Here is a 57,671-nt window from a genome sequence, read left to right as displayed (position 1 = left end):
TGCCTACCCGGAGAACTGGAACAGGTGGCACCTCGACGGCAACACCGTCGATCTGGCCAGCAAGATCGGTTCTTTCGTTAACCCGGTCAACTGGATTTACGACGAGAACGGCAACTTCGACGTCAACCCGAACTACGTCGAGTCTTACACGATGAACGACAAGGGTGACGGCGAGAGCGCCATGATTCTGACGATGAATCTGAACCCGAACGCGAAGTGGAACAGCGGCACCCCGATCACTTACGCCGATTACGAGGCCACGTGGAAGGCCTGCTCGGGTCAGATTGAAGACGTGACCTGCCCGTCGCCTGACGGCTGGAACGAGATCGAGTCGATCGAAAAGGGCGAGAACGAATTCCAGGTTGTCGTCAAGTACAACACGGTCTACCCGGACTGGTCGGCAAACATGTCCGAGATTGGCCCGGCTGAAGGCCTGTCGGACGCCGCGACCTTCAACGAAGGCTGGAAGGACGCCGTCGAATCGGCCAAGTACATGGCTGGTCCGTTCATCCCGACGAACTCGAACACCGCTCAGGGCGTGCTCACGCTCGAGCGTAACCCGAACTGGTGGGGTCCCACCCCGAAGCTTGACACGGTGACGTTCTCCGCGCTCGAGCAGGAGCCGGCAGCAGCCGCCTTCGCAAACTCGGAGATCGACGCCCTGAACTTCATCGTGGACGCCGCCTCCTACGAGACGGCTAACAAGCGCCAGGATGTTGACATCAAGATGTCGAGCTCGGTGCAGTGGCGTCACTTCACGTTCAATTCGCGTGCAGGCGTGCTGCAGGACAAGCTGGTCCGCCAGGGCATCCAGCACGCTATCGACACCGCTGATATTGCGGCGTCGGATCTTGCTGGTCTGCCGTCTGCAGAACTCAACCTGCACCTGGGTAACCACTTCTTCATGCCGAACCAGGACGGCTACGTTGATAACTCGGTTGAGTTCAGCGAAGAACTGGCGAAGGAAAAGTTTGAAGAAGCTGGCTACGTCATGAACGAATCCACTGGCTACTACGAGAAGGACGGCCAGGAGCTTGCGTTCCGTTACCTGCGCCTGCCGGGCAACCACGCCTCTGAAAACGAAGGCGCAATGCTCACGGAGCAGATGCAGAAGGTCGGCGTTCGCGTGACCTACACGGACACCGAGCCGAAGGACTTCTTCACGCAGATCCAGAACGGCGAGTACGAATCGACCTCGTTCGCATGGCAGGGTACCCCGTACCCGATGGCGAACGTTGGCCAGATCTACGGCAAGCCGCTCGATGACGAAGGTAGGCAGCTGAACTCGAACTTCACGGGTCTTGAAGTTCCGGAGATTGACGCCCTGATCCCGCAGATCGCTTCCGAGACCGACGACGCGAAGCGTCGCGAGCTCACGAACGAAGCCGACAAGCTCGTGTGGGACAACGTCATGGTTCTTCCGCTCTACTACCGTGCAAACATCACGGCAATCCCGAGCAACCTCGCGAACTACGGTTCCACCGCGTTTGAGACGCTGCTCGTGGAGAACATTGGCTACATCAAGTAACGGCTTCTGACTAAGGTCAGAACTGTTAATCGGCGCTGGGCCGGCTCGCAATGCGGGTCGGCCCAGCGCTTTTGTATCCGGCCTCGACCCCGGCAGAATTGCTAAATAAGCAGAAACGGGCGGGTTGGGAGGCCTTGACCTCGCCAAAACTACTAAATAAGCAGAAACGCAGAGGGAGGGAGTCCTCGAGCCTGGCGAAGCGACTAGTTCGTAGCAAACATGAGGGCCGTCAGCGCGAAGAGCGTACCGACGGCGGCGATGGGCGCAACTTGCACGTTGACAGTCGTGCGATCTGGCCACTGCTCGCCGTTCTGGCTGGCGAGCTCGGCGCGCAGACGCGGATTCTTACGCAGGTGGCCGGCGCGCGATTGGATGAGATCGGTGACGAAGCGGACGTGAGCGAATTTGGTGACCCGCCCGCCGTCCTCCCAGTTAATAGAGGCGGGGCTTTCCGGGGTTTTCTTCCGGTCGCGCCACGAGTTAGACAGCAACCCAACATTGGACGGCACTGCCCACGCGCTGATCTTGCGAGAATCATGGCGCGTGTAAATGTAGAGTCCCCAACGGTTTTCGGCTAGGCGCAGGTCAGTCCACGGCACGAGGTATTCGCGCACGATGTTGACGACGCGCACCCCGGAAGGGCCCACTTCCACGCGCGGATTCCAAAACACGGCCCAACCAATGGCAACAATAAGCCCGCACACGGGGGTTGCCCACAGCAACTCGCGCACGCCGCCGTTGATGGTGGATGCGATGAGTGTGGCACCTGCCAGGAAAATGAACAGGAACGTAAACAGCCGGGTGGACTTGGCGCGTAGTACGAGGGTCATGGGCATATTCTTGCAGGCTTTACCGGCGGGCTGAAAATCTACACTCGCCGGTAGGTGAGGTTGGCGCGGCACGCGCATGCGGCTATACACTCACGCCATGGGTATTGTTCGCGTTGCTCTTGGCACGCTTGCTGGTGCGGCTACGGGCTTGTTGTGCACGGTGGTGTATTCCGGTCCGCTGGGTTTGCCCGTGGTGGGGCTGGTGCTGGCGTTCGTCATCGTGGCGAGCGGGGCGTGGGCGATGTGGGAATGGTGTGGGGTGCGAACTTGGGTGCCGTATGTGCTCGGAGTTTTCGCGGTGACGATCGTTTTCTTCTACGCACCCCCAAGTGATGACCTCCTCATCGGCACCTCTCCATACGCCGAGTTGTGGATCGTGCTGTCTGCGCTCGCGGCGGTGCTGCCCGTGTTCGTGCTCAACTCTATGCGACGCCGGAGGGCACGGACGTCACGGATATCACGGCGTGATCCAAGGTGATATTGGCGGCCTTTATCGAAAGTGTCGGTGGCGGCCGGTAAAATTTAATGTGACACCTTATAAGGAGATAGTACGTGCCACACAAGCCCCATGAGGATGACAACCTGCTCGATGCGTTGAACAAACGCCTTGGCGGTGAGCCTTCCGAGCCCGAAACGGCTTCGCAGGCGCCAGTTGGCGGTGCAGGTGATACGCCGGAGGAGCCGGACACGCAGATCCTTGCCGGCGATGCCGCAGCTAAGCAGACGACGCCGGAAGGGCCAGCTACGCAGGTTGTCGAGGCTGGCTCGGATGAACAGGGCGGCTCAGGCAGCTCGGGCAGCTCGGATGAACAGAGCGGCTCGGGTGACGAAGGCGAGTCTGGCGATGAGAACGGCACGGGTGAGGGCGTGAAGGCGAAGAAGAAGCGCCGCTGGCCGATTGTTGTGGGCGCTGTTGTTGCTCTCCTTGGGCTTGGCTATGTTGGTGCTGCCTATGCGTTGCAAGACCAGATTCCCAAGGGGATCACGGTCTCAGGAGTGCCGGTTGGCGGGATGTCGAAAGACGAAGCGTATGCCGCGGTGGATACCGGCTTGGCAGAAGCTGTGACCACCCCGCGTCAGGTAACTCCAGCGCCGGTCGCCGGCACTGATGAGCAGCCGGCTCCAGACCACGCGCCTACCGCCGAGGTTGATCCGGCCACGATTAGTTTGGCTGTGGATCTTGATGAAACGTTTGATGGCCTCGTGGGTTTTTCTCTCCATCCGAAGAAGATGCTCGCGCACGTCATGGGCGGAGCGAACATTGATGCCGTGCTGGCCACGGATGAGGCCGCGCTCAACAGCGAGGTGGATCGTCTAGCCACAGAGCTGGCTCTGCCTGCACAGGACGCGGGGCTCACAATTTCGGGTGCCGCGGCGAGCGTCCAACCGGCGAGCTTGGGTGTTGACGTGGTGAAAGACGACGCCGGAAAGGCGATCACGTCCCAGTGGTTGGCCGGTGATGCGCCGATCCAGCTCCCCACAAGTGCGGTTGAGCCCGAGCTGACCACGAAAGAGATGGAAGACTTCGTGGCGGAAGCTGTGGCGCCGCTGCTGTCTGGGCCTATTTCGATCACGGTGAAAGAGACGCTCATTGAGCTCTCACCGGAGCAGACGGGTCAGCTTATCCAGTTCAGTGCGGAAGGTGGCACGCCGTCGCTGACCGTCAATGAGGAATCGTTCGCCCAGCTGGTCGGTGAACACACGGGCGAGGTGCTTTCGGTCGCAAAGGATGCGACCATCGCGATTGAAGCGGGCGCACCGGTTATTACCCCGTCGCAAGACGGCGAAACGGTTGATTTTGCGAAGCTGTCGGAGGGCCTGCTGGGCGTGGCTAACAGCGGTGATCGTACCGTCGTCGCTGAGATCATCACGCAAGAGGCCGAATTTTCTACGGCTGATGCCGAAGCGCTCGGGATTAAAGAGGTCGTCTCCTCGATTTCGACTCCGCTCACGTCCGATTCGGTGCGTACCACGAATCTTGTGGTCGGCACGGCAAAGATTAATAACACGCTGGTCAAGCCGGGTGAGCAGTTCAATCTTGGCGATGCGCTTGGCCCGGTTGATGCCGAGCACGGATTCGTATCGTCTGGCGTGGTGGCGAACGGGTTTAATTCGACGGCGATGGGCGGAGGCCTATCTCAGTTGTCCACGAACACGTTCAATATTGGTTACCGTGCCGGGATGGTTGACGTGGCACACCGCCCGCACACGAAATACTTTTCCCGCTACCCGGCCGGTCTTGAGGCTACTTTGTGGGGCGAGCAGATTCCGATGATCTGGGAAAACAACACCCCGTATGGCGCGCTCGTTGAGGCGTGGGTTGAGGGCGGTCAGGTCCATACCCGCTTGTGGTCGACCAAGTATTGGGATGTGGAAGTGTGGCAGGGTGAACGCCACTCTTATGTTCGCCCACAGTCGCGAGTGAACACCGCTGCTGATTGTGAGCCGCACGGCGCTGGCGAGTCGGGTTTTTCGATCACGGTTGGCCGTAAGGTGTCGTTGAACGGGGAAGTCAAGGAGGATTCCAGCTACTCCTGGACGTACGAACCTGTTCATGCTGTGACCTGCGGTTAAGCCGGTCACGGTGAGCACAACAGATATGTATTAGATTGGTTCTAGAAAACGTTAAAACTTAGGGAGGTTGAGTGTGACGTACATTATCGCGCAACCGTGCGTCGATGTGAAGGATCGGGCTTGCGTTGATGAGTGCCCAGTCGACTGCATTTACGAAGGCGAGCGCATGCTCTATATCCACCCCGACGAGTGTGTGGATTGCGGCGCCTGTGAGCCGGTGTGCCCTGTGGAAGCTATTTACTATGAGGATGACACTCCGGAAGAGTGGTCGATGTACTTCGCGGCGAATGCTGAGTTCTTCGATGACATAGGTTCGCCTGGTGGTGCTTCGCAGATGGGACCAATCGGGAAGGATCACCCGCTTATTGCCGCGTTGCCGGAAGGTATTAACGATTAGCTGTGGCGTTCTATACTGATTCGCTGCCTGATTTCCCGTGGGACAAACTGGTGCCCGCGCGCAAGCGGGCGGCGGCGCATCCGGGCGGGGTCTGCGATCTGACGATTGGTACGCCGGTTGATGACACTCCGGGCGTCGTTCAGTCCGCGCTGGGTGCGGCCACGAACGCGCACGGCTACCCGCTGGTTGTTGGAACACCTGAACTTCGAACTGCAATCCGCGACTGGATGGCGCGCCGCAGGGGGATTACCGCGCCGGTGGAGATCCTGCCCACGATCGGCTCGAAAGAAATGGTTGGCCTGCTTCCGTCGCTTATTGGGTTGGGGCCGGGTTCGCGAATTGGTTTTCCGCATGTTGCGTATCCAACGTACGACGTCGGGGCGCGGCTGGCTGGAGCCGAACCGGTGTTAGTTGACACGGGTCCGGATGTGGCTGGTTGGCCGACCGATCTGGACATGCTGTGGCTCAACTCGCCAGCCAATCCCACTGGTCACGTGCTGAGTGCGGATCAGTTGCGGGCGATTGTGGCGTGGGCGCGGGAGCACGACGTGATCGTGGCGTCGGACGAATGTTATGCCGAGCTGTGTTGGCAGGGGAGTAGTGCGCCGTCGTTGTTAGCTGACGAGGTGTGCGGCGGCAACGACGCCGAGTCAGTGCGCGGGCTGCTGATGGTGTATTCGCTGTCGAAGCAGTCGAATATGGCCGGGTACCGCGGTGCTTTCTTGGCTGGTGATCCGCAGATTGTGACGCCGATGATTGAGTTGCGCAAGCATCTGGGGTTCATGGTGCCTGCGCCCGTGCAGCAGGCGATGGTCGCCGCGCTCGGGGATGACGAGCACGTGCGCTCCCAGCGCGAGGTTTACGAAGCGCGCCGAACCACGTTATTGAGTGCGTTAGATGGCGCGGGTCTGCACAACGATCCCGATTCGGTGGCCGGCCTGTACCTGTGGGCGCGTGCCGAGGGGGCGTCGTCGTGGGATGTTGTGAACGCGTGTGCCGAGTTAGGGATTGTGGTGGCGCCGGGAACTTTCTACGGTGAGGCGGGCGATGGCTATGTTCGCATGGCGCTCACTGCTCCTGATGCGGTGATTAACGAAGCAGCCCAGCGGCTGGAAAATCTCCCAGAGGCGCTGAAAAGAATTTCACCTGAGATATCTTGACTTTAAGATGGTTATCCTGAGTTGATATCAGGTAGTGTGACGTATGTTGCATCTTTGCCCGCTTGCGGGCGTACAACATGAAGGAGAAGCCATGTCTAGCAATGCACGGGTGATTATCGACGGCAAAGAATTAGAGCTTGAACGCGTCAAAGCTGTAGAAGGCAATGATGGATTCCGAATCGGCCACATGCTTGGGCAGACGGGAACCACAACCCTCGATCCGGGGTACACGAACACAGCATCGTGTGAATCGGAGATCACGTATATCGACGGCGCGGCCGGTATTCTGCGTTACCGCGGATACCCCATTGAGCAGCTGGCAGAGAAAGCCTCGTTCTTGGAGGTCGCGTATCTGCTGATCTATGGTGAGCTGCCGGATGCGTCGTCGCTGGCGAATTTTACGCGGCGGATCAAAAAGCACACGCTCCTCCATGAGGATTTCCGGAGCTTCTTTACGTCTTTCCCGTCATCGGGTCATCCCATGTCGATCCTGCAGGCGGGCATCGCCGGTCTTGGCACGTACTACGAAGATACGCTTGATCCGCTTGATCCTGAGCAGCGCGATTTGGCGTCGATCTTGCTCATCGCTAAAGTGCCCACGATGATCGCGTTCATCTCCAAGCGGGCCACGGGTTTTCCGTTGCTGTATCCGGACTCCACGAAGTCCTACACGGAAGACTTCCTGCGTATGACGTTCGGGTTGCCCTACCAAACGCACGACGTCGATCCCACGATCGTCAACGCGTTGGATAAGTTGCTGATCTTGCATGCGGATCACGAACAGAATTGCTCTACGTCTACGGTGCGTTTGGTCGGTTCGTCGCAGGCGTCGATCTACGCGTCGGTTGCTGCGGGTGTGGGTGCGCTGTCTGGCCCGTTGCACGGTGGTGCGAATGAGGCCGTGCTCGTCATGCTTGATAACCTGCGTGAATCGGATACGGAGATCACCGAGTTCGTGCAGCAAGTGAAAGACAAGCGGAATAACGTTAAGCTCATGGGCTTTGGCCACCGCGTCTACAAGTCGTACGATCCGCGGGCGAAAGTGGTCAAGGAGCTGGCTCACGACATCCTTGGGCGCCTCAAGGGTGATACGGAGCTGTTCGATATGGCGATGGAGCTTGAGCAGATCGCTCTCGAAGATGATTACTTTGTGGAGCGCAACCTGTATCCGAACGTGGATTTCTACACTGGGCTGCTTTACAAGGCGATGGGTTTCCCCACGAAGATGTTCACTCCGCTCTTCGCGCTCGGGCGTCTTCCCGGGTGGATCGCCCAGTATCGTGAGCTCGTGCTTGATCCCACCCAGAAGATCGGCCGGCCGCGGCAAGTGTATGTGGGCAAATCTGAACGGTCGTGGATTCCCATGTCTGAGCGCAGTAAGCAAAACCGCCTGTTTGAAGAGGACATGGACTTCATCGTCTAACGCTACGCGGTCTAACGCTGCTCGGGTGGTTCTGCCCGAGTGACGTTTACTCGTTTGTGACGCTGCCGGTCTGTTTACGGTATGAGCTGTAGCAGATCGGGCAGTGCGTTGCGGAAGGCGGGCAGCAGCTCATAGTCGGTAAGCCTGGATAGTGGAACCCAGATGAGCTGGTCGGATTCTTTGTTGGCGACCACGCGCACGTGCGGGTCGGCCACCTGTGCCACGAATGTTGTGTACGACCAGTCTGGGTGTTGAAGTACGCTGTGTCCGGAGGGATCGGCGAGGTCGTGGAAGCCTGCTTCTTCGGAAAATTCGCGTAGGGCGCCTTGCCACGGTGTTTCGCCCCGGTTGATCGCACCGCCGGGCACCGCCCACGTGCCGCCGTGGTGTGACCATGCCACGCGCAGTTGGAGGAGCATTTCCGGTTCGGTGGCTGCTGGGCGCCACGCGGCGATTCCCGCGGCGCCGAATAGGCCCCAGTGCCGGGCTCCGCACCCGCAGTCAACGAACGCTTCGCCGCGATACAGCCGTTCGGCGCGCTTGTCACGCATCCCAAAAATCCGTGATCGAGTGGCCGAGTTCGCGTAGCAAGCGGCGTAGTAGCGGCAGGGATATTCCGACGACGCCGTGGTGGTCACCCTCGATGCCGTCGACGAACGGCCCACCGTACCCGTCGATCGTGAACGATCCAGCCACGCGCAGGGGTTCGCCCGTGGCAATGTACGCCTCGATTTCTTGCTCGGAGAGTTCGCCGATGTGGACCGTCGTCGTTGATGTTCCGGTGGCGCGTGCTCCGCTTGCCATGTCAATGACGCAGTGCCCGGTGTGCAACTTGCCCGGATTGCCGCTCATGGCCCGCAAGCGTTCGCGAGCAACATCGGGGGTGTGCGGTTTGCCGACCACCTGGCCGTTCATCTCGAGCATGGAATCGCATCCGACGACGACGCTCGGCAACTCCCTGGAATCTGCGCCACCTGCACTGTTGCCGGCTGCGACCTCGCCGTCCAGAAGTTGGCGCGCAATCGCCTCAGCCTTCGCAGTGGCGAGCAACTCAACTTGAGCTTCCGCGCCAAGCCCCGGGTGTGCGGCGAGCAGCCCGTCTTCGTCAACATCTGCAACCGCCACCGAGGGAGTGATGCCCGCCGATATGAGGGTGGCTTTGCGTGCTGGTGATGCTGACGCAAGGAGAAGCGTTTTGCTCATCATGCCTCCGCCGGGCCTGCGAGTGCGTCGCGCATGACGTCCAGGCCAACCGAACCGATCTGCAACGCTTTCATGTGCCAGTCTTTGAGGTTGAAACCTGGGCGCGCTTCGGCCTCTGCACGCAACTGTTTCCACAGCCGGTGGCCAACCTTGTACGAAGGGGCTTGGCCTGCCCATCCCAGGTAGCGGTTGAGTTCGAAGGCGAGGAAGGAACGATCCATGGCCACGTTGTCCTGTAAGAACTGCCAGGCAACCTCACGGTTCCACACAGGGCTGATGTGCTCGTAGCCTGCCGGGGAGGGCTTGCCGAGGTGGAAGCCGATGTCGAGGACTACGCGGGTGGCGCGCAGGCGCTCTGAATCGAGTACGCCCATGTAGTCGGCTGGATCGTTGTGGTAGCCGAGCTCTGCCATGAGCCCTTCGGCATACAGCGCCCAACCCTCACCATGCCCGGAGTTCCAACTGATGTTGCGCCGCCAGTCGTTGAGCGAGTCTTTCATGTAGGTGGCCATGCCAATTTGAAGGTGGTGGCCGGGTACGCCTTCGTGGTAGACGGTGGTCTTTTCTTGCCACGTGTGGAACACGTCCGTGCCGTCGGGGACGGACCACCACATGCGCCCGCCACGCGAAAAGTCGTCCGTTGGGCCCGTGTAATAGATCGCGCCCGTACCCGACGGAGCGATCATGCACTCCAAGGCGCGCAGCGGATCGGGAATATCGAAATGTGTGCCATGCAGGTCGCTAAGCGCCTGATCGGACACCTCCTGCATCCAGGCTTGCAAGTTATCCGAGCCGTGTATCTGGTAGGCCGGATCGGCGTTCAGCCGTTCCATCGCCTCAGTCACCGACACGCCCGGCCCGTACAATTCGCGCGCGATCGATTCCTGTTCAGCCACGATCCGCGCTAATTCGTGTACGCCCCACTCGTAGGTCTCGTCCAGGTCCAGTGTGGCGCCCGTGGAGGAGCGGATGCGCAGCTCGTATCGCTCGCGGCCGAAAGCTTCGTTGCCCACGCCCACGGGCAAGACGTTGGTGCGCAGGAAGTCGGCCAGCGTCGAATAGGCCCCGCGCGCTTGGTCCGCGGCCTCGACCAGGTCGTCTCCCAGGTCGGCGAACATGCCGGCTCCGTGCAGAGCAAGGCTTGCTAGGGGAGAATCCGCGCCGGCGATGGACTCGGCCTGATCGATTGCCAACTCGATCTGCTTGGTCGCAAGCGGAGGGCCGGCGTCGGCACGCGCGGTAAGGCTCTGACTCCACCCGCTCAGCGCCTTATCCACATTGCGCAGACGGCTGAGGATGATCTCCCAATCCTCCGCGGTGTCTTGGGCCATGTTGTCAAAAATCTCGTGCACGGACTGCAGCGGGGTTGCAATCACGTTGATGTCTCCGTATTCGCCGCGATCGTAAAACTCCACGGATCGCTCCAGATCGTCGATGAGCGCGGCCTTGGTGACGGCGTCGACGTCGTCATGCGGGGCGAGCGCCGTGATTTCCCGCAACGTGGAACGGTTAAGGTCAGCCATTGCGGCTTCGCCGTCGGGTGAATAGTCGGTGTAGTCCCGCTCGTCAGCCGTGCCGCGGCCAAGGCTCGTCACGAGCTCTGGCGTGCAGGCAAGAAGGTTGGCGACGTAACGGTTTGCGCACTCGTCTATCGGGGTGTCGGGGCGGGCCGGGCGGCCGGTATCGATACTGCTCATAGGAGTAGAGTAGACTTTTTTGCACACCTCGTGCGAACGCAGGCTGCCGCGTTAGCGAAGTGCGAGGTCAGCGCGGAGCGTGCTTGTGCGGGAAGTGCGCTTTCTATTGGAAAAATCTGTTTATATTGTTAGGGTTGGTGTGTGAGCCAGCGCACAGCAGGGCAGGGTGGCCCTGAGGACGTTCCAACAACAGTCGAAAAGCATGTTCGTCGACTGTTGGACGGGCCTGCCAAATATAACCTGCGCGAGGCTGCCGACCTGGCGAATATGGACACCGATTCTGCACGCCGCTTTTGGCGTGCAATGGGTTTTCCCTACATTCAAGATCCGCTCACCCGGCTGTTCACCGAATACGACGTGGACGTTATGCGCGCCCACCAGGACATGGTAGATCGCGGCCGCACCGATGAGGATACGCAAAACTCGCTCATCCGAGCCCAGTCGCATTTAGCGGACAGGCTTGTGCTGTGGCAGTACGAGGCACTCGTGGAAGAGGCTGAGTCGCGCTATGGGCTTGATGAGATTTCTGCGCGGTACTGGGTGCTCGACCATATTGACGAGTATGAAGAGTTCCTCGTCTATCAGATGAAGTACGCGTGGCGGCGGCATCTGGCGGCGTTCTTGCGGCGTACCGAGGTTGAGCTTGATGATATGCGGGTGGATTCGGAAGGGATGCCTCTTATGCGCGCCCTCGGTTTCGTTGATCTCGTGGCGTTTACCGATCGTTCCGGGCAGTTGTCCCCGCATCAGCTGGTGGATTTTATTCAGACGTTTGAGTTCACGTGCCGGGATGTCATCTCATCGCTGGGTGCGCGGGTGGTGAAGATGGTAGGCGACGCCGTGCTTTACATTGCCGACGATCTAGAAACGGGTGCGGAAGTGGTCTCGGAGATCGTGAACGCCTTGCATGCCACGCCGAACATGCCAGAGGTGCGGGCCTCGCTGGTGTGGGGCGGGATCGTCTCGCGTTTTGGCGACGTGTTCGGGCCCAACGTTAATCTGGCTTCCCGGCTCACAGCGATTGCGCCGGAGGGGGAGATCGTGGTGGATAGGGCTACCGCAGAGGCGTTACAGGAGCTGAACCGGGATAAGTATCAGCTGGTGGAGAACGTCGGCTCTGAACTGCAGGGGATTGGTTACATAGAATCGGCGATCTTGCGGGTGATTCCCGACGCCGATCTGCCCGCCACTGCCGCGCAAGAATTTCGGCAATTGAGGTAGCGATTGTCTACCGGTTTGAATGTTTCTTTACTAAACTGATTGTGATCTGGGATCAACGCGAACAAAGGATACGACATGGCAAAGATTTTACTGGTCGAAGATGACTCAGCAATTTCGGCACCGTTGGTTCGTGCGCTGTCGCGCGAGGGCTATGATGTCGAGCCGGTCGAAACGGGTAAGGCGGCGCTGGCTGCCATGGATAGGGGAGTAGACCTCGTCATCCTTGACCTCGGTTTACCGGACATGGACGGCCTGGAGGTGGCTCGTACTGCACGCAGTCAGGGTAAGGAGTTTCCGATCCTCATTTTGACGGCCAGGTCAGAAGAGATCGACATGGTCGTCGGCCTCGATGCGGGTGCTGACGACTACGTGACTAAGCCTTTCCGCCTGGCTGAGCTTATGGCTCGGGTGCGGGCGCTGTTGCGGCGCGCGGCGGCTGGCGAGGACGATTCTGAAACGTTGCAGGCTCAGGACGTCACGATCGACATCGACGCCCACCGCGCCTATGTTGGCTCGAAGGAACTGCAGCTGACGGGCAAAGAGTTTGATCTGTTGACCGTGCTGCTCAGGGAGGCCGGCAACGTGGTCTCCCGTGAAGCTCTCATGGCAGAAGTGTGGGGCAGTGATTCGGATTCGTCCACGAAGAAGCTGGACATGCACATTTCGTGGTTGCGCCGCAAACTTGGCGACGACGTCAATGACCCCCACTACATTACGACCGTGCGGGGAATGGGTTTCCGCTTCGAGGAGTAGCCAATGCGTCGTCGTGCGATTTCGATGACGACGGCGGCGGTCGCCGTATCCGTGTTGATCTTGGGGATACCGGGAATGATTTTCGCCCTGTCGCTGGCGTGGCAGCAGGCGCACACGGAGCTGAATGATCGGGCGACTGCGGTGGCGACGATCGTTGACCGGTTTGCGTCTGAAGATATTTATATTGGCGAAACGTTGCTGACCAGGCTTGCGGAAAATGGTAATCCGGAGTCGGCGTATATTGACGTGTCGTATCCGGATGGCCACGACGTCACGTCCGACACGCCCGAGCCTGATGATCCGATATCGCAGTCTGTGGTGAGTGCGTCTGGTGTGTTGGTGACGGTGTCGAGCCCGCGGGGCGACGTCGTGAAAACTCTTGCGCTCATGGTTGTGGGTGCGCTGGGGTTGATTCTCACCGCGTTCCTCGTGGGCGTGTTGTTGGCGATGCGTCAGTCGCGGCGAATTTCTGCGCCGCTTATCTATATTGCGGCGGCGGCCGAACAGTTGGGTGCCGGCCGGGTGCGCCCGCACGTCAAACAGTCGGGCATCGAGGAAATTGATTTGATTTCCGATGAGATCGTGCGCAGTGCTGACCGGATGGCTGGCAGGTTGGCGAAGGAACGCCAGTTTGCGGCGGATGCGGCCCACCAGTTGCGTACCCCGCTGACCGCACTATCCATGCGGTTAGAAGAGATCCAATACCTCAGCGACGACGACGCGATCACCGAAGAGGCCGAAAAGGCTCTCGAGCAGATCGACCGCTTGGGCGGCGTCGTTCAAGAACTTATGGCAACCTCGCAATCTGAGGCCGGTGGTACCACTGAAGCGATCCCGTTGAGTCGCGCGTTCCGCCGGCAGCGCGACGAGTGGAGTAAACCTTTCGAACGTGCCGGGCGCACGCTCACCTTCGCCCCGGAATTTGACGGCGCTGTGCTCGCCACGCCGGGGTCGCTTTCACAAGTGCTCGCGACTCTGATCGAAAATTCGCTCAAATATGGTGCGGGGGAAACCACGGTGACGGCCGTCCAGTCGGGTAAGTCGGTCATTATCAAGGTGCGTGATGAAGGTGAGGGCGTGGACGACGACGTCGACGACGAAATCTTCGACAAGGGCTTTTCGACCGGGGGCTCCACTGGGATTGGGCTTGCCGTGGCGAAAGAGCTCGCCGAGTTGGATGGCGGACGGTTAGAACTGACGAACAAGAAACCGGCCGAGTTTACGCTCACGCTGTCCGCGCTACCTAAATCTCTTGATCCCGATCGGGTGCTTCCGCAGGGCGCGCTCGTTGCACTTGGCGCACGCCGAGGCCGGCGTTAGCTTAACGAGTGCTGGCTAACGCTGTTAGCCGGGCTCCGCATGTCGTCCCGGTTATTTGGTGAAGACGACGTACCGGTAGCACACGTAGCGGAACGCCGTGCCGAGTACGAGCCCCACGCCGTTGGCCGCAATGTTGTCGGCTAGTTGGCTATCGAAATTGAGTAGGAATCTGGACACCCACAGGCAGCCCAGGGCGATGAGCATGCCGCCAATGTTAACGAGTAAGAAGAGGATGAACTCGCGGCCCGTGGATTTATCTGACTTGTTGCGGAACGTCCACGCTCTATTCATCACCCACGAAAAGACGATGGAGATCGCTACGGAGATCGTTTTGGCAACCATCGGCGCGTCACCGGGAAGGTTCACAATCCCGGAGTAGGCGAGCAGGTTGAATAGGCCGACGTCGACGACGTACGAGCCGAGTCCGACAGTGATGAACTGGAGGAACTCGATGAGCCATTCGCGCCAGGTTTGCCCGCGTAGCAGGCGTTCGATCAGGCGGTCCACCTAGAAGCTCGCAAAAGATTCGTGTGTCAGCGTGCCGGCGCGCAGGTCCGCCCAGAATTGTTCGGATTCGGGGGCGAGGAGCACGGTTGAGCTGCCTCCTGGCCCGGGGTGGTTGAGTGATTCGATGGGTGGGGAGCCCATAAGGCCGTTCGGGCCGATCGCCGAGCGTAGGGCGAGGCCGGCGCGGGCGACGGTCATGAGGTTTGCACCCTCGTTGACGGTGAGCACGTCGGCTGTGGAGCCGACGAGGTTGCGCTGGGCTATCGGGTTGAGCAGGATCGACGGCGAGAGCGCTTTGCCGATAATTTTGGAGACGACTTGGCGTTGGCGTTCGTTCCGTCCGATGTCGCCTAACGGATCGGAGTAGCGCATCCGGGAAAATGCGAGTGCGGTGGCGCCGTCTGCGTGGTGGCATCCGGCAGTCCATTCGAGGCCGGAGAGTTCGTCGGACACGTCGTAGTCAAGGCAGAGTTCAACTCCGCCCACGGCGTCGGTGAGGTTTTGTACTCCGCCCATGCCGATTTCTACATAGTGATCGACTGTGAGCCCGGTGAGGTCTTCGACGGCTTGCACGAGGTATTCGGGCCCGCCATAGGAATACGTGCCGTTGAGTTTTCCTCGGTTCTCGCTGTCCGGGTAGGTGATGAGCGTGTCACGTGGAAGTGAGACGAGCGCAGTCTTGCCCGATTCTGGTTTGTGCAGGAGCATGATCGTGTCGGCTCGCTGCCCTTCGGTGCCGTCTGTGACGGCGTCGTCGCGCCGATCAGAACCAACAATTAAAAACGTGGTTCCCGGGGTGGCTGGTTTGCCGGATAGTGCGGCAACTTTGGTGAGCCGATCGTTTCCGTAGCTGTACAGGTAAAAACCCCACGCAAGTCCGCTGACGAGCAGGATGAGAAGCAAAAGCAGGATCGTTTTGCCGATTGAGGGCCGCTTGCGAGCCTTCGCGGGAGCCGCAGGTGGCGGGGTGCTAGGCGGGCGGTGAGCGGGCGCGGCCGGTGGTGGCGTGGCATGTGCGGCAGGAGCGGCAGGAGCGGCCTGCTGGCGCCGAGCTGGGGGATAGGCAGGCGGCCGTTCAGCGTTGGCTGGCCCGGGAACAGGCTGTACTTGTGTACCGTCAATCCCTGACGAGGCAGCCGATTCGTGCTGGTCGAAAACTGACTTGCGAACAGGGCGCCGCCGTGGCGCGCCGGACTGTTCTGGAGAGCGCCTGCCCACTTCACGAGCGCCGTCGGCTGACGGGCGTGTTCCGCGGCGACGCGGCTCGAAAGAAGGTGGCTGGGTCATGAATCCTCCAGACGCACTCCGCCTCCCACAGCGGATTGGAACTGCTCAATTTCGGTTTTCGTCCCCTCTAGGATAGGGCTCTGCGCAGAATTTTGGGTCTGAATATCAGGAAGTGGTTGGTCGTGGATGATCGCTTCCCACACCTCGCCGGCCGCATATGCGGGCACGACACGGTGGCCAGCAGGCTCGAAGGGCATGGTCACCATCGTGATGTCGTCGAGGGAGATATTGCGTAGCGAGTACGCCAGGCCTGCCAACTCGGAGATTGAACCGAGGCTTGTGGACGTTTCGACGTGTGCACTGAGGCTTTCCACCATGCCGTACAAAGCGGGCAGGTCGCCAACAAGGTTGAGCGACAGCGCTTTGGTGACGATCGCGCCAACGATCTGTTGTTGACGGTTGATGCGGCTGATGTCCGAGCCGTCACCTAGAGACTTGCGGGCCCGTGCTAGGCCGAGGGCCTGCTCCCCGTTGAGGGTTTGGCATCCGGCGTCGAGCTCAAGGCCAGCATAGGAATCGCTAACGGGTTCGGATAGACACACGTCCACTCCGCCGAGCGTGTTGACAACGTCTTGGAAAGACGCAAAGTCGACCACAACGAACCCGTCAATGTAAATGTTAGTGAGCTCTTCGACGGTGCGGACCGTGCAGCTGGCTGCAGCTCCGACGTCGCCGGTACGCCCACCGATCTCGAACGCCGAATTGAACATGGCCTCGTATTGAGCGCGGGTGCGCGTGCCGTCGGGGAGGACGCACGAGGGGATATCTACGAGGGTGTCGCGGGGGATGGAGACGACGTCGGCGCGCCGCCGATCTGCACTGATGTGTACGAGCATCGTGGTGTCGGAGCGCATGCCGGTGACTTCACCTGCCGCGCCCGAGCCGTCAATATCGGAGGCTCCTGTACGCGCATCGGAGCCCATGACGAGAATGTTGATCGGCCTGCCGCGCGCCCCATCGACTGGGGGCGGTGTGGTCGGCCGTTCGCCGGCCGGGACGAAGTCGCTGATGTCGTGACGTACCAGGTTCGTAGAAATATTGTGATACATCATGGCTGCCGCACTCGCGCCGGTGACTAACGCTCCGATGAGTGCGAGGATAAGGATGCGCAAAACCGCGCCCCATACTGGCGGGCGTTTCCGATGAGCAGGCGACCTGCGCTCTGGCGGCGTTGCGACGTCCATGCCTAAGATCATAACCGGCTCTTTTGTGTGATGGAGTCATTACGCGGTGGGATATACCGCATAAGGCGGGGCTAAGCGGGTAGATTGTGCGCGAGTCACGTTCGCTCGACTAGGTGGCGTGTGGAAAGATCAGCCGTGTGGGAAAATAGATCCCATTAGTTGCAGGGAGGTGCATGTGGTCGACGTCCGCGTGGTGACCGTCGCGTTCAACCCCGGCCAAGAGATCGAGCAGATGGCCGACTCCCTACCTGCAGCTTTTGCAGATTCGAAGGTGAGTTGGGAGCTCGTCGTCGTCAATAACGGCGATAGCGCGCACGTGCTCGACGAACTGTCCGATCGGGCCCGGATTATCGATGCCGGAGCAAACCTCGGCTACGGTGGCGGCAACAACTTGGGGGCACGCGGGCACGACGGCGAATGGCTGCTTTTCGTCAATCCGGACGTGACATTCCACCCGGGTTGCGTGCAGCGGCTGCTCGAGGTCGCTGACCACTACCCACAAGCGGGCGTATTTGGCCCGAAGATTTTGACTCCGCAGGGGGCCGTTTATCCTTCTGCCCGCAGGTTCCCGCGCCTGGTAGCGGGTACGGGGCACGCACTGTTTGCCAACGTGTGGCCGGACAACCCGTGGTCGGCAAAATATCGGGCGGTGGGAGATGCCAACACTACCCATACCGCAGACTGGCTGTCCGGATCATGCCTGCTGGTCAGGGCGCAGGACTTTTTCGCGGTGGGCGGTTTTGACCGCGAGTTCTTCATGTTTTTTGAAGACACGATGCTGGGGGAGGCGATGGAACGCGCCGGGCGGGAGCGAGTGTTCGTCCACGACGCGCTCATCACCCACGACCAGGGTGCGTCTTGGCGTGACCGGCCTGCGCCCATGCTGCGCGCCCATCACGAATCTGCATATAAATATTTGGCGCGGGTCTATTCGGGTCCGTGTTATGCGCCCGTGCGGCTCGTATTAAAAGCCGGTTTGAAAGCCCGGCTGGCCATTCAGATTGCTGGCTCGCGCGCGAACAGACCCCAGCGCTGACCACCACGCTTGGGGACTAACCGGTACGTCTTAGCGCGGCCCGCCGCGGCCCATGATCCCGTCCCGCAGACCTGCTGCGAGCTGGCGAATCCGATCCCGCTTCCGATCTGCAAGAAGCGCGTGGAAAGCGGCGAACTTGGCGAGCCACACGAGGTAGCCCACACGCCAGGCGCCTGGCAGCAACCCAGAGCGCAGAAGAAAAATAGTGTTGCGTGCTAAGTAATAGCAGCGGACAGGGCCGTGTACGTGGACCGGCTGGGCTCGCCCGGGAAGCTGGACCGTCTGATCGCCCAGCGAATGATCGATGCGCGCGCGTGTGTCCACGACCAGCCGGTAACCCTTCGTGCGGGCGCGCAGGCACCATTCAAGATCAACGTGATCGATGAAATAGTTGGCGTTCATCGGCCCGACGTCGGCCAGCACATCGACGGGAATCAGGCAGCCGGACGCCAACAAAAACGCGGCGTCCACGTGCGGTTCGGAGAGCTCCGCGGCGCTGGCTCTGCGCGGGCCCCACCGCCGATCGACGTAGACGAGCTCGTCACCGCCCGGCTTCGCCTCAGCGATGTACGGGCCAACCGCACCGATAGGTTCCGCGGCGCCGTTTTCTGTTTGGCCGTAGTACTGGAGGGTATCGAGCAGGCGCTCCACCATATCCGGTGCCGGTAGGGAGTCTTGATCGGACAGCAACACGTGCGTAGCCCCAAGCTCCCGAGCGCGCACGATTCCAACGTTCTGCGCGTTAGCGATCCCCGTGTTCTCGCCCAACTCGACAAGCTGAGCCCCGACGTCGTCGATCGCAGCCTTGATCTGTGCCAGCGCGGCCGGCGGCGAACCGTTGTCAACGACGACGATCCGCGCCACTTGCGGCGCCAGCGCCCGCAGTAGCTGAGCGGTACGTTCGTCCGGCCCGTAGGTGACGACGACGGCGACAACGCTGGTCACTGACCTGCCTGCCGGTACTTCGCCTCCACCTCTTCCTTCTGCGGACGCCACCAAGCTTCGTTGTCGCGGTACCACGCGATCGTGGCACGCAGGCCGTCACGGAAAGACGTGTATTGGGGCTGCCAGCCAAGTTCTTCCACAAGCATCGTGTTGTCGATGGCGTAGCGCTGGTCGTGGCCGGGGCGGTCAGCAACGTGGTCGAAGTCGTCCTTGTCGTAGCCGAACTCTTCGAGAATCAGCTGCGTGACTTCAAGGTTGGTCTTTTCGCCGTCGGCGCCGATGAGGTAGGTTTCGCCGATGCGGCCCTTGTTGATGATGTCCCACACGGCCGTGTTGTGGTCGTGGACGTGAATCCAGTCGCGTACCTGCTCGCCCGTGCCGTAGACGCGGGGTTTGACCCCGTCGATCATGTTCGTGATCGTGCGCGGGATGAACTTTTCCACGTGCTGGTAGGGCCCGTAGTTGTTTGAGCAATTCGAGATGGTTGCTTCGATCCCGAACGAGCGCACCCACGCCCGCACAAGGTGATCGGAGGAGGCCTTGGATGCCGAATACGGCGAAGACGGCACGTAGGGATCGCCCGGTAGGAACTTGCGCGGGGAGCCGAGCTCGAGATCGCCGTAGACCTCGTCGGTCGAGATGTGGTGGAGGCGCCCACCGTGACGGCGCAACGCTTCGAGGATCTGATAGGTGCCGATAATGTTTGACTGGATGAACGGCCACGGGTCACGCAACGAGTTATCGTTGTGTGACTCGGCGGCAAAGTGAACGACGACGTCGGCCTGCTCCACCAGCGGATCGATGACATCGCGATCAGCGATATCACCCTCGACGAGCGTGACCTTCGAGCCGAGTTCCTCAATGGAATCCTTATTACCGGCGTAGGTGAGCTTGTCGACGACAGTAACCTCGGCGTCGGCAACCTCAGATGCGGTGTAGTTGACGAAGTTGGCGCCAATGAAACCGGCTCCGCCGGTGACGAGAATTTTCATTCTTCCTCTTCCTTTTCTGTTGGGGTTGCTTCCTCGCCGTGGAGTACTGCTTGCGAGGGGTCAGCAGTTGGTACGAAAGTGTCCGCTCGAGTGATCGTGTCCGGATGCGTGCGAGCAATCGCAAGCTCCCGGGAAAGCTCGACGAGCCGGTTTTCGAGAATAACCATACGCCGGTAGGAGACGACGGCGTAGGACAGGAACGCGATGATAAGCAGGTAGAGCAGCAGGTCGGTGCCGCGGCCGACTCCCACGGCGTGGGCGACTTTCGTGGTGAGTTCGGGGAAGAAGATCGAGACGGCAGCCAGGATGACGAACAGCACGAGTAGCACGCGACGCAAGGCCACGTTTTTCGTGTTTTGCGTACCTCGAATGAGAATCCCTGCGACGATGAGGATGACAGTGAGAAGGATAATCTTGATCAGCATACTTATCGGCTCTCGCTCGGTGCGAATATCATGTCGGTCATAATGTTGACCCCGTTCAACAGGCTTTGCCCTTTAGATCGGGAATAGTCAGTGTAATCAATGGTCACAGATTCTTCAGCCCAGCGCAGGTTCATGGAGGCGAGCTGGTTGATGATTTGGGAGGCGTGGGCCATGCGGTGCATGGTGAGATCGAGCCGTGCTGCGGCGTCGCGCCGTAGTACGCGCAGGCCGTTGTGAGCGTCGGTGAGGTTCATGCCGGTGCGTAGCCGGGTAACTTTCGCGGCGGTGGACAGCACGAGCTTCTTCAACCAGCCAGCTTGGTGGGATTCACCAAGGAAACGGGAGCCGAGGACGAAAGACAGGTCTTCTGCTTCGGCGCGTTCAATCATTCGCATCGCGTCGGTCGTGCGATGCTGCCCATCGGCGTCGAACGTGACGAGGTATTTGGCATCCGTGTACGTGAGTGCCCAGGTAATTCCCGTCTGTAGGGCGGCACCTTGGCCAAGGTTAATGGGATGGTCGACGACGATCGCGCCGGCAGATCGCGCAAGCTCAGCCCCGTCGTCGTGCGAACCGTCATTCACGCACACGATATTGGGGAAAGTTCTTTTCGCATTCGTGATCACGTCAGAGATCACCGTGGCTTCGTTATAGAGTGGCACGACGAGCCAACTCACCCGCGAAAGGTTGTGAAAAGCACCGGCTTGCATAGGTTATATTATTACATAAGGTTTACACCGCTTTTTGAGGCCTCAACACTCTAGGAGAGATGGATGACAACTGGTCCACGGATCGCCCCATCAGCAGACGTATCGCAACAGGCTCAGATCGGGGAAGGCTCCAGTGTGTGGCACCTCGCTCAAGTCCGCGAAGATGCGGTGCTTGGTCACAACTGCGTGGTCGGGCGCGGAGCCTATATCGGCACCGGCGTTGAGGTTGGTGATAACTGCAAGATCCAAAACTATGCACTGGTCTATGAGCCGGCGAAGTTAGCGGACGGCGTGTTCATCGGCCCGGCCGTGGTGCTCACCAACGATCACTATCCGCGTGCGATTAACCCGGATGGCACGCTGAAGTCGGCTTCCGACTGGGAGCAAGTGGGGGTCACGATTGAGACGGGCGCGGCGATTGGTGCGCGCTCGGTGTGCGTGGCTCCCGTGACGATTGGGGCGTGGGCTCTGGTTGCTGCTGGTGCTGTGGTTACTAAGGATGTGCCGGCTCACGCACTCGTTGCAGGCGTGCCAGCCAAGCAGATTGGCTGGGTTGGCCATGCCGGCGTCAAACTCGAAGAACAAGAAAACGGAACGCTGCGTTGCCCTCAAACAGGCGATGTGTATGAAAAATTCGACAACACAATTCGAAAGGTTGCTAAGTAATGGTTGAGATGATCCCGGCTGCTAAGCCAATTGTGGGCGACGAGGAACGCAAGGCGGTTGACGCCGTCCTAGCCTCGGGCATGCTCGCCCAAGGCGCTGAAGTTGCCTCATTCGAGGAAGAGTTTTCCAAGCAGCTCACCCCGGGCGCACAGGTTGTTGCGGTTAACTCCGGAACGTCCGCGCTGCACATCGGTCTGCTGGCCTCCGGCATTGGTGCCGGCGACGAGGTGATCGTGCCGTCGTTCACCTTCGCGGCAACCGGTAATTCGGTGGCGCTGACTGGTGCAACCCCGGTGTTTGCAGACATTGAGCCCGACTACTTCTGCCTTGACCCGGATTCGGTGCGTGCGTCGATCACGGATAAGACAAAGGCGATCATGCCCGTTCACCTGTACGGCCACCCAGCTAACATGGCTGAGCTGCGCAAGATTGCCGACGAGCACGATCTGATGATCTTCGAAGATGCCGCCCAGGCACACGGCTCGTCCCTGGACGGCCAGATGGTCGGTACGTTTGGCACGTTTGCTGCGTTCTCGTTGTACCCGACGAAGAACATGACCTCCGGTGAGGGCGGCATGATCTCCACCCCGGATGCCGAGGTTGCACGCCGCTCGCGTCTGCTGCGTAACCAGGGCATGGAGGTTCAGTACCAGAACGAGCTCGTGGGCCTGAACAACCGGATGACGAACATTCACGCTGCGATTGGCCGCGTGCAATTGACCAAGCTTGCTGACTGGACGGCCACCCGCCAGGCGAACGCCAAGTTCTTGAATGAGAACCTCACCGGCGTTGTGACCCCGCCCGTCGCTGATGGTGCGGTACACGTGTACCACCAGTACACGATCCGCGTGAGCGATGACCGCGATGGTTTCGCGAACGCGCTGCGCGAAGAGTACAAGGTGGGCTGCGGAGTTTACTATCCAATCCCGAACCACCGCCTGCCGTCGCTGGCTCCGTACGCGCCGGGTCTGGACCTGCCGGAAACCGAACGTGCCGCGCAAGAAGTTATTTCTCTGCCGGTTCACCCCTCGCTTAGCCAGGAGGATTTGGATCGGATTGTGGAAGCTGTCAACGCGGTTGCGAAGGCAGGTGCGTAATGACTATCCGCTACGGACTCATTGGCCTAGGCTCGATGGGGCGCCACCACGCGCGCAACATTCGGGCGCTGGAGGGTGCCGAGCTCGTCGCCGTCGCCGATCCCTATGGTGACAAGTTCGGGGTGGCTGGCGATCTCGAGGTGCTCAACGACGTCGAGGCGCTGATCGACGCGGGGATTGACGCCGCCATGGTGGCCGTGCCTACCGGCCAACATGCTGAAGTGGCGCTCAAACTGGCTGAAGCCGGCGTGCATACGATGGTGGAAAAGCCGCTGGCCTCCACGATTGAGGAGGGCGAGCAACTGGTTGAGGCGTTCGAATCGGCGGGCTTGATTGGCGCCGTCGGATACGTGGAGCGCTGCAACCCGGCACTGCTCGAGATGCGCCGCCGCTTGGCTGACGGCCAGCTCGGCAAGGTCTACCAGGTGACGACACGGCGGCAGTCCCCGTTCCCTGCGCGTATTGCGGACGTGGGTGTGGTCAAGGATTTGGCTACTCATGATGTTGATCTCACAGCGTGGGTGGCAGGTTCTGATTATGCGGCGATTTCCGCGCAGACCGCCTACCGCGCTGATCGGGAATACGAGGATCTGGTGACTGCCTCTGGCAAGCTGAAGAACGGCGTGCTCGTCAACCATCTGGTGAACTGGCTGACTCCGTACAAGGAACGCCAGACCGTAGTGCTCGGTGAGCATGGCGCTCTTGTTGCTGACACCGCGATGGGTGATCTGACGTTCTACGAGAACGGCTCGTTGCCACTGGGTTGGGATCAGCTACGCGCGTTCCGGGGAGTTTCGGAGGGCCAGGTGATCCGGTACGCGTTTGAGAAGCGTGAGCCGCTGGCTGTTGAGCACGAGAATTTCCGTGACGCGATCCTCGGTAAGGGTAGCGATCACGTAACTATGCGTGAGGCTCTCAAGACGATGAAGGTTGTGCAGGGCATGCTCGATTCGGCTGCTGACGACGGCCGAGCAGTCACGTTCTGACGTTCTCGCTTCCTGTACGAATAAGGTCGGGTTCGACAGCGTCGAACCCGACCTTATTGCTGTAGTAGCAGTTCTACGCGGAGATGCGTTCCGCTACTCCTCTCGTGTCGCTACACGTTCTGGCGGTTGAGGCCCAGCTGACGGGCTTGGGATAGCCGGTTCGTCCGGAGCGTTTGCCGATCCGTCAGGTGTGGCGCTTGCAGGGGCGTCAGTAGGCTCTGCGATCGGCTCCAACGGCTCTGAGCTTTCCAGCGGAGTGGGATCGTCTGCAGGTTCCGTGGTCGCAGGCGCCGGGCTCGGTGTGGGTAGGTTATTTGCCCAGATCAGGTGTGCAGTGCCGGAATCGTCGATCCAGTACAGCTGTGCGATACGCCCAGACAGGGTGAGCGTGCCGGATGCCGTGGTGCCGTCGTCAACGAACGAGATCAGTGAATCATCTTCGCGAGCTGAACAGAATTTAGCATCCTCATCGAACGTGTTGACAGGGAAGCCACGCGAATCGATTGCCACGAAGCTTTCGGCTGGAACGGACACGTATCCTTCCTCCGTGGAATCGGGGGCTGTGACGGTGAAGTCCACCTCGAGGAAGTCGCCGTCTGTAAGGGTTCCAAGATCGGACGTGCAGCCAACGCTTGGCGTAGCCTGCGTGACCGTGACGGGAATGTCGGTGGCAATGCTTGCAGCGCCGAGCTTTGGCGTGGAGCGGAATCCCGACCTGCCCTGAGCAAACCAATCGCCGGTATGTACCAGGTACCCGTTTCGCGTAACCCATCGGGCTTGCCGATCCGTGGTCTGGTAGATCCACACGGGCGCCCCATCCGAGGTGGTGGCTGGTGCACGCCAGTATCGCATGCTGTTACGTGGGCGATCTGGATAGTAGCCTTCGTAGACGTCGAGGCGGCGGAGATTCGCGTCCAAGGTGCTCGCAGGGAACTCCATAACCTGCCCAAGAAGTGGGCGTGAGGCCGCTCCCTTGACCGCCCACGGCCATTTACCGCTGTGGGTTACCCACAGTTGGTAGCCGGGAACGGTGGCGTAGCGTTCAGAGACTGTGCGTCCTTTAACCATGTGATAGCCGATGTCGCCGGTTCGCAGCGTGCCGTAAACGAACGGTTGACGCAATTTCGGGCGCGGAGCAGGCTTCGGGCGCGGACGTGGAGCAGGCGGGCCTGCTTTGGCCGTCACCTCCCATGGCCCAGGCAGGGTCATGTTCTGCCAGCCGTGGCCGATTTGCCGTGCGGACCGGAAGTAGCCATTTCCCATTCCGGGATAAAGGTAAAGGCGGCCGTTGTTGTGCTGTCCGATGATGTCGGGGATACCGTCACCATTCATGTCTCCGAAAGAGGCAATATTGACGAAGTCAGTCCAGCCGTAGCCAATCTTTTGCGGTGGCAAGAATCCGCCGCGGCCGTTGCCTGGATACAGGTAGAGGAGTCCGGTATCTTTTTCGCGGGCAATAACGTCAGCATGACGATCGCTGGTGAGGTCTCCGGGAGAGAGGATGATGTCCATCCCGTTCCACCGCTGCCCGATTTGGCGAACCGTGCCCCATGATCCGGCGCCGCGCGTGGGATAGAGCAGGAGCCGTCCGTCAGATGTGCGAGCCAAGATGTCTGGCCTGCCATCGCCGTCCCAGTCGGAAACCGGCACCATCGCTGTCATGGAGTGCCACCCTTTGCCGATCTGGTAACCGCCATACAGAGCAGACCCGGTGGAATGGTAGATGCGTAGTAACCCGTCAGGGGAGCGGACGATCACATCGCCGTACGTGCCGCCCGATAGTGAGTCGATCTGGAATCCGTAGTCGAATCCGCCCCAGCCGTTGCCCATGTGACGCCCGCGTGCAAAAAGTTCTGAGCGGCCACCGCCGTAGGAATAGAGGTGGTTTGTGCCTTCTTGACGGGCCAGCAGTGACATCGAATAGCCTTGCTTGATTGTGCTTGCATGTGCTGGAACAAGCAGTCCGAAGACTAGTGCGAGTGATGTAACGATAGTCAGGATGATACGTTTCATGGCCGGTGTATCTTTCATACGATTTTTATAGCATCTTTTTTTAAATGCTACTCCTCCAGAGCTTTTGACGTAGCTGGCTAGGTGGTAGAGCTGCGCGGCTTAGATTTTGCCGACGCGGCGTCTTCGATCACTGTGACGGCACGGCGAGCGACGGCGTTAAGCGAGACGTTGTCTCGCGCCCACTGGCTAACCGCGTTGCGTTCCGAGGTATCTCGTGGTTCTTCGATTGTCTTCCAAAGGGCTTGAGCGACGTCGGCGACGTCGTAATCTGCTGCGGTTCCGAGGCGGAGCGGCTGCAAACCGCTAACCTGCGTATTTACGAATTCCCTGCCTGGCCCGATTCCGGCATAGACGAGCGGCGCCCCGCATACGGCTGCCGAGTAGAGTTTCGTCGGGAAAGCAAAATCATACCCAACCCCGGGAAGCACACTGGCGAGCGCGGCCGTGCTCGTATAGAGAATGGGTGCTAGCTGGTCGGGTGGGAGAACAGGTTCGATGCTGATGTGATCTTCAATCCCATGTTTCTTGGCTTTTTCACGGATGATTTCATGTTGAGAGCCGCCGCCGATGAAGCGGATTCGCGCATCAGGAATATCAGGCACGATCTGAGCAAGTGCCTCAACGAAAATGTCAGCGCCATGCCACTCGGAGGCGGTTCCGGCGTAGACGAACTCGGCGTGATGCGGCTGAAAAGATTCACCGCTCTCTGACGGGTCAGGGAGTCCGCGGGCGAGATCGTCGGCAGCCACACCATTTCCGACCGTGACCACTTGGGAACGTACGCCCAAGTCAGTCAGGCGGGATTCTACGCCTTCTGACACGGACAGGATCGCGGCAGCTCCGTTCCACGCGAATTTCTCAATGGCCCGTACGATGCCCGTCACGATTGTAGGTGCCTCGGTTTGGGTGGCAGCGTCTGCCCACACGTCGGCCGCGTAGTACACGTACGGCGTGCGTTTCAGCGCGTTCGCGAGCCGCCCGACGAATCCGGTGGTTGGCGGAGGTTCAATCACGACGACGTCGTACCGGCGTCGTAAAAGGCGAAAGAAAAGCGGAATGTCGAAACTTAAGTAGGGAATGTACCCGCGCACATAATCATTCGAATCACGGATGACTGGCGAACGCCGAATCATGTAGGGCGGATTCGCCACGCTCATCCCTGCGGGAGGTGTGACTGTGAGGACCTCGACGTCGTGTCCGGTGTCGTGGAGAGCCTGGGCGAGTGCTGCAAGCCGAAAGGACGCAGCCGCTGGTTCGGGCATAAATATTCGGCTCGCAATGGCAACTTTCATAGATCCTCCCCAAGATGTTAGTAGTCTAGTGGAGTAGGATTATTTCGTAAAACGGCACGCTAGGTCGGTTTTATCGTTGTTTCCAAGGTGAAAGATGAGGCTATGAAAGACGGCTACAACAATCTGAAGCGCGTGTTGCCGTATCTGCCGGCTGGAGCCGGGCAATACATGATCATTTACATGGTCGTAGCTTCGATTCTTTCGATTCTTGATGTTGCCGCATTGATGGCGTTGGCGTTGGCTGCGACGGCGATCATTGCGGGCAATGACATCGTGATTCCCGTGGTGGGGTGGCGTTTTGGGCCTGAGAGCTACGTGTGGGTCATCATCGTTATCTCCTCCCTCATTTTGTTGAAAGCCGTTCTTTCGCTTATCCAGCAGTGGTTTGCTACCCGTAAATTCGCTAATTTCGAGCTCGAGTTGGGCACAACGCTGTTTAACGCGTATTTGGGAGCCCCGTGGGTGGATCGGCTGAGCCGGTCGTCGTCGGAATTGGTGAGGATGGCCGACGTCGGTGTGGCAGCTATTAACTCGGGTCTGATCATGCCGTTTATGGGGTTGCCGTCGATGATGATTTCTGCGATCACAGTGGTGGCGATCCTATTGGCGGCTGAACCTTTGACAGCCGTTGTGACAATGGCTTATTTGGGATTAATCGCAGCTTTTATTTACGTTTTGCTGTCGAGGCGAACGGTGGAAGCGGGGCGCGTTAATCGCCGGTATTCGTACAAGGCGGCTGGCCTGATGACGGACATGGTGGGCGCGTTGAAAGAGGTGACGCTTCGCGACAAGTTCGACGAGGTCTCCTCTGTAGTTCAGGACGCTCGTTATCATGCGACTCGGGCACGCGCGAACATTCAGTTCCTCGGTTCGGTTCCACGCTTCGTTATGGACTTCGCGCTCATTGGGGGCCTTGTTCTTATCGGCGCGTCGCAGTTCCTCATGTCGGGTGATTTCACGGATGCTATCAACGCGATCGTGTTGTTTGCTGCAGCGGCAATCCGGCTCATTCCGGCGTTAACAGGTTTCCAGAGCACAGTGAATGTGCTGAATTCGAATGCGTCGCAGGTGCGCGCAATTTTGCGGGATATCGAAGACGCCCAGGGGTATCTGGCTCGCAAGAAGATTGCGGGCAAACAGCGCCTTGAACACGCCCCGCGGGAGCTCGTGTTGGATAACGTCAGTTTCACCTATCCGACCAGGGAAGATCCTGCGGTGCGTGATATTTCGATGACAATCCAGATGGGCACGTCGGTAGCCTTCGTCGGTGAATCGGGATCAGGAAAGTCTACGCTCGTTGACGTGATATTGGGTTTGCTTGAACCGCAGCAGGGAACAATTAAGGTTGATGGGCACGATATCGACGACGTGCTCGCCCACTGGCGTTCGCTTATTGGATATGTGCCACAAGATGTTTCCTTGTTTGATGGCACGATCGAGCAGAACGTGGCTCTCACGTGGAAGGGCGAAATCGATCGGGACAAGGTGATCGAGTGCCTGAAGAAGGCCCAAATGTGGGAAACCACGCAGGAACGCCCTGGCGGCTTACAGGCTCGAATCGGTGAGAGAGGCATGGGGCTGTCGGGCGGGCAGCGCCAACGGCTCGGCATCGCACGCGCGCTGTATTCTGATCCTGCGATCTTGATCTTGGATGAGGCAACATCCGCGTTAGATACTGAGACTGAGGCTGAGGTTGCGAGCGCGATTGCTGGCCTGCGCGGGGAATTGACCCTCATTTCTATCGCTCACCGGTTATCGACTGTTAAGGATTCGGACGTGCTGTTCTACATGGAAGATGGCCGCGTGGTGACAAGCGGAACATTCGACGAAGTGGTAGCCACGGCTCCTCGGTTTGCGATGCAAGCCCGTTTGGCCGGTCTGTACGTTCCAGAACATGAAGAGGCTAATTAGCATGAACCCGACTACCCAAGTAGTTATTGCGGTGCATTCCCCGCAGCGTCCCGTACGCCGAGCCATCGATTCGGTGCTTGCCGACGAAGAAGCAGCCGTCATTGTCGTCGCCCATAATGTGGCGCCGAGCTTGTTAGATATTCCCGACGACGATCGAGTCACCGTTATCGAGCACACAGGGGAGAAGGGGATGCCCGGCGCGCCGCGGAATACGGGTTTGGCCGCGGCGACGTCTGATTGGGTGAGTTTTCTCGATTCAGATGATTATTTTCAGCCGAATGCGCTCGCGGCGATGCGTAAGCGCGGGCAGCAAACAGATTCCCAGTATGTGATAGCACCATTTTTTAAAGTGGGAAAGCGAACGAAATCCTGGCTGCCCACGCACCGAACTCATGGGCTTCGGCCGCAATCAGACGGCCTGTTTTACAGGACTGCGCCATTTGGTCTTTTTAGGCACGCAGCTCTCGATGGCATGGCCTATAGGGAAGATGTGCGCACGGGTGAGGACATCCGAGTCTCCACAGACCTGTGGAGCCGGAAGCGCGGAATCTGCCATTTTTGGAAAGATCCGGCCTACGTGTTGGAAGCAGATCAAAACGACCGAATAACCACGACTCCGATGGACCTGCGCGAGTCGGGGCAAGGTTGGCACGAGTTGTGGGACGAGCCGTTTGTTAAAAACTGGAGTAACGCCGTCCGCCACGCCTATGCGGTTAAGGTTGCGCGTATCCACGTGACAGACGCGGTAGCTGCGCGGCCGAACGAAGAGATGTGGAATGAGGGCGAGTTCGATTGGCTTGTTGAGGCTACCCGGAGGCTGATGGCCGAGGATCCCCATGCGGATAGACCACTTCCGCACGGCCAGAGCGAATTAATCCGTGCGATCTGCGCTGGCGATCTCGACGAAGCGCTCGAGCTGAACCAGCGCGGATGGTCCGACCAGGGGCCACGGCGTGCTTTCGATCAGATTTTGGAAGCGGAGAGCCCGTTGCGGTGGCGGATCAAGAACTATGTTGCGAACAAGAGGAGAGTGAAGAGCGCGTGAGGGGTATTCATACTCAGATCGTCATTCCGGTACACGATGAAACACGGCCCATTCGGCGTGCGGCCGAGTCCGTGTTGGCTGACCCGCTCAGCGGAGTCATTGTGATCGCTCACAACATCGATCCAGAGATTCTTGACATTCCTGAACACGATCGGCTGGAGGTTGTTCCGCTCGAGGGTGCAAAGGGGATGCCGGGTGCGACCTTTGACGCGGGAATCGCGGCAGCAACAGCTCCGTGGGTGGGCATCATGGGATCAGACGATTGGTATGACGCCGGAGCCTTGGAAGCTATGCGGGAACGCCAGAAAGCCGATGGTTCCGACGGCGTAATTGCTCCGCTTCGCCACCAGCTCACCGACATCAATACGCTCAAGCCGCTGACCTGGCGCACCAGCAAATTGGACGCGGTGCGTGATCGCCTGTTCTATCGGACCGCTCCACTGGGAATCTACCGGACTGAGATGATGCAAGACCCGCACCTACGCTTTGGCGCAGTGTTCCCGGCTGGATCAGACCAGCGAGTCTCCGCGCTGATGTGGACGTCGGGGCGAAACTTTTCTTATTACTGGAACGATCCGGCGTATGTGGTGGGTAAAGATGCGAAGACCCGCGTAACCTTCACGCCTAGACCGCTAGCCCAGACCGGGGCTCCGTATGACAATCTCCTCGAAGAACCAGGCGTGCTGGCGTTCACGGAACGGCAAAAGCATGCGCTCGCAGTCAAGATGGCTCGCGTGCACGTCATTGATCTTGCCCGGTTGCGTCCGAATCTGAGTGATTGGCGCGAGGGTGATTTTAACTGGCTGTCCAGATATGTGAAGAAACTGCGTAACTTCGATCCGACATTCGATAGGCCACTTTCGCGGCGTGATGCCGCAGTGGTATCAGCTGCCGAAGCTGGAGACTTACCGCGGATGCTCAAAGCGGTGGAATCCTACGGAGAAGCTGGGATTGTCTCGCGTGTGCTCACATCGAGCCTGACGGGTACTTTCTTTGAACACGATGCTCCGCTACGCAACGCGTTCACCGGAATTGCAGCCCGCGAACGCGGCCGGATCAGGGCTATTCGGGGCTAGACGCCGCTCGGATCCAAACCGAGGGTTTCGCGGTAGGCTCGTTGGAGGCCCGGCACGTAGCTGTCTGCTAAGTGCCGATCTAACACCCACTGTTTGGCACCTAATTCTTCGGTCGCTGAGAAAGGATCGTCCAACGCGAGGCGGATTCCTTCAACTACCGCGTCGAGGTCTCCTTCGATCACGGGCGGAGTGGCGCCGTCGGTTGGACGGGGAATGCGAGAACCAAGAACAGCGACCGGAAGACCGATGGCCATGGCTTCGAATTCGGAGACGCCGAGCATGGGTTGGGCTTGTCCGATGGCGATAGTGGCCTCTGATATCCACCGCACGTAATCGCTGTGGCCCATTTTAGGAACGAGGTTGACTCCGGCTTGCCGTGCCTGCTCGGTCTGGTCGCCCCAGTCGAGTCCTTCGAGTGCGACGCCGGGAAAAGCACGGCGCAATTCCCGTGCGAGAGCAATATTCGCGGGTGCGCCTTTGATATCTTCCCAGCGGGAAAGAAACACGATCTTCTGTGGCTGCTGGTCTGTGTATGCCCAGGGGACAAGGCGATCCGGTTCAATGAACGCTGGCATGAACTCGGCACCCGGGAATGCTTCCTCAGCGTTTTCACGCGTGTCTAGATTCGTGTAATAGACCCGTTCAGCGCCTTCGATCCACGGCTGCACTTTGCTCTTCCTGCGCCCATTAGCCCAGTGCTTGCGGATGTCAGTGCCGTGTAAATGGAGAAAATAGGGGCGTTCGGGCATGAATTTGTTTTGCGCGTTGGGGACCACCATCGCGTAATGGATGTGCACAATATCTGCTTTGGCGATCGCGCGACGATTTCGCAGAAGTAGCTTGGCAGTGAACCCTTTTGACACCAGCGGATTATTGGGCCGGTTTGATGGGCGGACGGCTTCGGCTGAGAGGTAATCCCAGTGGAGGCCGTGCCTTTTCGCTGCTCGGACGAGAGCTCCGCCGACATCAGCGCAATCATGAAAATGTAAAATCCGTGGTTCGCTCGCCATGGGATAAGTCTAGAACACTGTGCAGATGTAAGCATCTAGCGCATGAGAGCCGAGGCGACCGTAAAACGAAGCGAGCCAGCTGCGTTCAGCCATGACCTAGGGTGTGGCCCCACGAGGCTACGTGGCGATCGATAGTTTTTCGCTGCGGACAGTACAGCGGGAAAACGAGCGCTGTCTTTGGCGATGATAACCCTGAGTAGCTGAAGTTCTGAAAAGGACAGGAGCTGATGGCCGGCCTCGCCCAACGCAAGCCGGCTGATACGTACGAGCGAGTCGAGGTCTGCCCGTTCCCAGGAAGTCTGTTCCCTGCGCTTGTACACGGAATCGATCACGTTGCGCCGGAAAATCTTCACGCCAATAGATAGCCGGACCTTGTTGCTTTGCTTTGCGAACCACTTTGAGGTCAAGAGCTGTTCGCACGTGCCGAGCTCTTCGGCTACGGGCTTGGCCACCCATGTGACGCGGTCTGAGGCATCTGACATTTCCACATAGCCTGGACATGCGCCCGCGTAGACAACTTTACCGCCGGCCCATAGTTTTGACACGAACTCGAGGTCACCGCCGTTGCGAGCTCCAGGCGTGAGCCTCAGTCCGAGCCGATCTACGGCGTCGCGTTTGACGATTCCAAGCGGAGCGCTACGATACGGCAGACGATCGTTCAAAATATCTAGATATCCGCGGCGCCATGGCCGCACGGCCGGGGAGCGCACCAGCGTCCGCTCGTCGCCACGCATAACGCGAGCGATGACGGCATCTGCCTCATGCTGTGCGGCCAAATCGAGCCAGGCGCGGATAGCGCCAGGTTCGAGGAAATCATCTGAGCCCATAATGGACACGAAATCGGCCGTTGATGTTTCGATCCCGTGCATGAACGGCCCAGAAGGTGAGGGAATGTTATCGGCAAGCTCAAGGAACGTGACCTGGTCTGCCAAGTCGGGCGGAAATGTATCGCGAATCTCGGCAACCCCTACGTTGTGGCAGACGACGACGGTGCGAGCTTCCGGATTTCCTTCCACGATGGAACGCGCAGCCCTCGCAACAGGCCGTGCGGGATTGTGTGCGGCAATGATGACGTCGACTCTCATGCGGTGACCTCACGGTAGACCTGCGACCAGCGTTCGCGGAATGCATCCTCCGAAAAGTTATGCCGCAATTGGCGGGAAACGTCGGTGAAGTCTACCGTGCGACCAATTTCGCCCGCCCGTTCGATCGCGTCTGCGAAAGCTTCTGGTGTGCGTGTATGTACGAACGTTGTGTAGGGTTCACGGGCAAAATCTGTGTGTCCGCCACGTTCTTGGATAACGAGCGGCCGGCCAGCAACTAACGCTTCGGCTGCTACCAGTGAAAAAGTCTCTTCTGTGGAGGTATGTAACACGACGTTGCACATCTCCAACTGGCGGAATAGCTCCTGCCTGCTCACGTGTCCGAGAAGAGTGAGAGATTGTGCGACGCCGAGTTGTTCGGCCAGTTCGAGCACGTCGGCTTCCATATCACCGGTTCCGGCCCACGCGAGATGTGCGTCAACCCCGCGCTCGCGGAGCACTCCCAGGGCACGTACAGCCATCAGTGGATCCTTAATCGGGCTCAGGTATCCAACACTGAGAATGCGGAGTTGCGGGGACGGTTCTGGTTGTGGCGGATCAAGGAGTGGCGGCGCATCTACAATGTTTGGAATCACGCGCACGTCGCGACCAGATAGTGCCTCAACTTCGCTGGCAAGATAGCTTGATACGCCGGATGCGACTGTGGGGCGGGCCATCGTGATTTTAACGGCCAGTTTTTCAAGCCTGGCAAACCGCGAGCTACGAATCCGCATCATTCCGTGCCAGTGCTCGGTGTGCACAACCGGTGCAGAAAAGGGAACGGGGAGAATTTTTAGAAGCGACGAAAAAGCCATGGTATGGACGACGTCGGCGTTCTTCAAGTACGGGTAAGCCCGCCGAATTGCACGTATCCACGAAAGCGGGTTCGTGAGTTGGAGAGGCACCCGAATCCCCGGGATTCCATCGAGATTGATGGTGCGGCGCCCGTCGTCGAGATGCGGGTCAACAAAATGGACTATCCGTACGTCGTGATCGTGGGCCAGCGCCCGGGCGTCGGTGGCGACGAAGCTACCCGCACCCGGCTTGACATCAGTGGGGAACCAAGATGTTACGACGCATACCTTCATAGCCGGATTCTAGCACGCAGGTAAAACAGCCCGAGCGTCGGATCGTGCCAGCTACTGCAGGTATATGATTGACACGTCAAACAGGCGTGTGCCGTGGTGGCAGGTTTCGGTTGGGGTCAGGAGGCCGATGATCACAAGTTGGATACCTTACTTACCTCTGGTAGCTGTGCTGTTCGCCGTCGTTTATCTGCCAGGCTACGGCTCGCTACGCATCCTGGGTCTATCGCGCGCAACTGCCGCTAACGTGGCACCGGCTGTCACCTTTGCGATAGTCGGCGTGTCAGCTATGGTGGCTGGGCTGGCCGGCCTGAGATGGGGATGGGCCGTCTTTGTGGGGGCCACCGTCATGTCGCTCCTGGTTGCGTTGACTCTGCGACCCCTGTTTGTGCGGCTCGAACTTGGCCGGTTGCCTGAGATTGATGTTGCGCCTAGGGCTACCCGCGCTCACCGGATCTCACTTGCACTGACACTGTTATTTTTGATCGTGCCCATTGTCTGGTTGGCAGATCCGTGGGCGCCGTCGGTGCAAGCCGATCCCATGTTCCACTACAACACGGCCAACGCTGTAGTGAAAACTGGCGATGCATCGATGCTCTCGGCAATAGCGCCAAGCTACGGGATTACTGCGCTACCAACCGTGTATCCAACCGTCTGGCACGCCATCGTTGCACTCACGGGTGAACAGCTGATCATGCCGGCATCACATCTGCTGGCCTATGTTGTGGTACCTACTATCTGGGTGTTTGGCGCCGATTACCTCACCCGTCAGCTTTTCCCCACGCGACCACGCGTGTGGGTGGCCGCGCCACTCACTATCGCAGTCTTACCCTACTTCCCAAACTTTTTAACGGTCTCCCGTGGCTTTTGGCCCAATTCGCTCGCGCTCGCAGCGATGCCCGCAGCCGCCGGCGTTGTTATTGCTTGGCTTCGCATTCTCAGAACTCAACCGCGTCAATCAATCGTTCAAACAGCGCTCGCAGGTATCGCTATCTTCGGGGTATCGCTTCTCGGATTGGGGCTAGCCCATCCGGGAGCTGTTTTTGCGTTGTTGTGGCCGGTGACTCTCCCGCTCGCAATCCGTGCGGGGTTAGCAATCTTCACAGCTATTCGGTTCCATACCTTCAGCCGAGACGATCGTCTTGCGATGACCGGCGCCGGCGCTTTCGCCCTCCTCGTACTCGCGTTGTTCAGTTCGGAAAAAGTGCGTGATTTTTTCGGCAGGTCAAATCCTCGGTCGTGGGATTTCGCCGAACGCTTCGCCACGCTCGGCGATGAACTGGCCAGTTTTTCGACGCCGCTCGTGGTGGCCGGTGTGGTTGTCTGTGTTGGGCTACTCGTTGCTTGTGCCGCCGTCGTTGTTCAGGTCTGGCAGATATCTACTGGCCGGTGGCTCGTGCTCGCGTGGACAGCACAATGGTTGGCTCTCATTGGCGCATATGTTGATTCCAGTATCTTCTCGGCGATCGCTGGAATCTGGTACCACGATCCGAAACGCATCATGGCCGTCCAAGGGTTGATTACCGGGCTCATCGTGGCGCTATGGATCGAGCGGGCGTCTTCCAAGCTAAATCCCGTAGCCGTGTTTGCGTGCGGCGCTGTAGCAACGATCGCGTTGGGGATAGTGCTTCGTATTGGAAACGTCTATCAAGACGCTCAACCCGCGATCGGGGAAGGCCACCCCATCGATTCGCAAGAGGAGCTCGACCTGTTGAAGAATCTGGATAGTCTCGTGCCGCCAGGCTCGCTCGTCGTTGGTGATCCAACCACTGGCATTGGCTATGCACCCGCATATGGCGATGTGAACGTGGTGTTTCCGCAGGTTAATTCTCATCCCAAAGATGCAGATGGTCAGTACCTTATCGCCAATTTTTCTGACATTCACACCGATCCGCACGTGTGCACGATTCTTACCAACTACGGTATTCGCTACTACTACGAAGATGATCCGCTCGTGTACCAGAAGCGCGACCGGTCGGAAACCTGGCCGGGCTTCTACGAGGTGGACACAGCTCGAGGATTTACAAAGATAGCCGAGACCGACGGCGGAAGCCTGTGGCAGATCGACGCCTGCGGCCCAATCCCCGAACCTGACTGGTGGGACATCCAAGCTCGACGTACGCCTCTGCCAACCACACCGAGTGCCGAGTAGCTGGCAAGCGAGCGGGATCTCACGCTCAGGCTGCATCGAGATCGTGAATTCGCTGGCATGAGGGAGTATTCTAGGTACAGACTTTCGGATAGGAGCATGAATGCGTATTGCAGTAGTCGCCATGGGGAAGATCGGCCTGCCGCTGGCCGTCCAGTTTGCCGACGCCGGCCACGACGTCATCGGTGTGGACGTGAATGAACAGACCGTCCGGCTGATCAACGAAGCCACGGAACCTTTCCCCGGGGAAGCTCACCTTCAAGACAAGCTCTCCGAGCTCGTCCCTGCAGGCCGTTTCAAAGCGACCACCAACTATGCTGAGGCGGTGCCGGGAGCGGACGCCGTCGTCGTCGTTGTGCCGCTATTTGTCAATGACGAGACGTGGGAACCGGACTTTGAATGGATGGACGCTGCGACGCGGTCGTTGGCTGAAAACCTCACCCCAGATACGCTCATCGCATACGAAACCACGCTCCCCGTTGGCACGACGCGCGGGCGCTGGAAGCCGATGATCGAAGAAATCTCTGGCTTGAAAGAAGGCAAAGACTTCCACCTCGTATTCTCACCGGAGCGCGTGCTCACAGGGCGGGTGTTTGAAGACCTTCGCAAGTACCCGAAGCTCGTTGGCGGCCTGTCTGAGGAAGGCACGCAGAAGGCGATTGACTTCTATGAAGCCGTGCTCACGTTTGATGAGCGCCCCGACCTTGCCGAGCCCAACGGCGTGTGGGATCTTGGCTCGGCGGAAGCAGCCGAAATGGCCAAGCTTGCCGAAACCACGTACCGGGATGTCAACATTGGGCTTGCCAACCAGTTCGCCGTGTACGCGGACAAAGAGGGTATTGACATCCAGCGCGTGATTGACGCGTCGAATAGCCAACCGTACTCGCACATCCACCGCCCAGGTATCGCAGTGGGCGGGCACTGCATCCCGGTCTATCCGCGCCTGTACCTGTCCACTGATCCGGACGCCTCCATCGTTCGCACGGCACGCCAGTTCAATGCGGGCATGCCCGAGTACGTGATCGGCCGCGTCGAAGAAGTACTCGGCGATCTGAAAGACCAAAAGATTGCCGTTCTCGGTGCTTCTTACCGTGGGGGCGTGAAGGAGACGGCGTTCTCCGGCATTTTCGCCACGGTTGATGGGCTCAAGGAACGAGGTGCGCAGGTCAAAGTCCACGACCCGATGTTCAGCGCCGACGATCTTGCCGGATACGGTTGGGACGTTTATGACTTGGGCGACGACGTCGACGCGGTCATTGTGCAGGCCGACCACAAGGAATACGCGGAGGTTACTCCTGCGGACTTCCCGGGAATCAAGTTGCTGTTCGACGGCCGTAGAATCACGAACCCCGAGCTGTGGAAAGGGACACCTCGCCTCGTGATCGGGGACGCGGCTCGCCTGTGAGATGAATATTCTCAAAGAGTTTCGAGAGTCGAAAGAACTCTTACGCAATCTTACGCTGAGGGAAGTCAAGGGCAAGTATAAGAGAACAGCCCTTGGCCAGTTGTGGTCGCTTGCTAACCCGATAGCGCTCATGCTCACGTACAGTTTCGTGTTCGCGATCGTGATCCGGGTGCAAGTTCCGCCAGGTGACCCTTCGGGGGTGCACTACTTTTTCATCTGGCTCATGTGTGGCCTGCTGCCGTGGACGTTCTTCTCGGCAGTGGTCACCGGAGCGATGGGTGCGGTGACGGGTAACGAAAACCTTATTAAAAAGGTCTACTTCCCGCGGTGGGTGCTCGTGGTGGCAAACACGCTGTCGGCGCTTTACCAACACGTGTGGGAAATCCTCGTCCTCGTGCTCGTCGTGCTAGCGGTGGGGTCAAATATTCTCGTGTATTTGCCGATGGTCGCTGTAACGACGATCCTGCTCGCACTGTTCGGAACCGGTCTCGCGTTCTTTGCTGCGATCGGAAATGTGTACTTCCGGGACACCCAGCACTTCATTGGAATTCTTTTCCAGCTAGGTTTCTATGCCAGCCCGATCGTCTATCCGGTCACCTACGTTCAAGAAATGTCCGACAAGGTAGGGGATCTTTTCCTGGGCATCTCGGTGGCGGACATCTACAACCTCAACCCGTTCGTTCATTTCGCGGAGATATTCCGGAATTTGATTTACGACGGGCGTTGGCCGGACTGGTCGACGTTCGGCATCATCGCCGTCATATCGATCGTCACGTTCGCGGCAGGTTGGAGAGTGTTCACCCGCAGGCAGGATTATCTGGCGGAGGTGTTGTAATGGTTGCTGTTGAAGTGCGCGACGTGCATAAATCCTTCAAGATTTACCACGAACGCAATAACACGCTGAAAGCTGCCATCATGCGTGGTCGCCGGTCAATATCTGAAGAGTTCCACGCGCTGAACGGAATCACGTTGGATATTCCTGCGGGTTCAACGTTCGCCCTCGTCGGTGACAACGGCTCGGGAAAATCAACCCTGCTCAAGTGCATCGCAAAAATCTTGGTACCCAATAAGGGCACGATCAAACGAAACGGCCGGATCGCGGCGATGTTGGAAGTCGGGTCAGGCTTCCATCCAGAGCTGTCCGGGCGTGACAACGTGTACCTCAACGGTTCAATTCTGGGCATGTCGAAACAGGAGATCGATGCTCGCTACGACGAGATCCTCGCCTTTTCTGGAGTGGAAGAGTTTATTGACCAGCCGGTTAAAAACTATTCCTCGGGAATGTATGTGCGGCTTGGGTTCTCAGTGGCGATCCACACCGATCCGGAGATTCTTCTTGTTGATGAGATTCTTGCCGTGGGCGATGCTGCATTCCAAGAAAAGTGCGCACGCAAGTTCGTCGATTTAAAGAAGGAAGGCCGCACTGTCGTCGTCGTGTCGCATTCTGTTCCCCAACTGAAGAACATGGCTGACTACGCCGCGTGGATTAACAACGGCGATCTGGAAATGGTAGGCGACGCCCACGAGGTGCTCGACGCCTATGCGGACTCCACACGAGAGTTCACAGACGTTGATGAATCTGGGAAGGTCCGGTGGGGAAGCGGGGAAGCTCGCATCCAGAATGTCGAGATTCTCCACACGGATGGTTCGCCCGTCACGGAAGCACTGCCCACTGGAGCTGAAATTATCTTCCGGCTCCACTACGAAGCGTACGAACGGATCGACAAGCCAGTATTCGGCTTCTCGATGACCGCTAACGACGGCGCCTACCTGTGGGCAAACAACTCGCGTGATCTGCGCTTTGAGGTGGATTACATTGACGGGCCGGGCTACGTGGATTTGCGGATCCCAAACCTGCGGCTGCAGCCGGGGCTGTTCACGATTGACGCGTCGATCGTGAATACGACCACCGAGCATGTGTATGACTATATGCGTGACGTCAACGGATTCGCGGTCAAAAGCGGTGTTCCGTTCGAATCGGGCGGCTACATGATCCTTGATGGCCGTTGGTCACGGCCTGGCCAGCCTGAACACGACCCGTGGGGAAGGGACGAGCGGTGAAGATCGCAATTATTACGCTCGATACGTTCGGCAAGAAGATGGCCGGGCCAGCCATCCGAGTGTGGGAAATGGCCGGTGTACTCTGCCACGATCATGATGTGACAGTGTTTTCTTTCGGCTCGGTCACCCGGGCAGGGAATGGATTCGAGCTGCGAGAAACCCAGGTGGAGAACTTTCAAAATGATCTTGGCACGCCAGATATCGTAATCTTCCAAGGTTATCTTGCTCAGACGTTCCCGTGGTTGTTGACCAGTGACTGGTACACCGTGGTTGACCTTTACGATCCTTTCCACATTGAGAGCCTGCTTGTGCAGCGTTTTCTTCCGATGGACGAACGCCTTCAATCGTTCCAGTATGCGACCGGGGAGCTGACGGCGCAGGTGAGCCGAGGAGATTTTTTTCTGTGTGCCTCAGACAAGCAGCGTGACATGTGGTTGGGCTACCTAGGTGCGTGCAAGCGGCTCAATCCGTACACGTTCGATGCAGATGCGAGCATGCGCAAGCTGATTGACGTGGCGTCCTTTGGTATTTCGTCGACTCCACCTGTGAAGACCCGCTCTGCGATCCGCGGGGCAGTACCTGGCATTGAGGCTGACGATAAGGTCATCATTTGGGGTGGGGGAGTCTACAACTGGTTCGATCCTCTCACCGTGATCCGTGCCGTTGATCAGGCTCGCGAGCAGATTCCCAACATCCGTCTGTTCTTCATGGGAGCGCAACATCCCAATCCTGATGTTCCCGAGATGCAAATGCTGCGCGACGCCCGGAAACTTGCCGACGACCTCGGGCTGACGGGCACCCATGTGTTCTTCAACGAACAGTGGGTGGACTACGCGGATCGGCACAACTATCTGCTTGATGCCGATCTGGGGGTGAGCGCTCACCTGCCGGGGCTGGAGACGGATTTCAGTTTCCGTACTCGCATGCTGGATTACCTGTGGGCGGGCTTGCCGATGGTGTCAACGGCCGGCGATTTCTTCGCTGACCTGATCGACACGGAAGATTTGGGAGCCACAGTTCCGATGGAGGACGCGGACGCGATGGCCGTTGCTTTCGTGTCGTTACTGTCCGACGACGCCGAACGAGCAGCGTGCGCACAACGCGTGCGCGACATTGCAGTGAGGTTCCACTGGGAGAGCACGTTGCGTGCGCTTGTCGACTACTGCTCTGATCCGTGGTTCGCTGCAGACCGGGAGATCACCCAGAGCGCCGACGCCGAAGAAGTCTCCGCTCCTGTGCGGCCCACCGTAGCGATGTTGGCACGTAAGGCTGTACGTACGGTTCGCGAACAGGGGATACGGCACACGGCGGCGAGGGTGCGCAACTATCTGAAGTTTCGCCGCTAAAGCCACACGTTCACGTAAGGATCAAGCGCGATCCACGGCTCCCAGCGATCCATCCACGCGGCTTCTTTCTCAGTCAGCTGCGGGTCTCGTGACGTGGATTCACGGTGAATGAGGCTGACCGTGTTGCACTGGAGATTCGTGTACCCTTCAGCGATGAGTTTGAGGCAGAAATCGACGTCGTTGTAGTTCAGCGGCAGCTCTTCAGTGAGTCCGCCAACGCTGAGATAAAGCTCGCGATCAACGAGCAAGCATGCTCCCGTCACAACCAAAAACTCGGCGGTGGAACGCACGATCGGATCGGCGATCTGGTCAGGATCATGGTGCATGTACAGGTGATTCGGTTCGAGCGTGCGCGGACTGACGATCACCCCGGCATGCTGGATTGTTCCGTCTGGGAAGAGCAGTTGCGCGCCCACCGCGCCCACACCGGGCAAGACCGCCGTGCCCAACATCGTGTCGAGCCATCCGGGCTCAGTGGCTTCGACGTCGTCGTTCAACAGCAACACATGCGATCCGGTGGCGGCTAACACGCCAGTGTTACATGAGGTCGAAAAATTAAACGGGTCGGATACACGCACAACACGGAAAAGATCGCCGGCTAGCTGCGTGACCTCCTCGAGGACGGAATCTGGCATGCGCGGGCCCGCCACCACAATTATTTCGGCAACATCGGCTGTGGCCCGCAGGGAGCGGACGCACCGCAGGATGGCTGGTTCGGAGCCGTCCGGTGTGTCAATTTCCGCTCCGATCGAGGGGATCACCACTGACACGCTGGTGTTGTCGGTGGAGCCCTGTGGCACGAGCGCTGAGCCTTGAACAGTGGCGTTCACACCCGTTATTTCTTTGAGGACGCGAGGACGCTCCGTAGCTGGTTGCAGGTCGAGGGCCTCGCGATACTCAAATTTCACGGGCATATGATCCAGCCCGGTTTCAGTTGCTTCCACCCGAAGTTGGTACCACCATTCCTGCGGCACGATCGGATCACTCAGAACTTTTCTCAGCAGCTCGGCCCTAACCACGAGGGATGATCCGATCGACGGAGCCACCCACAGTCCCAGCCGATTCATCCGCGGGCGGCCGAACAGGCCGTCGTTCGTCACGGTGTATCCGTAAATACCGGCAGGTGAGCGCTGCTCGAGCCACCCTTGCACCGCATCTAGTGCTCCCACCGCCGGATAGGCACCTGGCAGGAAAACCCACACGTATCCATCGTGCGGAATCAGTGAGAGGTCAGGTTCCCCGTAGAGGCCAGGCTCGTAGAACACAACCTCAATCCGTTCCGTCAGATCCTCAGTGATGTACGGATTAATAGACGAGCTACCAGCGGGAAGAAGAACGATCATGAGTTTTGCCCGCCCAGTGAGCGTATCCGGCGCACAGCTCCGCGTATGGGAGTTTGTACCGGACTAGGAAGCTTACCGAGCGCTACCCGCGCGTGTTGACCCACTTGAGTCCGCACTGGTGGGATAGGTGGATTCGCGAGAAGCTCGGCGTGACGCTCGTCAAGTTCGCGATACTTTTGACTCATCTCTGCGATGATGGCATCTCGAACGAGAATTTCTGAGTCACGAGCCGCGATTTCCGCGGACGCCTGTTCGAGCTTTGCGGTCAGTTCGGCGTCTAGTATTGGGCGAGATTGAGAGAGGCGTTGGTCTTGAACTTCCTTGAGCTTCTCACGAAAGATCTCGTCACGATTGCGCAGGTCGTCGGTCATGTCCCCATCGTACGTCGAATCGGAGTTCATGTGTTGTTAGGATTCAAACATGAGGATTCTTCAGGTCAGCGCGCATCTTCCACCCGATTTCGTATCCGGAGGGGCGCTCGTACCGCACCGGTTCGCACACGAACTGCGCAAGCGCGGCCACGAATCATTTGTTTTCGCCGGTCGACTCAACGATCTGGCGCCGCTTGAAGTACGCGACGAAGACGACGACGGCGTCCCCGTGCGCTGGATTGGAAATTCGGCGTTCATTGGTTGGGGTGATAGGAAGAACTTCGACCACCCGGCAATTGCCAGCCGCTTCGAAGAATACCTCCTTGAGGTGGACCCGGATATCGTGCACTTCCACTCCATTCAAACCCTCGGCGCGCAGATGTTAGACATCGCAAAATCGCACGGGTATCCCACAGTTGTCACGATGCACGACTTTTGGTGGGTGTGTGCCCGGCAGTTTCTCGTTGATCGGGACGGCGAGCCCTGCCCGCTCGTCGTCTCGTGTGGTGAATGCGAATGTGAAGCCGGCCGAGAGCATCTCGAGAACCGGAACGAATGGCTTGCCAAGCGGCTGGAATCGGCGGACCTCGTGCTCTTTCCTTCCGCGTCCGCGCGTGACGTCTTGGTAGCGAACGGCGTTCCTCTGGAAAAGACCGCCGTCAACGAAAACGGTATCGACGTCACCGAATCCGACGTGAAGCGAGAGGAACTACCGTACGTGCACTTTATGTATACCGGTGGGGACGCCGAGATGAAAGGCTATGGGGTCCTGAAGAAGGCTGCACAGCTAGCCAAGGTTGCACCTGGCACCGTGCTCGATCTGTATAACACTCCCGCCGAGGGGTTCCCTTCGTGGGCTCAGCATCAGCCGCGTTACGACCGTGACGAGCTGCCAGAAGTATTCGCCGGCCATGACGTGTTGATCCTGCCCTCGGTCATGCGTGAATCACACTCGATCGTCACCCGTGAAGCTTTACGAGCTGGCTTGGCTGTTATCGCCACCGATTCCATCGGCCCCGAAGAAGCCATCAACCATGGCACAAACGGGATGATCGTACGATCCGCAGACCCGGTTGACCTGGCACGCGCAATCGAGAAAATGTCAGATCCGGAAGTTACGCGGCCGATGCTCAACCAAGGATCGGCATCAAAGATCGTGTCTGTGGACGAACAAATCGACCAGATCGAAGATTTGTATACCGATCTCCTCGCCGGGGAGGGCACAAGCAAGGCCGCCGTCCGCGACGGCGTGCGGACCCTCATCCGCAATGTGCTCATCGTGATCGGGATTCAAGGTGCGGCCGGCCGATATCGCGCCCACTTTCCTGCAGAGGGACTTCGAATGCGCGGAGTTGAGCCGACGATCCTGCACTTCAACAGCCCACTCCTTGAACAGGAAGCGCTGGATGCCGACGCCGTCGTCTTCTACCGGGTGCCGGCCACGTATCGTGTTCTTGACGTCATCAAAAAGATTCGGGAGAGCGATCGGATCATCCCCATCGTCGGCGACGTGGACGACCTCATTTTCGACCCAGATATTGTGTCCACACTCGATAACCTCAACCGTTTAGACGACGCCGAACGTGAGCTTTGGATACGCGGAGTTCACCGATACAGGACGACGTTCGAACAGTGCGACTACTTCATCGGCTCAACCGAGCTCATATCTGCCGAAGCGGAGCGCTTGCTGGGCGTTCCAGCGCAACGTTTCCACAACGGCGTCGGCGCCCTACTGGCTCGAGTAAGTGAGCGGGCGCTGAACCAGCCGCGCTCTGAGGGCCCGCCGCGGATCGGCTTCTTTTCCGGAACCGATACACACGACGCCGACTGGGCATCTATCGAAGGTGCCATCGCGCGAGTCCTTGACAGCCATCCCGATGTTGAACTGTGGCTGGGCGGGCTCGTCGAACCGACCGAGGTTCTCGCGCCGTATGAGAACAGGATTAAGCGGTTCCCGTTCGTGCCATGGCACGAACTACCGGCCCTGCTACGCGATGTTGACGTTTGCCTTGCGCCGCTGACCACGGAGTCCCACTTCAACGAGGCTAAGTCCGCGATCAAATGGCTCGAGGCCGCGCTCGTCGAAACCCCAACGGTGGCGAGCCCCAGCCAGCCATTCGTCGAAGCAATCAGGCCGAGGGAAACGGGAATGATCGCCGCCACGGAAGACGAATGGGTGGACGCCCTGACCACTCTTTTGGACGATCCCGCACTACGCGATCGAATGGGGCGCGCCGCCAAAAGGCAAGCGCTCCTTGAACGCTCTCCAGACATGCAGGGGTGGGCATATCTCAACATCCTCATTGACGCGTGGCTGCACGTCGCTGAGCACGGGCACAAGGAATCGAGCACGTTCCCTCCGGTTGTCGACGACGAATTGGCTGACCCGACTGCCGGCGTCGAGCCCTACACGCTCAGTGCACAGCGCTCTGGCCCGGCGGGAATCCCCGCGCTAGTACGCGTACGGCAGTTAGCCCAAAAAGGTGTGCACTCGTTACGGACGGAGGGCGTGCAGCCCACTGTTCGTAAAGTCGTCGGTAAGATTCAGGGAAGGTTATGACCTACGTTCTCGGCGCGATCCTCATTGCCCTGTTCACCGTCCTGTTTTATGCGTTCGGTAGTGCTCTTCGCCGGGACGCCAGCGATGTTTCGGGGAATTTCCTCATCGGATATATTGCGCACAGCTTCCTTGTCGCTGTTTTCGTGATCCCGATGCAGTTATTGCGGCTATCCTTCACGCCGGTGGTGATCGCAGTGGTTGGGGTGGCGTTTCTGACCATTGCCGCTAGCATCATCGGCTGGTACAGGCACCGCCTGTGGAGGACGGCGCCGTCGTTGATTACCGCAGTTAAAGACCACTATTTTCTTGTCCTTATCGCACTGGCACTGTTCCTCATTTTCTTACTGCAGACGCACATTATCTGGAACAACAACCACACCGACGACGGCTACTATCTGCTGTCGGTGTCGAATATGCCCTACGAAGATGATCCCTACAACGTTATCTTCGGAACTGGTTTCACCGCGGCCAACACCGGTTTGAATACCTACCATTTGAGTTCGATTCAGTCTGAAATGGCGGTGTACACCTACCTATTCCGGCTTGATCCCCTCATCGCGATGCGCGGGTTCCTGAACATTTTCCATTACTTCATTGCGGCGGTCACCGTGGCCGTGTTTGGCCGTCAGATGGCCAAACAACTTAATGTGCCCTCAACTCACGTCCAATACATGGCCAGCGCTCTGCTCATCCTCTCGTTCGCCTACCCCACGATCGAAAACTGGAATCTGCTACGCGCCCAGGATCTGTGGCAGTTTAATACCGCGATGTGGTACGGCGGAACACTGGTAAGAGTTGTAGGAATCCTGTGGCTGGTCAGCCTCTATCTGTCCGCGCGGAAAATCGATTTTAGAGTCGTGGCGCAAGTAGGCGTCATCTCCGTTGTTCTGATCAGCAAAGCTGTGGCAGTGCTGCCGATCATCGTGTTGACCGTGATCGCCTACCTTCTGGCGTTTTTTGCAACGAGCGGGAGCAGGCCGTGGCTCAGGGCGTCAGCGTTCATCGTGATACTCATCGGCGTCGGGATAGCTCTCGCAGATCGGCCCGAACTTAGCGAGGTATCCGCCCACCTAGGTGTGGTCAACCGTACCTCGCCCCTACTATGGATCAGTGCCGTCTTTGTCACCCTCGCAGTGTTCGTGTTGCGAAAGCTGGAAATTACCCGGTTCGCCATCATCTTGATAACACTCTTTGCTCTGATACACGTGCCGGAGCTGAATGACATTTTCGAAAATGCGTCCATGATCAGTTTCGTGGCGTCTCGAGCCCAAACGGCCTGCTATTACGCGTTAATTATCGCCGGCTTCGTGTCATTGTCACTACTGTTATTTGTGTATGCGCGCCAAAGCTACGTGCTCGTTCAATTCGTGCTCGCGGCGGCGATTGGTGCAAGCTCAGTAGCATCAACGGTCCCCGTCAACGGAAATCCGGTTAGCACACTTTCCTACATGGCAGATAACCCACGCATTATGCCCGAGGACACGGTCCAACTTTCGAAGCGGCTCGAAGAGATGTCAGGCGGCGAGCCGCTGAACGTGATGACGCCGGAATGGGTGGAGATCAAACATCGGCGGCACTATGTGGCAACGATCGTGCGAGTTTATGCTCCACACGTCCGCTCAATTTCCGCGATTCCTCGCTTCGGATCCGGGACCGATCCAGACTTCGCTAGCTACGGACTCGACCAGCAAGCTGCCTATGACAATGTGATTCGCAATCCAAGCGAATACCAGTTTGACGTTCTAGAACGAGAAGTATTGGACGAATACCCGATAGACGTAGTGGTACTACCCGGTGACTCGTTCGACGAATACGTAGCCGGATCCGAATTCGAACTGACCGAGCGAATCGGGGTGTACTCGATCTACGTCCGCGGCGAGCCCGCAACCTAAAACCACCCTGAATAGAGGGACGGTAGCTGGAGGCGTTCTCAAAACCAAGGTAGCGAGAGTGCCGAACATTCAACTCGGATAGACCGTGCGCGGGTAATTGTCGGCAGGTAAGCTGGAGGGCAAGCAAAAGGAGGAACATGCGCTGGACAATCATTGGGGCCAACGGCATGCTGGGGACCGACGTCGTCACGATGCTTCGTGAACGCGGCGAAGAGGTTGTTGAACTTGACCAACCCGACATCGACATCACGGACGTGGCGAGCGTGCGCACTATTCCGAGCTCCGACGTCGTCGTCAACTGCGCCGCATACACGGCAGTCGACGCCGCTGAAGAAAACGAGGCCACAGCCTTCGCCGTGAACGCTGTCGGGCCACAACTGCTCGCGCGCAAAACCCGCGACATGGGCGCCCGCCTCGTACACATCTCCACGGACTACGTGTTCTCCGGCACCGCCACCGAACCCTACGCCGAATACGGCCCGCTCGCACCCGCCAGCGCCTACGGCCGCACCAAAGCAGCAGGGGAGTGGGCTGTTCGTACCGAAACGAACAACCACCTTATTGTCCGCACCGCCTGGCTGTATGGCGAACACGGCAAATGCTTCCCGAAAACAATGGCTAAACTCTCCGACCAGCACCCCAAGTTGCAGGTGGTGACCGATGAAGTCGGCCAGCCCACGTGGACCCGCGACCTCGCCGATCTCATCTACCGGCTCATCGCCGCAGGCGCTCCCTCTGGCACGTACCACGGCACATCCTCCGGACAAACCAACTGGCACGGCTTCACCAAAGAGATCATTGCGGCCTACGGCAAAGATCCCGCGATCGTAGGGGAGACGACGGCCGCCGCGTTCAACCGGCCGGCACCCCGGCCGTCCTACTCAGTACTCGGACACGATAACCTATCCGCAATCGGTGTGGAGCCGATCGGCGATTGGAAAGAACGCTGGCAGGCGGCCGCTCCGGCCGTGCTGGCCTACCTCGGATAACAGCGGGGTTCAGAATGGCTTCGCGCGCCGGCATCGGCGCGATCAACGCTGACCTGCACGTGCTCTCCACCACTATCGTTTCACCATGTGGAATACAATTTCGCATGTTGGACGATTGGCGAGACAATAACCTGCATGTCTGAAAATGCACAACCTCAACGTTCAGCTGAAGACCGGGCGGCACTCGTAGCCGTCACCGTCTTTCCAGCTCTTATCATCATCGCTACGATTTTCGCGTTCGCATTCCCGAACGTCGCGTCGAACGTCTCACCACACGTGTCCATCATGTTGGGCATCATCATGTTCGGCATGGGCCTCACGCTCACGATCCCGGACTTCAAACTCGTATTCACACGCCCACTGCCGATCCTGCTCGGCGTCGTCGCACAATACGTCATTATGCCGGGCATTGCCGTCGTCCTCACGAAGGTGTTGAACCTGCCAGACGCCGTCGCAGTTGGCGTCATCCTCGTCGGATGCGCGCCGGGTGGAACGTCGTCGAACGTGATCTCCTACCTTGCAAAGGCCGACGTCGCCCTGTCCGTCACCATGACCTCGATCTCCACGCTGATCGCACCGATCATGACCCCGCTCCTCGTGAGCTGGCTTGCCGGCACCTACATGGACATCGACGGCGGCGCCATGGCATGGTCGATCGTCCAGACCGTGCTGATCCCCGTGATCGCCGGCCTTGTGCTGCGACTCCTCATCCCCACGGTCATCGACCGGATTCTGCCCGTGCTGCCGTGGATTTCCACGTTCGGCATCTGCGCCGTCGTCATCGGCGTCGTTCCTGGATCTGCTGGAGCGCTCAAGACCGCCGGTGCTACCATCTTCGCCGCTGTTATTCTGCACAACCTGTTCGGATACTTGCTCGGCTACTGGGCTGCGAAACTGTTCCGCTTCGACAACCGTGTGGCACGTACCGTGTCCAGCGAAGTTGGTATGCAGAACTCAGGCCTGGCGGCCACCCTGTCGAAGACGTACTTCACGCCCGAAACCGCTCTGCCGGCCGTGATCTTCTCGGTGTGGCACAACCTGTCAGGCGCATTCCTGTCGATGTTCTACCGGCGCTCAGCCGAAAAGGAACCAATCGCCAAGGAACCGGCCGCCTAGCGCAAACACGGGCTTCCGGGGGTACCTGTTCCGTTCCCGGGGTAGACAAATCGCCGGATTTGGTACCCCCGGAAGCGAACGTGTACCCCCGGAATGCGTGTCGGCCGCCAAGCTTCGCACATAGCCCGCCGGGAATACGTTTACCCCGTACTACAAGGGGAATCCATTGATCCGGGCTTGTCTTAGCCAGTCTTCAAAACCGCGCTCTGTTTTCACGTCGTTCCATACAAGGTGGAATGGGTGAATACCATGCTGGCGCAGGCGCCGGTCTCGATTTCCTTCGTTGGCGATAGATTTGCGGTAGTCGAGGTCGTCAAGCATGCGCGGGTCAAGTAGTTTTATGTTGCCGTCGAACTCGTAGGCGATCTTGTTCTTGCGATCTAGGAAGTCGACCCGATCTACATGCTTGTCAGACATGAAAGACACCTGCGGTTCGACCTGCGGCAAACCAAACTGGTGGATTCTTAACCTCGTCAGAGACTCGCCCACAGATTCCACGCGGCTATCCATCAGGGCCAAAACATCACGCACTCGGTTAGCACCAATAAACCGTGGCATGCGCTCATAGATACTGGTGATTTCTTCGCGAGTCGCCAAACCTTCGTGCAGTGCGAAATTCGCGCACGCCAAAGCGTCCTCTGTGCTGGCGAGCCGGGCGAGGTCTATCACGGTTTGCGGCGGGCTTGACACCTCAATCCCGCAGATCGTCACGGTTTCAGGCGTCGTGGGTGCACGATAGGTCTTCACGTTTCTAGTTTTGTTATGCCAAAACCCGGGTGGAACTTGGCGAACAAGTTCTGGAGGGTGGGGCGACGTCGTCGGCAAACCAAGTAAATGCGCGGCGGTGTGTCCGGCGTACGGAGCGGGAACATGAACGTGCGTGTCGTCGCGGCGACGCTCCAGATAGTCCACTGTCATGAGCGTGAGCAGCTGTTCCCTGTCCCACTGCGGTGCGTCTGGGGCAATGCCCGGACCGGCGTAACCAGGCAAGATAAATCCGAGGCCACGTTTGAAAACATGCTCCTTGAAATCAGAGCGACTAGAAAAGCCGGAGTCCTTAAACCGAACGCCACGCGAGCGCACTTGTTCAAAATGAGTTTCACGTCGAGCAACCCAGCTGGGTAGCAGGGCAGAAGTGTTCACTTGGGCAGCAGAAGAGGTCCTCTTGGGTGTAAATGTGAATCGACCGAACTCAGTTTGCATGCCACGATCGTATGCATTGTTACGCGTGTTTTGATGCTAGGCGCTGCGGTTTGTGGACTATAAGTGCAGTTCTATTGCTGTGGATATGTTTTACATGCTCGGAAGGCTCGGCCTGCGGAGCGTGCGGGCGGTTTGTCTGGTTCTCGAATGCTTCCGACGTCGTCGTTGAACTTCCGGGGGTACCTGTTTCGTTCCCGGGGTAGACAAATCGCCGGATTTGGTACCCCCGGAAGCAAACGTGTACCCCGGGAATGCTCGTGGGAAGCCTACTTTCCATACTCGAGCAGGCCGAGCAGGTAGTCGCCATACCCGGACTTGACGAGCGGTTCGGCGCGGGCCGCGAGTTCGGCGTCGTCGAGGAAACCCATCCGCCAAGCAACCTCTTCGGGTGCGCCGATCTTCAGCCCCTGCCGGGCTTCAACCGTACGCACATACGAGGTGGCATCCGCAAGCGAGTCGAACGTGCCGGTGTCGAGCCAGGCGGTGCCACGCGGCAGAACCTCAACGGAGAGCTTGCCGGCCTCGAGGTAGACCTTGTTGACGTCGGTAATCTCGTATTCGCCGCGCGCGGACGGCTTGAGGTTCTTCGCGATCTCAACCACGTCGTTGTCATAGAAGTACAGGCCGGGCACCGCGTAATTCGACTTCGGCTTTGCCGGCTTTTCCTCGATAGAGAGCGCCTTGAAGTTCTCGTCAAATTCAACGACGCCGTAACGCTCCGGATCGTGCACATGATAGGCGAACACGGCCCCGCCATCCGGATTCGTGTTACGCCGCAGCTTGGTGCCCATGCCCGGGCCATAGAAAATGTTGTCCCCAAGAATGAGCGAGGCCGGGGAACTGCCAACGAAGTCGGCGCCGAGCACGAACGCCTGCGCTAGCCCGTTCGGCACCTCTTGAACCGTGAACTGCAGGTTGATACCGAACTGCGAGCCATCGCCAAGGAGACGGTGGAACTGCGGAGCATCTTCCGGAGTTGTAATGACCAGGATGTCTTGGATACCGGCGAGCATGAGCGTACTCATCGGGTAGTAGATCATCGGCTTGTCATAGACGGGCACGAGCTGCTTCGACGTGCCTTGAGTAATCGGATGAAGACGAGTGCCGGATCCACCAGCTAAAATAATTCCACGCATGAACACATTATGGCTTATTCTGTAGCGGAAGTGATCGAACTTGAGAGGAATGGCGTGGGCGTGAAAAAAGAACGTGCGGCGCGGCTGAGTGCGGAGGATCGGTCGGCGCTCGTAGCAGTCACAGTGTTCCCGGCCATCATCGTCATTGGTGCGGTGTGGGCGTATCATTTCCCGACGACGGCAGCGCACCTAACCCCGTACGTGTCACCCGGTCTGGGGTTCATCATGTTCACGATGGGTCTCACGCTCACACTGGAGGACTTCCGGCGGGTAGCTGAGCGCCCGCTCGCAGTGGCACTCGGCGTGGCCGCGCAATACGTAATCATGCCGCTGGCCGCGATTGGGCTGGTGCATCTGTTGAACCTGCCCGCTGGGATCGCGATCGGAGTGATTCTTGTCGGTACGGCTCCTGGAGGTACGGCGTCGAACGTCGTGGCCTATCTGGCGAAAGCCGACGTCGCACTGTCCGTCACGCTGACCACCGTGTCAACCTTACTAGCGCCGGTGTTTACCCCGCTGCTCGTACAGTGGCTGGCTGGCACACTCACCGAGATCGACGGCGGAGCAATGGCTATTTCGATCTTGAAAACCGTGGTCATCCCCGTGGTTGGCGGCGTGCTGTTGCGCCTACTCATCCCGCGGGTGATCGACAGGCTGCTGCCCGTGCTGCCATGGATATCGACAGTGGGGATCACCCTCGTGGTGGCAGCGCTCGTACCCGGCTCGGTGGACGCCCTCCGCACGGCCGTCGGCGTCGTGTTCGCCGCGGTCATCTTGCACAACCTGGCAGGTCTGGCCTTCGGCTACGGCGTGAGCAAACTGACCGGGCAGGAAGCACGCACATGCCGCACCGTGTCGATCGAAGTGGGCATGCAAAACTCCGGGCTGGCGGCCACGCTCGCAAAGACCCATTTCCCAGCCACGCCCGAAGCTGCCTTACCGGGCGTGATCTTCTCCGTGTGGCATAACATTTCAGGCGCGCTCATCGCGCTCATCTATCGCCGCCGGGCAGAGGCACAGGCGCGCACCCAGGCCGCGCCAGACCACGCGAGCTAGAGCTCGAGCACCGTGCCCTTTTCCGCGGCGGCCACTTCGGCCGCGTCACGACCGTCTGCGACGAAAACCACGGAAATCTCGCGTTCGAAAGCTAGATAGGTCAGCGCGATTGCCTGTGAGAGCGTGGCATCCTTGACGACCACCCGGTCGGTCGTGGGCACGTCGTGAAGCACGTGTGCCCAGAACGAATAGTTCGAATCGCCGTCCACACCTTCGACCAGCAGCGCATCGGCCTGGCCCATGACGTCGGCAGTCCCGTCGGCAACCCCGTCCGGCAGGTCGCCCTCCCACGCGAATCCGAAACTATCCAAGTTAAGGGCGACGACGAGGTCTCCCGGATCGTCCGCACTGACCGCGGCCGGTTCGTTTGTGACGATAATGGTGCCCGGTTCGCCGTCGTCGACTTTTTCGCGCCCCACGACGACGAAGCCGCCAGCCACCAGCCCGCCAAGTGCCCATGTGAGCGCCTTCCAGTGCGGGGGCAGGTCGAGGACGATCCGGTTGCCGGGGAAAAGATCGCATTCCTGTTCGAGGTAGTTCGCGATTTTGGCGACGTGGTTAGCAAACACTTTCCCGGATAGTTCGGTGCGCCCATCCTCGCCATACCAGACGAGGGCGGGCGAGGTGCCAAGCGCAACGAGCGATTCGTAGAGGGTGGTCGGTGAGGCGTGGGTCATGAGTTACTCCCAACATGGTCGAAGTCTTGCGGTTGAACGTGATTAAGTGCGTCGAGGGCGAGCTGGGCGGCCTCTTGATGCGCGGCACCAACATAGTGCGGGCAGGCGAACACACGCGAGGTGGCACGCGTGTGGTCGGCATTCAGCCCGACGACGATCCCGCCAGCCGCCTCAATGAGTGCGATACCAGCGCCGATATCCCACGGCTGAGTGGCCATGCCGCAGGTGGCGCCGAAAGTGCCATCTGCAACCCCGGCCAGGTGCAGGGCTGTTGAGCCGAGGCGGCGTACCGATTTCGTGCCCCGCAGGAGTACTTCGAAGCCGCGCATTGCGCCGTCGTAATCGTCGATCCGGTCGGCGGGTAGCCCGGTGGCAACAAGCGTGCGGTGCGGCGGCTGGTCTGTGACCCGGATCGGCTCACCGTTCTCATAGGCGCCGGTCTCATCAGCGCGGTACATGTCACCGGTGGTCGGCTGATAGATAACACCCATGATCGCGCGGTCTCCACGCACAGCCGCGATCGATATGCACCACCACGGCAAGCCGGATGTGAAGTTCGCCGTGCCGTCTATCGGATCAACGAGCCAGACGACGTCGTCAGGCCCGGCAACAGCTGGCGTGCCGCTGGCGTCGATGAGCCGGCCTTCTTCTTCACCCAGCAGCAGCGAGCCGGGAGCGGACTCAAAAATGATCTCGCGGATGCGTTGTTCGGCACGCCTGTCGTGAACCGTGACGGGATCGTGGAAGTCACGCTTGTACTCAACCGGGCCGGGATCAGCGAAGGCGGCTAGAAGCTGCGGGCCTACCGCACGGGCAGCGTGCTGTGCGATGTCAGCGAGCGCCGACGCCGTCAGATCCGCAGGAGAAAAAGTCATAGCCCCATGGTGTCACGCCTGAGATGAAAGCGGTAAACTTTTCCCCGACGTGCGAAATGCCCACGCAACTTCCCGGCTGTGAGAACCGTTGAACGGTTGTGGAGTTATCTCACACTTTGCTCGAAAAACACGCGGCAACACGCCGGTAAGCGTGGCAAAGTGTTCAAACCGTCTTGACTTTATCGGCTTACATCGTTGTAATTTACATAGACATTAATGACATTGGAGGTCCACATGAGGCTGTCGAAAGCCGCATCCTCGCTCCAGCCTGCCGGGGCGGGGGAAGATCCCAAATTAGCACAGGCGCTAATGGAAGGGATTTTCGATCTCGGCTACGGCTTTGCCGATCAGGGCGCGCTCGGTTGGATGGAACACGCCCTGTGTGCACAGACGGATCCCGATATTTTCTATCCCGAAAAGGGCGGATCTACTGCTCCGGCTACGTCAATTTGCAAGAACTGCGCGGTGCGAGCCGAATGCCTCGAGTACGCGGTGTCCAATGACATCCGCCACGGCATTTGGGGCGGCACGTCCGATAACGATCGCAAGCGTATGGCACGTGAACGTAAGGCGGCGCGTGGCGGAGGCCGGTAAGTGAACCTGGCACGTGAAAAGGTCACGGCTATCGTGGTTAGCCACGCCCGTGACCTTTCTTATTTGGATCGAACACTGGCCGCCTTGGCTGCGCAAACGCACGAGCCGGATGAGATCGTCGTCGTGCTTCCGAATCTTGACGCCGACGCCGTCCAGCCTGTTCACACGCATCTGGACACGGATTCGGAACACGTGTCGATTAAAACGGCTAGCGGCGACAACCTCGCCCAGATCACCGCCGAGGTTGATACCGGTGATGCGGACTGGCTGTGGCTCGTGCACGCAGATAGCGCTCCGGAACCAGACGCACTCGACGCGCTACTACGCACCGGAGAGTCCTCGAAACGTGTTGCCATCGTTGGGCCAAAGCAGATCGCTTGGGAGGATGCCGACGCGCCGATCGTCTTAGAAGTTGGAATCCGTGCCACTCGCACCGCACGCCGAGTACCGGAGATCGAACCGGACGAACGCGATCAGGGCCAATACGATTCGCGTACGGACGTGCTCGCCGTGGGAACCGCGGGAATGCTCGTGCGCGCCGAAGCGTGGGAAAAGCTCGGCGGGCTCGATCCGCACCTCGGCCCTTTCGGTGATGGCCTCGAATTTTCCCGCCGAGCCCGCAGAGCCGGCTACCGGGTGGTTGTTGAGCCGCAGGCCGTGGTGCGCCACGCACGTGCAGGTTTAGGCGAAGCGGACGAATCCTTTGCACCGCGCAGAGCGGCACAGCTGTACAACGCGCTCCTTGCAGCACCCGGCCCGGCACTTGTGTTCATGGTGGTGTACTACCTGATTGCCGGCCTTGGGCGGGCAGTTGCCCGGCTCGTGTTCAAAGAGCCAGGCCTAGCATGGGCAGAGCTGAAGGCCGTTGCCGGAATGCTCGGCTTGCTACCCGCGGTCAGACAGGGCCGACGTCGAATCGCCAAGGTGGCCACGGTCGGCCCGGACGCGCTTGCCGAACTTGAAGCAAAACCGGCAGACATCCGTGCGGCACGCAGGCAGTCGCGGCGTTCGCGCAAAGAAGCGAAAATGATGGCCGAACAGCCAGATCCGCTTACCCTCAAAGCACGTGCAGACCTTGCGATGCACACCCGGCGCGGAGCAGTGCTCACCGCCTTCATTGCGGTCGCCTTCGCCATCGTCTTCCATCTGCCCACCGCCTCCTCGGGAGTGCTATCCGGTGGCGGGCTGGCAGAGGATCCGATCGTGGGCACCGAACTGGCACGCCTTGCCTGGCGCGGCTGGCTAGATTCCGGCGCCGGATACCCCGCACCACTCGACCCGCTGTGGGTGACCACCCTACCCGTACTCCTTCTTGGCCAACCCTTCGGGCTCACTCTCGGCGCGCTAGCAACCGCCATGGTCTACGCAGCCATCCCACTAGCCGCCATGTTTGCCTACCTAGGCGCGGGCAGGCTGAGCAAATCGTGGATTGTACGCACGGTTGCCGCAGGCGTGTGGATGGTTGCGCCGTCGTTCATCGACGCCCTACACACCGGCCAAATCGGCGCCATCACCGCGCACACGCTCCTCCCGCTCGTTGTCTGGTCCGTGGTGGGAGCCTGGCGTGGCAGCGCGTCAGCACTTGGGCTTGCCACGCTCACGTTCGGCGTGGTGGCAAGCGCCGTACCGGTCTACGCGCTGGTGGCGCTCGCGGTGGCACTTGCTGGCGTGGCATTCCATTCTGGGCGCAGACTGCGGTGGCTGTGGCTCCCCGTGCCGGCTCTGCTTGCACTCGCTCCTACATTGAGCGCAGTGCTTAGACACTCGTGCGACGACGTCCCTAGCGCCCTGGTACGCCAGCTGCTGTTCGCCCAGTCGGGCGTGCCGGTGGGCGCCGGTAGTAGTACGGCGATGATCGACGCGATACTGGCAGACCAGTGGGCGTGGATACCGCTGGCAATCATCTGCGGTGGTGCAGTGTTAGCGCTCTTGCGTATCCACCGGATGTGGTGGATACGGTTCGGATGGCTCATAGCTACTGCAGGCATCCTGCACGCCTCAGCTGCGGCGTCGACCACGATCGCCACCCGCCCGGTGTCAGGCGGATGGGAAACCGTGGCAGGATCACCAACAATCGGTCTATCGCTAGCGTGGCTGGGTATTTGGCTTGCCACCGGGTATGCCGCCCACGCCCTTCGCACAGCCATGCGGAAACGAAACTTCGGCGCCACCCAGATTATTGGCGGGCTGACGATGCTCGCCTTACCGGTGGCTACTGTTGTGCTCGGCGGGCGCTGGCTCACCGCCGTTTACGACGCCGAACAGGTACTTGGCGATCACGGCCCGGGCGTGCCGGCCCTCGCCGTCGAAGCAACCACCAAACACGAACGTGTGCTGGCACTGACGATGGACGACGCCGTGCAGGCTCACGTGTGGCGCGGCCAAGGCTATGACCTGCACGAATACGCTCCCGCACGGCAGCTTGCCACGCTACAGCTGACAG

50 protein-coding genes (2 of these 50 cut by a window edge) are annotated in these 57,671 nt (G+C 59.2%); 28 read left to right on the top strand and 22 right to left on the bottom strand.

Going from position 1 to position 57,671, the window contains the following annotated elements:
* Positions 1-1,528: the 3' portion of an ABC transporter family substrate-binding protein gene (locus EL234_RS03220; RefSeq protein ID WP_126416115.1), read on the top strand. It extends 185 nt beyond the left edge of the window; the window shows 1,528 of its 1,713 coding nt (coding positions 186-1,713); the start codon falls outside the window, past its left edge; its stop codon occupies positions 1,526-1,528.
* Positions 1,529-1,731: 203 nt separating this feature from the next.
* Here EL234_RS03220 and EL234_RS03215 read toward each other — a convergent pair whose 3' ends face one another.
* Positions 1,732-2,358, bottom strand: coding sequence for a PH domain-containing protein (locus EL234_RS03215; RefSeq protein ID WP_164712317.1), 627 nt, complete (start codon positions 2,356-2,358; stop codon positions 1,732-1,734).
* Between the two features lie 97 nt (positions 2,359-2,455).
* On the opposite strand from EL234_RS03215, the gene EL234_RS03210 reads away from it, so the two are divergent.
* From EL234_RS03210 to EL234_RS03190, 5 genes are all read left to right on the top strand, one after another.
* Positions 2,456-2,836, top strand: coding sequence for a hypothetical protein (locus EL234_RS03210; RefSeq protein WP_126416113.1), 381 nt, complete (start codon positions 2,456-2,458; stop codon positions 2,834-2,836).
* 74 nt (positions 2,837-2,910) lie between these two features.
* Positions 2,911-4,932: a VanW family protein gene (locus tag EL234_RS03205; RefSeq protein WP_126416112.1), complete on the top strand. Its 2,022-nt coding sequence runs from the start codon at positions 2,911-2,913 to the stop codon at positions 4,930-4,932.
* A 73-nt stretch (positions 4,933-5,005) separates the two neighbouring features.
* Positions 5,006-5,329: a ferredoxin gene (gene fdxA / locus EL234_RS03200; protein WP_126416111.1), complete on the top strand. Its 324-nt coding sequence runs from the start codon at positions 5,006-5,008 to the stop codon at positions 5,327-5,329.
* A 2-nt stretch (positions 5,330-5,331) separates the two neighbouring features.
* Entirely contained in the window at positions 5,332-6,489 is a 1,158-nt protein-coding gene (dapC, locus tag EL234_RS03195) for a succinyldiaminopimelate transaminase (protein WP_126416110.1), read from the top strand.
* 91 nt (positions 6,490-6,580) lie between these two features.
* Positions 6,581-7,912 (top strand): citrate synthase, encoded by a 1,332-nt coding sequence (locus tag EL234_RS03190; protein ID WP_126416109.1) that lies wholly within the window; start codon positions 6,581-6,583, stop codon positions 7,910-7,912.
* Positions 7,913-7,986: 74 nt separating this feature from the next.
* On the opposite strand, the gene EL234_RS03185 is transcribed toward EL234_RS03190, so the two are convergent.
* Genes EL234_RS03185 through EL234_RS03175 form a run of 3 tightly spaced genes read right to left on the bottom strand, consistent with a single transcriptional unit; the run spans position 7,987 to position 10,812 of the window.
* A complete protein-coding gene (locus EL234_RS03185; protein ID WP_126416108.1) occupies positions 7,987-8,463 on the bottom strand; it encodes an NUDIX domain-containing protein in 477 nt (158 codons plus the stop codon).
* Entirely contained in the window at positions 8,456-9,115 is a 660-nt protein-coding gene (locus EL234_RS03180; protein WP_126417231.1) for a Maf family protein, read from the bottom strand. The genes EL234_RS03185 and EL234_RS03180 overlap by 8 nt, the downstream gene beginning before the upstream one ends.
* Positions 9,115-10,812 carry a DUF885 domain-containing protein gene (locus EL234_RS03175; protein WP_126416107.1) on the bottom strand — a complete coding sequence of 566 codons (1,698 nt, stop codon included), beginning with the start codon at positions 10,810-10,812 and terminating at the stop codon, positions 9,115-9,117. Before EL234_RS03175 ends, EL234_RS03180 begins: the two co-directional genes overlap by 1 nt.
* Before the next feature lie 141 nt (positions 10,813-10,953).
* Between EL234_RS03175 and EL234_RS03170 the strand changes: the two genes are divergently transcribed.
* The 3 genes from EL234_RS03170 to EL234_RS03160 all read left to right on the top strand — a co-directional run bounded on the left by EL234_RS03170 (position 10,954) and on the right by EL234_RS03160 (position 14,106).
* The gene (locus EL234_RS03170) at positions 10,954-12,033 is read left to right on the top strand and encodes an adenylate/guanylate cyclase domain-containing protein (protein WP_126416106.1); all 1,080 of its coding nucleotides are present in this window, start codon (positions 10,954-10,956) and stop codon (positions 12,031-12,033) included.
* 75 nt (positions 12,034-12,108) lie between these two features.
* Entirely contained in the window at positions 12,109-12,786 is a 678-nt protein-coding gene (locus tag EL234_RS03165) for a response regulator transcription factor (protein WP_126416105.1), read from the top strand.
* A 3-nt stretch (positions 12,787-12,789) separates the two neighbouring features.
* Complete coding sequence (locus EL234_RS03160) at positions 12,790-14,106, top strand: ATP-binding protein (RefSeq protein ID WP_126416104.1); 1,317 nt, start codon at positions 12,790-12,792, stop codon at positions 14,104-14,106.
* A 51-nt stretch (positions 14,107-14,157) separates the two neighbouring features.
* On the opposite strand, the gene EL234_RS03155 is transcribed toward EL234_RS03160, so the two are convergent.
* From EL234_RS03155 to EL234_RS03145, 3 genes are read right to left on the bottom strand one after another with little or no spacing between them, the layout of a single operon-like run.
* The gene (locus tag EL234_RS03155; RefSeq protein WP_126416103.1) at positions 14,158-14,613 is read right to left on the bottom strand and encodes a GtrA family protein; all 456 of its coding nucleotides are present in this window, start codon (positions 14,611-14,613) and stop codon (positions 14,158-14,160) included.
* Entirely contained in the window at positions 14,614-15,900 is a 1,287-nt protein-coding gene (locus EL234_RS03150) for an LCP family protein (protein WP_241969069.1), read from the bottom strand. It lies immediately after the preceding gene.
* Entirely contained in the window at positions 15,897-17,084 is a 1,188-nt protein-coding gene (locus tag EL234_RS03145) for an LCP family protein (RefSeq protein WP_164712315.1), read from the bottom strand. The genes EL234_RS03150 and EL234_RS03145 overlap by 4 nt, the downstream gene beginning before the upstream one ends.
* Before the next feature lie 175 nt (positions 17,085-17,259).
* Here EL234_RS03145 and EL234_RS03140 point away from each other — a divergent pair, with 175 nt between their 5' ends.
* Positions 17,260-18,120, top strand: a complete 861-nt coding sequence (locus EL234_RS03140) for a glycosyltransferase (protein ID WP_241969068.1) — start codon at positions 17,260-17,262, stop codon at positions 18,118-18,120.
* A gap of 30 nt (positions 18,121-18,150) precedes the next feature.
* Here the strand turns inward: EL234_RS03140 and EL234_RS03135 are convergent, their stop codons facing one another.
* From EL234_RS03135 to EL234_RS03120, 4 genes are read right to left on the bottom strand one after another with little or no spacing between them, the layout of a single operon-like run.
* Positions 18,151-19,065 carry a glycosyltransferase family 2 protein gene (locus tag EL234_RS03135; protein WP_126416101.1) on the bottom strand — a complete coding sequence of 305 codons (915 nt, stop codon included), beginning with the start codon at positions 19,063-19,065 and terminating at the stop codon, positions 18,151-18,153.
* Positions 19,062-20,057 carry a dTDP-glucose 4,6-dehydratase gene (rfbB, locus tag EL234_RS03130; RefSeq protein WP_126416100.1) on the bottom strand — a complete coding sequence of 332 codons (996 nt, stop codon included), beginning with the start codon at positions 20,055-20,057 and terminating at the stop codon, positions 19,062-19,064. Before rfbB ends, EL234_RS03135 begins: the two co-directional genes overlap by 4 nt.
* Positions 20,054-20,482 carry a DUF2304 domain-containing protein gene (locus EL234_RS03125; RefSeq protein ID WP_126416099.1) on the bottom strand — a complete coding sequence of 143 codons (429 nt, stop codon included), beginning with the start codon at positions 20,480-20,482 and terminating at the stop codon, positions 20,054-20,056. Before EL234_RS03125 ends, rfbB begins: the two co-directional genes overlap by 4 nt.
* Before the next feature lie 2 nt (positions 20,483-20,484).
* Positions 20,485-21,192 (bottom strand): glycosyltransferase family 2 protein, encoded by a 708-nt coding sequence (locus tag EL234_RS03120; protein ID WP_126416098.1) that lies wholly within the window; start codon positions 21,190-21,192, stop codon positions 20,485-20,487.
* A 63-nt stretch (positions 21,193-21,255) separates the two neighbouring features.
* Here EL234_RS03120 and EL234_RS03115 point away from each other — a divergent pair, with 63 nt between their 5' ends.
* Genes EL234_RS03115 through EL234_RS03105 form a run of 3 tightly spaced genes read left to right on the top strand, consistent with a single transcriptional unit; the run spans position 21,256 to position 23,941 of the window.
* Entirely contained in the window at positions 21,256-21,858 is a 603-nt protein-coding gene (locus EL234_RS03115) for an acyltransferase (protein WP_126416097.1), read from the top strand.
* On the top strand, positions 21,858-22,955 hold the full coding sequence (locus EL234_RS03110; RefSeq protein WP_126416096.1) for a DegT/DnrJ/EryC1/StrS family aminotransferase: 1,098 nt from the start codon (positions 21,858-21,860) through the stop codon (positions 22,953-22,955). The genes EL234_RS03115 and EL234_RS03110 overlap by 1 nt, the downstream gene beginning before the upstream one ends.
* Positions 22,955-23,941, top strand: coding sequence for a Gfo/Idh/MocA family protein (locus EL234_RS03105; protein ID WP_126416095.1), 987 nt, complete (start codon positions 22,955-22,957; stop codon positions 23,939-23,941). Before EL234_RS03110 ends, EL234_RS03105 begins: the two co-directional genes overlap by 1 nt.
* Before the next feature lie 93 nt (positions 23,942-24,034).
* Here the strand turns inward: EL234_RS03105 and EL234_RS03100 are convergent, their stop codons facing one another.
* Both EL234_RS03100 and EL234_RS03095 read right to left on the bottom strand, forming a co-directional pair.
* Positions 24,035-25,954 carry an FG-GAP-like repeat-containing protein gene (locus tag EL234_RS03100; protein WP_164712313.1) on the bottom strand — a complete coding sequence of 640 codons (1,920 nt, stop codon included), beginning with the start codon at positions 25,952-25,954 and terminating at the stop codon, positions 24,035-24,037.
* Positions 25,955-26,031: 77 nt separating this feature from the next.
* Positions 26,032-27,246, bottom strand: coding sequence for a glycosyltransferase family 4 protein (locus EL234_RS03095; protein WP_126416093.1), 1,215 nt, complete (start codon positions 27,244-27,246; stop codon positions 26,032-26,034).
* A 102-nt stretch (positions 27,247-27,348) separates the two neighbouring features.
* Between EL234_RS03095 and EL234_RS03090 the strand changes: the two genes are divergently transcribed.
* The 3 genes from EL234_RS03090 to EL234_RS03080 are packed head-to-tail and all read left to right on the top strand — an operon-like array spanning position 27,349 to position 31,278.
* On the top strand, positions 27,349-29,157 hold the full coding sequence (locus tag EL234_RS03090) for an ABC transporter ATP-binding protein (protein WP_126416092.1): 1,809 nt from the start codon (positions 27,349-27,351) through the stop codon (positions 29,155-29,157).
* Complete coding sequence (locus tag EL234_RS03085; RefSeq protein WP_126416091.1) at positions 29,141-30,202, top strand: glycosyltransferase family 2 protein; 1,062 nt, start codon at positions 29,141-29,143, stop codon at positions 30,200-30,202. Before EL234_RS03090 ends, EL234_RS03085 begins: the two co-directional genes overlap by 17 nt.
* Positions 30,199-31,278: a glycosyltransferase family 2 protein gene (locus EL234_RS03080; protein ID WP_164712311.1), complete on the top strand. Its 1,080-nt coding sequence runs from the start codon at positions 30,199-30,201 to the stop codon at positions 31,276-31,278. Before EL234_RS03085 ends, EL234_RS03080 begins: the two co-directional genes overlap by 4 nt.
* Here EL234_RS03080 and EL234_RS03075 read toward each other — a convergent pair.
* The 3 genes from EL234_RS03075 to EL234_RS03065 are packed head-to-tail and all read right to left on the bottom strand — an operon-like array spanning position 31,275 to position 34,458.
* The gene (locus tag EL234_RS03075) at positions 31,275-32,288 is read right to left on the bottom strand and encodes a glycosyltransferase family protein (protein ID WP_126416089.1); all 1,014 of its coding nucleotides are present in this window, start codon (positions 32,286-32,288) and stop codon (positions 31,275-31,277) included. The genes EL234_RS03080 and EL234_RS03075 overlap by 4 nt on opposite strands.
* A 35-nt stretch (positions 32,289-32,323) precedes the next feature.
* A complete protein-coding gene (locus EL234_RS03070) occupies positions 32,324-33,373 on the bottom strand; it encodes a glycosyltransferase family 2 protein (RefSeq protein ID WP_126416088.1) in 1,050 nt (349 codons plus the stop codon).
* Positions 33,370-34,458 carry a glycosyltransferase family 4 protein gene (locus tag EL234_RS03065; RefSeq protein WP_126416087.1) on the bottom strand — a complete coding sequence of 363 codons (1,089 nt, stop codon included), beginning with the start codon at positions 34,456-34,458 and terminating at the stop codon, positions 33,370-33,372. Before EL234_RS03065 ends, EL234_RS03070 begins: the two co-directional genes overlap by 4 nt.
* Positions 34,459-34,585: 127 nt before the next feature.
* Here EL234_RS03065 and EL234_RS03060 point away from each other — a divergent pair, with 127 nt between their 5' ends.
* The 5 genes from EL234_RS03060 (at position 34,586) to EL234_RS03040 (ending at position 41,416) form a co-directional block, all read left to right on the top strand.
* Positions 34,586-36,607 carry a DUF6541 family protein gene (locus tag EL234_RS03060; protein WP_126416086.1) on the top strand — a complete coding sequence of 674 codons (2,022 nt, stop codon included), beginning with the start codon at positions 34,586-34,588 and terminating at the stop codon, positions 36,605-36,607.
* A 100-nt stretch (positions 36,608-36,707) separates the two neighbouring features.
* On the top strand, positions 36,708-38,009 hold the full coding sequence (locus EL234_RS03055; protein WP_126416085.1) for a nucleotide sugar dehydrogenase: 1,302 nt from the start codon (positions 36,708-36,710) through the stop codon (positions 38,007-38,009).
* Between the two features lies 1 nt (position 38,010).
* On the top strand, positions 38,011-38,844 hold the full coding sequence (locus tag EL234_RS03050; RefSeq protein WP_126416084.1) for an ABC transporter permease: 834 nt from the start codon (positions 38,011-38,013) through the stop codon (positions 38,842-38,844).
* A complete protein-coding gene (locus EL234_RS03045) occupies positions 38,844-40,070 on the top strand; it encodes an ABC transporter ATP-binding protein (RefSeq protein ID WP_126416083.1) in 1,227 nt (408 codons plus the stop codon). Before EL234_RS03050 ends, EL234_RS03045 begins: the two co-directional genes overlap by 1 nt.
* Positions 40,067-41,416 carry a glycosyltransferase family 4 protein gene (locus tag EL234_RS03040; RefSeq protein ID WP_241969067.1) on the top strand — a complete coding sequence of 450 codons (1,350 nt, stop codon included), beginning with the start codon at positions 40,067-40,069 and terminating at the stop codon, positions 41,414-41,416. The genes EL234_RS03045 and EL234_RS03040 overlap by 4 nt, the downstream gene beginning before the upstream one ends.
* Here EL234_RS03040 and EL234_RS03035 read toward each other — a convergent pair.
* A complete protein-coding gene (locus EL234_RS03035) occupies positions 41,413-42,759 on the bottom strand; it encodes a glycosyltransferase family 2 protein (protein WP_126416082.1) in 1,347 nt (448 codons plus the stop codon). The genes EL234_RS03040 and EL234_RS03035 overlap by 4 nt on opposite strands.
* Positions 42,756-43,130 (bottom strand): hypothetical protein, encoded by a 375-nt coding sequence (locus EL234_RS03030; protein ID WP_126416081.1) that lies wholly within the window; start codon positions 43,128-43,130, stop codon positions 42,756-42,758. The genes EL234_RS03035 and EL234_RS03030 overlap by 4 nt, the downstream gene beginning before the upstream one ends.
* 49 nt (positions 43,131-43,179) lie before the next feature.
* Here EL234_RS03030 and EL234_RS03025 point away from each other — a divergent pair, with 49 nt between their 5' ends.
* From EL234_RS03025 to EL234_RS03010, 4 genes are all read left to right on the top strand, one after another.
* On the top strand, positions 43,180-45,690 hold the full coding sequence (locus EL234_RS03025; protein WP_126416080.1) for a glycosyltransferase: 2,511 nt from the start codon (positions 43,180-43,182) through the stop codon (positions 45,688-45,690).
* Positions 45,687-47,582: a DUF6077 domain-containing protein gene (locus EL234_RS03020; protein ID WP_126416079.1), complete on the top strand. Its 1,896-nt coding sequence runs from the start codon at positions 45,687-45,689 to the stop codon at positions 47,580-47,582. Before EL234_RS03025 ends, EL234_RS03020 begins: the two co-directional genes overlap by 4 nt.
* Positions 47,583-47,719: 137 nt before the next feature.
* A complete protein-coding gene (gene rfbD, locus EL234_RS03015) occupies positions 47,720-48,571 on the top strand; it encodes a dTDP-4-dehydrorhamnose reductase (RefSeq protein WP_126416078.1) in 852 nt (283 codons plus the stop codon).
* Between the two features lie 135 nt (positions 48,572-48,706).
* Positions 48,707-49,687, top strand: a complete 981-nt coding sequence (locus EL234_RS03010; RefSeq protein WP_126416077.1) for a bile acid:sodium symporter family protein — start codon at positions 48,707-48,709, stop codon at positions 49,685-49,687.
* A 150-nt stretch (positions 49,688-49,837) separates the two neighbouring features.
* Here the strand turns inward: EL234_RS03010 and EL234_RS03005 are convergent, their stop codons facing one another.
* On the bottom strand, positions 49,838-50,830 hold the full coding sequence (locus EL234_RS03005; protein WP_126416076.1) for a hypothetical protein: 993 nt from the start codon (positions 50,828-50,830) through the stop codon (positions 49,838-49,840).
* Between the two features lie 326 nt (positions 50,831-51,156).
* Positions 51,157-52,026, bottom strand: coding sequence for a glucose-1-phosphate thymidylyltransferase RfbA (gene rfbA / locus EL234_RS03000; RefSeq protein ID WP_126416075.1), 870 nt, complete (start codon positions 52,024-52,026; stop codon positions 51,157-51,159).
* A 9-nt stretch (positions 52,027-52,035) separates the two neighbouring features.
* On the opposite strand from rfbA, the gene EL234_RS02995 reads away from it, so the two are divergent.
* Positions 52,036-53,082: a bile acid:sodium symporter family protein gene (locus tag EL234_RS02995; protein WP_126416074.1), complete on the top strand. Its 1,047-nt coding sequence runs from the start codon at positions 52,036-52,038 to the stop codon at positions 53,080-53,082.
* On the opposite strand, the gene EL234_RS02990 is transcribed toward EL234_RS02995, so the two are convergent.
* Together EL234_RS02990 and EL234_RS02985 are read right to left on the bottom strand one after the other, a co-directional pair.
* The gene (locus tag EL234_RS02990) at positions 53,079-53,759 is read right to left on the bottom strand and encodes a TIGR03089 family protein (protein ID WP_126416073.1); all 681 of its coding nucleotides are present in this window, start codon (positions 53,757-53,759) and stop codon (positions 53,079-53,081) included. The genes EL234_RS02995 and EL234_RS02990 overlap by 4 nt on opposite strands.
* Complete coding sequence (locus tag EL234_RS02985) at positions 53,756-54,634, bottom strand: inositol monophosphatase family protein (protein WP_126416072.1); 879 nt, start codon at positions 54,632-54,634, stop codon at positions 53,756-53,758. Before EL234_RS02985 ends, EL234_RS02990 begins: the two co-directional genes overlap by 4 nt.
* Positions 54,635-54,943: 309 nt before the next feature.
* Between EL234_RS02985 and EL234_RS02980 the strand changes: the two genes are divergently transcribed.
* Positions 54,944-55,228 carry a WhiB family transcriptional regulator gene (locus tag EL234_RS02980; protein ID WP_126417227.1) on the top strand — a complete coding sequence of 95 codons (285 nt, stop codon included), beginning with the start codon at positions 54,944-54,946 and terminating at the stop codon, positions 55,226-55,228.
* Positions 55,229-57,671 carry the 5' portion of a glycosyltransferase family 2 protein gene (locus EL234_RS02975; protein WP_126416071.1) on the top strand. 599 nt of this gene lie beyond the right edge of the window, so the window shows 2,443 of its 3,042 coding nt (coding positions 1-2,443); the start codon lies at positions 55,229-55,231; the stop codon falls past the right edge of the window. It abuts the gene before it with no gap.

This window comes from Trueperella bialowiezensis (assembly GCF_900637955.1).
GTDB classification, from domain to species: domain Bacteria; phylum Actinomycetota; class Actinomycetes; order Actinomycetales; family Actinomycetaceae; genus Trueperella; species Trueperella bialowiezensis.
This window is presented reverse-complemented; position numbering and strand designations above follow the sequence as displayed.

Coding starts and splice junctions, on each gene's coding strand:
- EL234_RS03215 (WP_164712317.1), bottom strand. CDS start 2,358: ATGACCCTCGTACTACGCGCCAAGTCCACCCGGCTGTTTACGTTCCTG.
- EL234_RS03210 (WP_126416113.1), top strand. CDS start 2,456: ATGGGTATTGTTCGCGTTGCTCTTGGCACGCTTGCTGGTGCGGCTACG.
- EL234_RS03190 (WP_126416109.1), top strand. CDS start 6,581: ATGTCTAGCAATGCACGGGTGATTATCGACGGCAAAGAATTAGAGCTT.
- EL234_RS03185 (WP_126416108.1), bottom strand. CDS start 8,463: ATGCGTGACAAGCGCGCCGAACGGCTGTATCGCGGCGAAGCGTTCGTT.
- EL234_RS03180 (WP_126417231.1), bottom strand. CDS start 9,115: ATGAGCAAAACGCTTCTCCTTGCGTCAGCATCACCAGCACGCAAAGCC.
- EL234_RS03175 (WP_126416107.1), bottom strand. CDS start 10,812: ATGAGCAGTATCGATACCGGCCGCCCGGCCCGCCCCGACACCCCGATA.
- EL234_RS03165 (WP_126416105.1), top strand. CDS start 12,109: ATGGCAAAGATTTTACTGGTCGAAGATGACTCAGCAATTTCGGCACCG.
- EL234_RS03160 (WP_126416104.1), top strand. CDS start 12,790: ATGCGTCGTCGTGCGATTTCGATGACGACGGCGGCGGTCGCCGTATCC.
- EL234_RS03150 (WP_241969069.1), bottom strand. CDS start 15,900: ATGACCCAGCCACCTTCTTTCGAGCCGCGTCGCCGCGGAACACGCCCG.
- EL234_RS03145 (WP_164712315.1), bottom strand. CDS start 17,084: ATGGACGTCGCAACGCCGCCAGAGCGCAGGTCGCCTGCTCATCGGAAA.
- rfbB (WP_126416100.1), bottom strand. CDS start 20,057: ATGAAAATTCTCGTCACCGGCGGAGCCGGTTTCATTGGCGCCAACTTC.
- EL234_RS03125 (WP_126416099.1), bottom strand. CDS start 20,482: ATGCTGATCAAGATTATCCTTCTCACTGTCATCCTCATCGTCGCAGGG.
- EL234_RS03120 (WP_126416098.1), bottom strand. CDS start 21,192: ATGCAAGCCGGTGCTTTTCACAACCTTTCGCGGGTGAGTTGGCTCGTC.
- EL234_RS03115 (WP_126416097.1), top strand. CDS start 21,256: ATGACAACTGGTCCACGGATCGCCCCATCAGCAGACGTATCGCAACAG.
- EL234_RS03110 (WP_126416096.1), top strand. CDS start 21,858: ATGGTTGAGATGATCCCGGCTGCTAAGCCAATTGTGGGCGACGAGGAA.
- EL234_RS03105 (WP_126416095.1), top strand. CDS start 22,955: ATGACTATCCGCTACGGACTCATTGGCCTAGGCTCGATGGGGCGCCAC.
- EL234_RS03100 (WP_164712313.1), bottom strand. CDS start 25,954: ATGAAACGTATCATCCTGACTATCGTTACATCACTCGCACTAGTCTTC.
- EL234_RS03095 (WP_126416093.1), bottom strand. CDS start 27,246: ATGAAAGTTGCCATTGCGAGCCGAATATTTATGCCCGAACCAGCGGCT.
- EL234_RS03090 (WP_126416092.1), top strand. CDS start 27,349: ATGAAAGACGGCTACAACAATCTGAAGCGCGTGTTGCCGTATCTGCCG.
- EL234_RS03085 (WP_126416091.1), top strand. CDS start 29,141: ATGAAGAGGCTAATTAGCATGAACCCGACTACCCAAGTAGTTATTGCG.
- EL234_RS03075 (WP_126416089.1), bottom strand. CDS start 32,288: ATGGCGAGCGAACCACGGATTTTACATTTTCATGATTGCGCTGATGTC.
- EL234_RS03070 (WP_126416088.1), bottom strand. CDS start 33,373: ATGAGAGTCGACGTCATCATTGCCGCACACAATCCCGCACGGCCTGTT.
- EL234_RS03065 (WP_126416087.1), bottom strand. CDS start 34,458: ATGAAGGTATGCGTCGTAACATCTTGGTTCCCCACTGATGTCAAGCCG.
- EL234_RS03060 (WP_126416086.1), top strand. CDS start 34,586: ATGATCACAAGTTGGATACCTTACTTACCTCTGGTAGCTGTGCTGTTC.
- EL234_RS03055 (WP_126416085.1), top strand. CDS start 36,708: ATGCGTATTGCAGTAGTCGCCATGGGGAAGATCGGCCTGCCGCTGGCC.
- EL234_RS03050 (WP_126416084.1), top strand. CDS start 38,011: ATGAATATTCTCAAAGAGTTTCGAGAGTCGAAAGAACTCTTACGCAAT.
- EL234_RS03045 (WP_126416083.1), top strand. CDS start 38,844: ATGGTTGCTGTTGAAGTGCGCGACGTGCATAAATCCTTCAAGATTTAC.
- EL234_RS03035 (WP_126416082.1), bottom strand. CDS start 42,759: ATGATCGTTCTTCTTCCCGCTGGTAGCTCGTCTATTAATCCGTACATC.
- EL234_RS03030 (WP_126416081.1), bottom strand. CDS start 43,130: ATGACCGACGACCTGCGCAATCGTGACGAGATCTTTCGTGAGAAGCTC.
- EL234_RS03025 (WP_126416080.1), top strand. CDS start 43,180: ATGAGGATTCTTCAGGTCAGCGCGCATCTTCCACCCGATTTCGTATCC.
- EL234_RS03020 (WP_126416079.1), top strand. CDS start 45,687: ATGACCTACGTTCTCGGCGCGATCCTCATTGCCCTGTTCACCGTCCTG.
- rfbD (WP_126416078.1), top strand. CDS start 47,720: ATGCGCTGGACAATCATTGGGGCCAACGGCATGCTGGGGACCGACGTC.
- EL234_RS03010 (WP_126416077.1), top strand. CDS start 48,707: ATGTCTGAAAATGCACAACCTCAACGTTCAGCTGAAGACCGGGCGGCA.
- rfbA (WP_126416075.1), bottom strand. CDS start 52,026: ATGCGTGGAATTATTTTAGCTGGTGGATCCGGCACTCGTCTTCATCCG.
- EL234_RS02995 (WP_126416074.1), top strand. CDS start 52,036: ATGGCTTATTCTGTAGCGGAAGTGATCGAACTTGAGAGGAATGGCGTG.
- EL234_RS02990 (WP_126416073.1), bottom strand. CDS start 53,759: ATGACCCACGCCTCACCGACCACCCTCTACGAATCGCTCGTTGCGCTT.
- EL234_RS02985 (WP_126416072.1), bottom strand. CDS start 54,634: ATGACTTTTTCTCCTGCGGATCTGACGGCGTCGGCGCTCGCTGACATC.
- EL234_RS02980 (WP_126417227.1), top strand. CDS start 54,944: ATGGAAGGGATTTTCGATCTCGGCTACGGCTTTGCCGATCAGGGCGCG.